Origin of the sequence: Enterobacter sp. 50588862 (assembly GCF_001462935.1) — a bacterium.
GTDB classification, from domain to species: domain Bacteria; phylum Pseudomonadota; class Gammaproteobacteria; order Enterobacterales; family Enterobacteriaceae; genus Enterobacter; species Enterobacter bugandensis.
This window is the reverse complement of record NZ_LNHM01000036.1, coordinates 230,687-288,357: the sequence shown is the minus strand read 5'-3', so window position 1 is coordinate 288,357 and position 57,671 is coordinate 230,687. Positions and strand designations below refer to the sequence as shown.

The following is a 57,671-nucleotide window of genomic DNA, read 5'->3' as shown; positions in this document are numbered from 1 at the left end:
TTCACCATGCCCACCAGCAGCGCCTGCTGGTCAAGGCTGAGCTCTTCCACCGGACGGCCAAAGTAGTACAGGCTCGCCAGCGGGAAGCCGCGGATCTCGTTATCGCCGCTCTGGCCGAGGTACACCTCGTTCATGTACAGCTCAAGGATACGATCCTTGCTGTAGCGCGCATCCATCAGCACGGCCATGTACGCTTCGTTGGCTTTACGCCAGTAAGAACGCTCGCTGGAGAGGAACAGGTTCTTCACCAGCTGCTGGGTAAGCGTACTCGCCCCCTGCACGGTACGACCCGCAGTCAGGTTCGCCAGCACCGCACGGCCGATGGAGTAGAGACTGATACCGTCGTGCTCGTAGAAATGGCGGTCTTCGGTTGCCAGCAGGGTATCCACCAGCAGATCCGGGAAGCCGTTACGCGCCACGAACAGGCGCTGTTCGCCATTGGCGGACGAGAGCATGGTGATCAGACGCGGATCAAGACGGAAGAAACCGAACTGGCGGTTATTGTCCATGTTCTCAATGGTTTCCAGCCGATCGCCGTCAAAAGTCAGACGCGCGCGCACCTGCCCCTCTTTGCTGTCCGGGAAGTCGAACGGGCGGCGGATCATCTCAATGCTCTTCGCCTGGACGGTAAATTCGCCCGGGCGGGTCATTTTCGTGACCTGACGATACTGCGTAGCTTGCAGCAGTTTCACCATCTCGTTCTTGCTGATGGACATGTCCGGCTCAAGGTTCACCATGCGACCATACACTGCCGCCGGCAATTGCCAGACTTTCCCGTCGATACGGCTGCGGATCTTCTGATCCAGATAAACACCGTAAATCGCGATCAGCACAACAAAAACAATGAACAGCTTCAGCAGCAGCCAGAACCAGCCGCGCTTCCCACGAGGCTTACGCCCTTTGCCTTTTCCTTTACGCGGCATGGGTTCTTCATCCTCATAATCGTCTTCATAGTCATCGTCATACTCCTCATCTCTGAGGCGACGACGGCTTACCTTTTCTTTCGCCGGACGTGCGGGTTTTCCCTTACGTCCTATTGGCTCGCGGTCATTCCCCGCCATGCTTTTTCTCCGCAACTTTCAGGCGCAAAGGCCAGATTTTCTTTTCTTCCACAGGCCTGTGAAAGAAGAAATCTCTCAAAATTGGTTTTCTCCCTCTCTCCGTGGGAGAGGGCCGGGGTGAGGGCATCAGGCCGCACTTTCCCCACTACGAATATTTCTTCGTCCGCCGCGTCGGCGCCGTATTCGCCGGATCGTCCGGCCATACGTGTTTGGGGTAGCGCCCTTTCATCTCTTTCTGCACTTCACGGTAGCTTCCCGCCCAGAACGCTCCCAGATCGCGGGTGATCTGCAACGGACGATGCGCAGGCGAGAGCAGCTCAAGCACCAACGGCACCCGCCCTTCCGCAATAGACGGCGTGGTTGCCTCACCAAACATCTCCTGCATCCGAACCGCCAGCGCCGGAGGATTATCCTCATGATAACGAATGGCAATCCGGCTCCCGGTGGGCACAGTGTAATGCCCAGGAAGCTCACTATCCAGACGTTGACGTAATGACCAGTCCAGTAAATTCTGTAACGCGGTCTTAACATCAAGCGCCTTAAGGGCGCGCAGAGAGTGCACGCCGCTCATTTGCGGCAGCAGCCACTGCTCAAGCGTCGCGAGCAGCGTCTCATCATCCACCGCGGGCCAGCCGTATTCCGGTAGCCACTTCGCGGCGCAGTGCAGACGAATGCGATACTGTTCAGCTTCCGGCGTCCAGTTCAGAACGTTAAGGCCCTTTTCCCGAATGCCGTTCAGCATTGCCTGGTGTAACTCTTCTTCCGACGGCTTCGCCAGCGGTTTCGTCCCGAGGATCAGTTTGCCAATCTGACTACGCCGAAACGCCTTTAGCGTCCCCTGAGCGTCATCCCATTCCACGATGTCCGATTGCTGGAGCAGCTGCGGGCAGGTACGCGTCAGGGCGTCAATATCGACGGCAACCGCCTGCAGGATGCGCGCGTCCGGGGAGTGGCTGCCCTGGAGCAAGAGCGGCGCGATCAGCCATTCATGACGCGTTAGGGCGTCATCGCTGTCGAGCATCGCGCCCATCCCATTTGCCAGCTGGTAGCGACCGTCCAGCCCGCGTCGACGCGCAATCCGGTCCGGAAACGCCTGCGCTAACAACCGGGAGATACTCTCACTGTCTGGCACGCCGCCGCGGCTGTTAAGCCGCTTACAGAGCTGCTGCGCCCGCTGCTGCCAGTTCCCCTGATTGCGCGAAAACGCCTGCCCCAGATCGCTACTGCCTCCGCGCGGCGGCTCCTCAAGAATAGCCGCCAGTTTCGCCGCTGTGGCAATTTCATCTTCGCCCTGCGCGGCCACCAGCATCGCCGCCAGACGCGGATCGTTGCCCAGCGCCGCCATTTTCTGACCGCGCGCCGTCAGACGTTCACCTTCCAGCGCGCCAAGCTGGGTGAGCAGGCTGCGCGCGGCGGCGAGATTCACGGCAGGCGGTGGATTAAGCCAGGTGAGCTGTTCAGGATCCGGGCAGCCCCACAGCAGGAGATCCATCACCAGCCCGGAGAGATCGCTTTGTAAAATCTCCGGCGTGCTTTGCTGTGCCGCGCGTTCAGCCTGCTCCGCGCTGGTCAAATGCAGGCAAATACCCGGCTCAAGACGCCCCGCACGGCCCGCGCGCTGCACCATTGACGCCTGACTGATGCGTTGTGTCAGCAGTTTAGTCAGCCCGGTGCGCGGATCAAAGCTCGCCACCCTCTCCTGCGCGCTATCCACCACCAGGCGAATGCCTTCGATGGTCAAACTGGTTTCGGCAATGTTGGTTGCCAGCACGACTTTACGCTGCCCCGCCGGGGCGGGAAGGATGGCTTTACGCTGCTCGGTCAACGACAGGGCGCCATAGAGCGGGCAAAGCAGTACGTCACTGCCCACCCTGGAGGCCAGCCGCTCCTGCACGCGCTGAATCTCCCCCACGCCGGGCAAAAACAGCAGCAGCGAGCCGGGCGCCTGGCGAAGCAGGTCAGCAGTGGCAATAGCTACCGCTTCGTCAAAGCGCTGATGGGCAGGAAGCGGCTGATAGCGACGCTCAACAGGAAATGCCCGTCCTTCTGAGCTGATGACCGGCGCATCGGGTAATGCCTGTCGTAGCCGCTCGTTGTCCAGCGTCGCCGACATAATCAGCAGCCGCAGATCGTCGCGCAGCCCCTGCTGAACGTCGAGCAACAGCGCGAGGGCCAGATCGGCCTGCAGGCTGCGCTCGTGGAATTCATCCAGGATCACCAGCCCGACGCCGTTCAACTCCGGGTCGTTTTGCAGCATGCGGGTAAGAATGCCCTCGGTGACCACCTCAAGCCGCGTGGACGGGCCGACGCAGGTTTCGGCGCGCATCCGGTAGCCTACCGTTTCGCCCGGTTTTTCATTCAGCAGTTCCGCCAGGCGCTGCGCCACGTTGCGCGCGGCCAACCTGCGCGGCTCCAGCAGGATAATTTTCCCGGCAATCTCCCCCTCTTTAAGGATCTGCAGCGGCAGCCAGGTAGATTTACCCGCCCCCGTAGGCGCGTTAAGCAAAACCTGCGGGGCATGTTGTAAGGCAGCGAGAAGCTCAGGAAGAACGACGGCGACCGGCAATGAGGACACTAACAGCTCCAGAGGGTTAACATTAGTCGGCGTACATTGTAGCATCGGCGCATATCATTACCGAGTCCCCCGTATGTCTGAGTCGAAACGGCTGTTTTTTGCCATTGAATTGCCCACCACCCTACAGCGGCAAATCGTTCGCTGGCGCGCGGAACATTTTCCACCGGAAGCGGGCCGGCCCGTTGCGGCGGCAAACCTGCACCTGACGCTGGCCTTTTTGGGTGACGTGAGCGCCGAAAAACAGCGGGCATTAGCCGCCATGGCCGGGCGTATTGTCCAGCCGGCGTTTACGCTGCACCTTGACGATGCGGGTCAGTGGCTGCGTTCGCGCGTGGTCTGGCTGGGTACGCGCCAGCCGCCGCGCGGGTTGTTACAGCTCGCCAATATGTTGCGCGCGCAGGCAGCGCGCAGCGGCTGTTACCAGAGCCCGCAGCCGTTTCATCCGCACGTCACGCTGCTGCGCGATGCCGGTCAGGCTGTTGCCATTCCGCCGCCGGGTTTTCACTGGGCTTTTCCGGTTAATGAATTCGCGCTTTATGAATCCGTCTTTGCACGGGGACGCACCCGCTACAGGCCGCTACAGCGCTGGACGTTGGGCGACACCACAAGGAATTCCGATGAAGTTTAGTCCTGCACTCCAGTCCGCCACGCTGATCCAACGCTACAAACGCTTCCTCGCCGACGTGGTGACGCCGGAAGGCGAAGAGCTCACCCTGCACTGCCCCAACACCGGCGCCATGACCGGTTGCGCCGCACCGGGTGACACGGTCTGGTATTCCACTTCAGAAAATACTAAACGCAAATATCCCCATACCTGGGAAATAACCGAAACGCAAAACGGGGCGTTTATTTGTGTTAATACTCTGCGTGCAAATCAGCTGGTTAAGGAAGCGCTGACGAATGGCGCCATTCCCGAACTGGTGGGTTACGGTACGCATAAAACAGAAGTGAAATACGGCGATGAAGGCAGCAGAATTGACTTCATGTTACAGGCGGAAGGCCGTCCTGAGTGCTATATTGAAGTAAAATCAGTGACGTTAGCGGAACAGGAAAACGGCTTCTTTCCGGATGCAGTAACGCTACGCGGGCAGAAGCATCTGCGAGAGCTAATGAGTGTTGCGGCGGCGGGCAAACGCGCCGTATTGCTGTTTGCGGTGTTGCATACAGCGATTGAACGGTTTTCCCCTGCCCGCCATATCGATCCTAAATACGCACAACTGTTGAATGAGGCACAAAAGCAGGGGGTAGAGGTTTTAGCTTATAAAGCGGAACTTTCTGCCGATAATATGACTCTGAGATCGTCTCTTCCCATTGTCTTATAAGGGATTAGACGATTGATGAATAAGTGTTCTGGCCGCGTGCGCAAATACGCTTTTCCTCACAGGCTTGTCAAGTGTTACGTTTAGATAATTGCCATACGGAAAAGCATCTGCTATTTATAGCGACCTGATTTTTCCCCCAACACGGGGATCGATAGTGCGTGTTAAGGAGAAGCAACATGCAAGAAGGGCAAAACCGTAAAACATCGTCCCTGAGTATTCTCGCCATCGCTGGGGTGGAGCCGTATCAAGAGAAGCCGGGCGAAGAGTATATGAACGAAGCCCAGCTGTCGCACTTCAAGCGTATTCTTGAAGCATGGCGTAATCAACTCAGGGATGAAGTGGATCGCACCGTTTCGCATATGCAGGATGAAGCTGCTAACTTCCCGGATCCGGTAGACCGTGCCGCTCAGGAAGAAGAGTTCAGCCTCGAACTGCGTAACCGTGACCGCGAACGCAAGCTGATCAAAAAGATCGAGAAAACGCTGAAAAAAGTCGAAGACGAAGATTTTGGCTACTGCGAATCCTGCGGTGTTGAAATCGGTATTCGTCGCCTGGAAGCGCGTCCAACCGCCGATCTGTGCATCGACTGTAAAACGCTGGCCGAAATCCGCGAAAAACAGATGGCCGGCTAACGCCAGCGCTGTTTATACACTTCAAAGGCGGGAGTCTCTCCCGCCTTGTTACTGTTGATATGTCTGAATCACACTATATTGGGCGCTTTGCGCCATCTCCTTCCGGTGAATTACACTTCGGCTCATTAATTGCCGCGCTTGGCAGCTACCTGCAGGCTCGCGCCAGTCAGGGTAAATGGCTCGTCCGCATCGAAGATATTGACCCTCCGCGTGAAGTTCCCGGTGCTGCAGACACCATTCTGCGTCAGCTGGAACATTACGGTCTTCACTGGGACGGCGACGTTCTGTGGCAGTCACAACGACATGAGGCTTATCGGGAACGTCTGGCCTGGCTCAGCGCTCAGGGGCTCTCCTATAACTGCACCTGCACCCGCGCGCGTATCCAGAGCGTGGGAGGTGTGTATGACGGCCACTGCCGCACGCTGAATCTTCCCCCGGAAAATGCCGCCGTACGCTTGCTACAGCGCGCGCCCATCACTCGCTTCCACGATCGGCTCTCCGGTGAGATTAGGGCGGATGAACGTCTGGCATGTGAAGATTTTATTATTCACCGTCGTGATGGTCTGTTTGCGTATAACCTGGCGGTGGTCGTCGACGATCATTTCCAGGGCGTGACGGAAATTGTGCGCGGGGCGGACCTGGTCGAACCGACCGTACGGCAAATCTCGCTTTATCATCAGTTTGGCTGGACGGCGCCGGATTACATTCATCTGCCGCTGGCGGTCAATGCGCAGGGCGTTAAGCTCTCCAAGCAGAACCACGCCCCGGCCCTGCCAGACGGCGATCCGCGTCCTGTTTTGATCGACGCGCTGCGATTTCTCAACCAGAATGTAACCAACGAATGGCAGGATCTGCGCATTGACGAATTGCTGAAAATAGCCATTGCCAACTGGACGCTCGCGGCAGTGCCAAAAATCCAGCATTCTCAAATGCGTTGCGCTGAGCTATGATTAGCCGCTTTTTTCATAACAAAACACACTACGAGGTGTACCATTTTTACCCGAGTCGCTAATTTTTGCCGTAAAGTGCTAAGCCGCGAAGAGAGCATGGCGAACGACGCTATTGCACAGCCACACATGTCGGTTATTCCGCGTGAGCAGCACAATATTTCCCGCAAAGATATCAGTGAAAATGCCCTCAAAGTACTCTATCGTCTGAATAAAGCGGGCTACGAGGCCTATCTCGTTGGCGGTGGGGTGCGTGATTTACTGCTGGGCAAAAAACCGAAAGATTTCGACGTGACGACCAGCGCCACGCCCGAGCAGGTGCGTAAATTATTCCGCAACTGCCGTCTCGTTGGCCGCCGTTTCCGTCTGGCTCACGTGATGTTTGGGCCGGAAATCATCGAAGTGGCGACCTTCCGCGGCCACCACGAAGCGGGTGCATCCGACCGCACCACGTCACAGCGCGGCCAGAACGGTATGCTGCTGCGCGACAATATCTTCGGCTCTATCGAAGAAGATGCCCAGCGTCGCGACTTCACCATCAACAGCCTTTATTACAGCGTGGCGGATTTCACCGTGCGTGATTACGTCGGCGGCATGCAGGACCTGAAAGAGGGTCTGATCCGCCTGATCGGCACGCCGGAAACGCGCTATCGCGAAGATCCGGTGCGCATGCTGCGCGCCGTGCGTTTTGCCGCCAAGCTGAACATGCGCATCAGCCCGGAAACCGCAGAGCCGATCCCGCGTCTGGCGACGCTGATTAACGACGTGCCGCCTGCCCGCCTGTTTGAAGAGGCGCTGAAGCTGCTGCAGGCCGGCTACGGGTTCGAAACCTACAATCTGCTGCGCGAATACAACCTGTTCCAGCCGCTGTTCCCGACCATTACCCGTTACTTCACCGAAAACGGTGACAGCCCAATGGAGCGGATGATTGCGCAGGTGCTGAAAAATACCGACACCCGCATCCATAACGATATGCGCGTGAACCCGGCATTCCTGTTTGCGGCAATGTTCTGGTACCCGCTGCTGGAAACGGCTCAAAGAATCACCCAGGAGAGCGGCCTCGCCTATTACGATGCCTTCGCGCTGGCCGCGAACGATGTATTGGACGAAGGGTGCCGCACGCTGGCTATCCCAAAACGTATTACCACGCTGGTGCGCGACATCTGGCAGCTTCAGCTGCGCATGTCCCGCCGTCAGGGCAAACGTGCCTGGAAGCTGATGGAGCATCCAAAGTTCCGCGCCGCCTTCGACCTGCTGTCGCTGCGTGCGGAAACTGAACGCAATCAGGAGCTGCAGCGCCTGGCGCAGTGGTGGGCCGAATTCCAGGTTTCCGCCCCGCCGGAGCAGAAAGATATGCTGACCGGGCTGGATGAAGAACCTGCCCCGCGTCGCCGTCATCGTCGCCCGCGCAAACGCGCACCGCGTCGTGAAGGGACAGCATGACCCTCGCGTATATCGCCATCGGCAGCAATTTAGCCTCTCCGCTGGAGCAGGTTAATGCTGCCGTACAGGCGCTGGGCGAGATCCCACAGACCCGGATCGTAGCGGTCTCCTCGTTCTACCGCACCCCGCCGCTAGGTCCGCAGGATCAGCCTGATTATCTGAACGCTGCGGTGGTTCTGGAAACTACCCTTGATGCCGAAACGCTGCTGGATAACACCCAGCGCATCGAACTGCAGCAGGGGCGCGTACGCAAAGCCGAGCGCTGGGGACCGCGCACGCTGGACCTCGACATTATGCTGTTTGGAGATGAGGTCATAAACACCGAACGCCTCACCGTTCCGCATTACGACATGAAAAATCGCGGGTTTATGCTCTGGCCGCTCTTTGAAGTTGCCCCCGATCTCATCTTTCCGGATGACATCCCACTCAAGTCCATTCTGGACAGCCTCAAAGCGGAAAAACCTGCCCGCTGGTAACACTCTTCCCTTATCGATTAACCATTAATATTTTGTGGCTAATCGGTTACCTAAAATCATTGTTCCCTCGAATGTTACTGTTAGAATGCGCAAAGATTCGCTTTTGGGCTATCAGGAAACAGTATGAAACCAACCACCATCTCCTTACTGCAGAAATGCAAACAGGAAAAAAAACGCTTCGCCACCATCACCGCGTATGACTACAGCTTCGCCAAACTGTTTGCCGAAGAGGGTATCAACGTCATGCTGGTCGGAGATTCGTTAGGGATGACGGTACAAGGACATGATTCCACCCTGCCGGTCACGGTTGAAGATATTGCATATCACACCCGTGCGGTACGCCGCGGTGCGCCAAGCTGCCTTCTGCTTTCCGACCTGCCGTTTATGGCTTATGCCACGCCAGAGCAGGCATTTGAAAACGCGGCGGCAGTGATGCGCGCTGGCGCTAACATGGTCAAAATTGAAGGCGGCGCCTGGCTGGTGGAGACGGTGAAAATGCTCACCGAACGCGCCGTGCCGGTGTGTGGTCATTTGGGCCTGACCCCGCAGTCCGTCAACATCTTTGGCGGGTATAAGGTGCAGGGCCGCGGCGACGCAGCGCAGACGCTGTTTGAGGATGCCCTGGCGCTGGAAGCCGCAGGCGCCCAGCTGCTGGTGCTGGAGTGCGTGCCGGTTGAGCTGGCGAAACGCATCACCGACGCACTCTCCATTCCGGTGATTGGTATTGGTGCAGGCAACGTGACCGACGGTCAGATTCTGGTGATGCACGACGCCTTTGGTATTACTGGCGGGCATATCCCGAAATTTGCCAAAAATTTCCTCACTGAAGCGGGCGACATGCGCGCTGCGGTCAGGCAGTATATTGCCGACGTTGAATCCGGTGTTTACCCGGGTGAAGAACACAGTTTCCATTAAGGAGTCTCGTTGTGCTAATCATTGAAACCCTGCCGCTGCTGCGCCAGCATATCCGCCGCGCGCGTCAGGAAGGTAAACGTATCGCACTGGTCCCGACCATGGGCAACCTGCATGACGGCCACATGAAGCTCGTCGACGAAGCCCGTGCGCGAGCAGATATCGTGGTGGTCAGTATCTTCGTGAACCCCATGCAGTTTGACCGCGCCGACGATCTGGCACGCTATCCGCGCACTCTTCAGGAAGATTGCGAAAAGCTTAAAAAACGTCATGCGGATATCGTGTTCTCTCCGGCACCTGCCGATGTGTACCCGCAGGGTACGGAAGAGGCGACCTATGTGGATGTCCCGGGGATTTCGACCATGCTGGAAGGTGCAAGCCGTCCGGGCCATTTCCGCGGCGTTTCCACCATCGTCAGCAAGCTGTTCAACCTGGTGCAGCCGGATATCGCCTGTTTCGGTGAAAAAGATTTCCAGCAGCTGGCGCTGATCCGCAAGATGGTTGCCGATATGGGTTACGATATCGAAATCGTCGGCGTGCCGATCGTACGAGCCAAAGATGGCCTGGCGCTCAGCTCACGCAACGGTTACCTGACCGCCGATCAGCGTAAAATCGCGCCGGGCTTAAGCAAGGTGATGAACACCATGGCAGAACAGCTGCTGGCGAAAGAGTTGGCCGCAGAAGAGATCGTCGCCCTTGCAGAGCAGGCGCTGAACGACAAAGGCTTCCGCGCTGATGATATTCAAATCCGCGATGCTGATACCCTGCTTGAGCTGACGGAAACCAGCAAACGCGCGGTGATTCTGGTGGCGGCATGGCTCGGCCAGGCACGCCTTATCGATAATAAAGTGGTTGAGCTGGCGTAGTTCTTTCACCCTTGATAATTAAAGGTATACGTAATGATTCGCAAAATGCTGCAAGGTAAGCTTCACCGAGTGAAAGTCACCCAGGCCGACCTGCACTATGAAGGTTCCTGCGCCATTGACCAGGATTTTCTCGACGCGGCGGGTATTCTCGAAAATGAAGCCATTGATATCTGGAATGTGAATAACGGCAAGCGTTTTTCCACCTACGCGATTGCCGCCGAGCGCGGGTCTAAAATTATCTCCGTCAACGGCGCGGCGGCACACTGCGCGGACGTCGGCGATATCGTTATTATCGCCAGCTTCGTCATGATGTCTGACGAAGAAGCGCGCCGCTGGCAGCCCAAAGTTGCTTATTTCGAAGGCGACAACGAGATGAAACGCACCGCGAAGGCGATTCCAGTTCAGGTTGCCTGATTTTTAAAGGGCTGTGGTATTATCACAGCCCTGAATAATAAACACCGCCCCAAAAATATTTATTTTAATAGTGAGCCAGACCTCACACATTAAAATCCATATTGCATTCAAAATACACCCCCTGCCAATATAGAAAGCACTAACAATTAAACACAACCCTTTGATTCCCTCGTCGAAATAAACACCTTTAAATTTACTTCATTCATTTTATAGTAAAACTTATTTAAAACCACCAAGAAATAATAATATATTTAGCCAGTTTTATGCGTAAACCATAAACATCATGAATGATACTTTTTAATAAATGGATATTTAAAATATGTTCAAGAAAACAATTCTGGCTACGAGTGTCGCTGTATTAGCACTGGGTTCTGTTTCTGCAATGGCTTCTGACGTTGGCCTGATTACATTCGATGGTGCAGTAACCGACACAACTTGCGTTATTACATCTAATAACGGTGTTGATGCCAACAACGTAACGCTGACTCTGCCAGTGGTCAAAAAAGCCGATGTAGAAGGAACCACTGTTGATGCAGGCGTAGGTTCAAAAGAGTTCGAACTGCACCTGAGCAAATGCCCGGAATCCCTGACCAAAGCGTCTGCCACCTTTACCTCTCAGCAGTTCGCTGAACTGTCTAACGGTACGCTGAAAGCTGACCCAACCGTAGCGGGCCATGCCAATAACGTCGCTCTTGCGCTGTACAACAACAGCTCAACCAGCACCGACCGCATCAAAGTGGGTCAGCCGAGCAATAACACCCAGAAAGCCACTCTTACCGCAGGCACGGGTACTCTGGCTTACCGCGTTGCTTATGTCCCTGCAGCAAACTGGGTCGCCACCACCAATCCAGTCAGCGCCGGTAAAGTCAGCAGCAACGTGACCTTTACCATGACCTACGAATAACAATTGATTGTTATTTCATGCGCTCACGGATGAGGTGGGCGCATTTCTTATTTAATGGATGAATATTATGCGCCCTTTTAATACCTGTATTACTGCACTCATGGTTTGTGCCGCTGTGACCGTTTCCCACGCAGCTTATGCCGACATTGTCATTTCAGGCACACGAGTCATTTACCCGGCATCCGCTAAAGACGTCACCGTGAAAATGGAAAACCGCGGCAATAAGCCATTATTGGTACAAACCTGGCTCGATGATGGCCGCGACACAACGAACCCTCAAGAACTCAAACTGCCGTTTATCGTCACGCCACCGGTCTCACGTGTCGATCCTGCCAAAGGACAGACGGTACGTATTACCTGGCTTGGCCAGCCGTTGCCAACAGACAGAGAGAGGTTGTACTGGTTCAACGTGCTGGAAGTACCGCCTAAAGCAAAAGCTTCTGAAGAAAATCAAAACATGCTGCAACTAGCGTTTCGCACACGTATTAAAATGTTCTTCCGTCCGGACGGCCTAAAGGGCGACCCGGCAATAGCCGCAGCACAATTGAAATGGTCCCAGCAGGCAAATGAGCTGGTGGCTAAAAATGATTCGCCATTCTACGTCTCCGTCGCCAAAATCGAAACGACCGTCGGCGGGAAGAACATCGAAATAGAGCCGCACGTGGTTGCGCCCTTTACCAGCCAGTCCTTCAGCCTTAAACCAGGCGATTCCGCACGCATTACGAAATTAACCTATACCTCGATTAATGATTTCGGCGGCGCAGAGAAACACGACGCCCCGGTTAATTAAAAATATTAAAAGTTTGCCCATAAATATTAGCAGCTAATGGATTAGTGATAGCAATGTTATTTCGCCCCTCAATTCTTTGTATTGCCATATGCACAGCATTTCAGTCTGCATCCTTCGCGGCTGAAGAAGTTGCTACGCCATCGTCGGGTAATGAAGAGGTCGAATTCAACGATCAGTTCCTCTTTAATACAGGAAACAGTATTGACGTGAGTCGTTTTTCACACGGAAACCCTATCGTACCCGGCACGTTTAAAACTCAGCTAATTTTGAATGGGCAAAAAAAAGCGCTGACAGACTTTACCTTTAAAGATAATGCTACGGTGCGTGCTGCCCCCTGCTTCACGCCAAAAGTATTGATGCAAATGGGCATTAAAGCGGATGCCCTGCAAAATGCGGTAGCCAACAAAAAGCCTGGAGAGAGTGATGAAACGGTCTGTATTGATATCAACAAGGCCTTCCCGGGTGCGTCCTGGGATTATAACTCCGGCTCACAGGAATTAAGCCTTAGCATGCCGCAAATTTATATCGAGCGGCACCCTGGTGGCTATGTTGATCCTTCTCTTTGGGAAGACGGTATTACTGCAGGCATGCTCTCCTACGACCTCAACGCATGGCATTCGGACAGCACAGACGGTGGGCGCGACACCGCTTATGCAGGGTTAAAGTACGGTATCAACATGGGCCCCTGGCGTTTACGCTCACGCGGCACGCTGAACTGGGATGACGCAGAGGGTACCGACTACGCCAGCCAGGATATCTACCTGCAACGCGACATTACGCCATTGCGCGCTCAACTCTTGCTGGGTGATTCCTATACCCGCGGCGACACCTTCAACTCCATCAACCTGCGTGGCGTGCGCATGTATAACGACGATCGCATGTTGCCCGGGGGGATTTCAACCTATGCGCCCGTTATTCGTGGCGTCGCTAAAAGTAATGCGAAGGTCACAATTTCTCAAAGCGGAAACAAGATCTATGAATCGACGGTCCCGCCAGGTGCGTTTGAAATTAACGACCTCAGTACGACGGGCTACGGTAGCGATTTGGTTGTCACCATTGAGGAGTCTGACGGCAGCGTGCGCACCTTTTCCGTCCCCTACTCTTCGGTCAGCCAGATGCTTCGCCCCGGATACAGCCGCTGGGACATTGGCGTGGGTGAGCTGAATGACAACGGGCTGCGCGATCAGCCGCGTCTTGGCTATGCCACGGGTTATTACGGCCTCAGCAACATTTTCACCGGCTATGCTGGCTTCCAGTATATGGATACGGGCTATTACTCCGGGCTGCTCGGTATTGCCGTGAGCACAGGCGTAGGTGCCTTTGCGCTGGACGTAACGCATTCAGATGCAGACATCGACGGCATCGGCAATCTGACGGGGCAAAGTTACCGTCTCTCCTGGAGCAAACTGCTGGAAGAAACCAACACCTCCTTCAACGTGGCAGCGTATCGCTTCTCAACGGAAGACTACCTGACCCTCAATGATGCGGCATCGCTGACGGAAAGCATTAAATATCGTGACAGAGGCCGTAATCCGGATCATTCGGACAGCGATGTGTATAACCATTTCCAGCGAATGAAAAATCAGGTGCAGATCAACGTAAGCCAGCCGTTGTCGTCAGGAAAAACGGATTATGGTTCGCTGTATATGACCGGAAGCTGGCAGGACTACTGGTCAGAATCGGACTCAACGTCCCAATACTCAATCGGCTACAACAACGCATTCTGGTTGGGCAGCTACAGCGTATCGCTCCAGCGCAGCTACAACGAGTATGGCGATAAAGATGACAGCGTCTATCTGAACATCAGCATTCCTCTGGAAAACCTGCTGGGCCGCGGTAAGAAGCCGGGCGGTTTCTCCAGCGTGAACATGAGCGTCAACTCGGATTTCAAAAACAACTCGACCCTCAATGCCAGCGCGAACGGGAACACAGACGATTACCGCTTTAGCTATAGCGTTAACACCAGTTCCAGCCAGGGTGACAGTAGCGATCTTAACCAGATTGGCGGCTACGGCAGCTACAGCAGCGCGTATGGGCCGCTCAGTATATCGGCCTCCGCCACCGACGACAGTAGCCAGCAGTACTCCCTGAGCTACAGCGGCGGCATGGTGCTGCATTCCGGTGGCATCACGCTCTCCTCGGGCAGCATCGGTGATACCGATACTCTGGCGCTGGTCAGCGCGCCGGGCGCGAAAGGCGCGCAGCTTTCCATTGGCGATGGAGTCATCGGCAGCTCAGGCTACGCGATCATGCCGTATCTGTCGGCTTACCGTGAAAACACCATCGGCATTGATATTTCTAAGCTGGAATCTGATGTGGAGGTGAAGAGCACCAGCTCAATCGCTGTACCGCGCAGCGGTGCGATTGTGCGCGTGGATTTCGAAACCGACCAAAGCCGCTCGCTGCTGCTTGATTTGCACCGCTCTGATAACGGCTTTATTCCGCTGGGCGCTGACGTTCTGAATGAACAGGGGCAATCCGTCGGCTCTGTAGGCCAGGCCGGGCAGGCTTATGTACGCGGTGCGGAAAATAGCGGTCATCTGCGTATTGTCTGGGGCAGTGATGTAGAAAGCGCGTGCACCGTGACCTATACCCTCACCCCTTCAGCCAGGAAGGTGGGTCTGACAACCATGCTGGATAACCAGACCTGTCAGATGTAATCGTTTTTTAACAAGGAGTTAATTTTAATGAAGAAAACAAGCCTAAGCGCGTTGCTTTTCGCGGCACTCAGTTCGCAGGCAATGGCAACGTCCACCAATCTGGATGTGACTTTTACCGCAACTCTGCGTGAAACCACCTGTGATATGGCCATCGAGGGCGGTACCGGCGACGGAAAAAATAATACGATTCCGATCGGTGCGGCAGGTAAAACGGCCCTGTCGGACATTATCAATAAAACAGACGGCGCCAGCACCGCGTTTAAGTTAAAAATTACTGACTGTCCGTCGAGCCTTGCAGCACTGAAGACGACAATTTCAGGCTCGAAATCAGGATACCTTGATACGGCCATCTTAAATGGTGCTACAGCCGGACCAGCTGATTATATGGGGGTCTCCATCGCACGCGCGTCAGCACCTACAGCGCCATTTACCATTAACTCAACTGACGATGCGAAACGCTTAGTCTGGACCACGGCTGAAATTAACAGCAAAGAAGTTCCTCTGGTTGCCCGTCTTGTGGAAACCAAATCCGGCCTGGCGACAACCGGCAGCTTCAGTGCTATAGCCACATTCAACTTCGAATACCAATAAGCGGAAGGAAACGCGACGATGATTAAAAAATCTTTCCCCCTGATTGCACTGGCTGTCTCTGCGGGTCTGTTTAGTGCGGCATCACATGCCATTACCGGCACAAGCAGCGTGCAGGCGACATTTACCTCCACCATTGAAGCGGGCACCTGTACCGCACAAATCCAGAATGCCGGAGGCCAGCCAATCAGCACCCTGGCATTTGGTGACGTCTTCAAATCCGATCTGGTTGCCCAGACGCGCAGTGAACCTTTTAAAATCGCCTTTAGCGGCTGCGCTGGGGTGAAATCTGCAACCGTACAGGCCACCAAGGGAACGGGAGGCAGCTGTTCCGGCGCAGCGTTAACGGGTGACTCTTTTGCTGGTGGACACGAAACTGGCTTTGAAGTGTGGAAAGGTACAGCCGGAACAGGAACGCTGTTGAGCTGTAACACCACGCCCGTGCAGAACGTTACCATCAGTGGCGCAACGGCAAATGTTGATATGGCCGCGCGTATCGTTATCGCTAGCGGTAAAACGATCGCCGATGTCACCACGGGCGACGTCAGCGCGCCGGTGACGTTTGTTGTGACTTACCAGTAATACTGAGCAAGGGCAGAGCAGTCATGTCGCATCCCTATAGAAAACGAGTTTTCGGCAGATATACGCTTCTGGCCGGGCTTATAAGCTGGCACTGGTCTGCCCCCTGCCTGTCCGCAGAGGCAGGCATGGACGTTACGCTTAACGCCAATATTGTTGAAAACACCTGTCAGGTTTCCATTCCTGGCGATGGCAAGATCCACCTGCCTATTGTAGGCAAAAACTGGTTCTACAACGCGGACGGCAGTACGCGTCTGCAGCCGAGCGATGCGGCTTCCGGTACGGCGTTTACGGTTAAGGTCGACAGTTGCCCAGGTGAGGGAACCCAGGTTAACAGGCTGAAATTCAGTTTTCAGCCGCAAAGCAAAACGTGGCCAGCCGATAGTCGACAGATCTTTATTAATGAAACATCCGTTGATGAAGGCGGCGCGGCCAATACCGGCGTGGTTATTTTTTCAACCGACCTGAATACCAACGTGCTTAATACCGATGGCAGTTCAAGCGTTGTATTGAATGCAAAAACTGTATGGGCGACAGAATATGATTTCTACGCCCGCTTGCAGAATTTCGGCCCGGTCAGCGCCGGAAAAGTGACCAGTCGCGTGCTGGTCAACGCCACATACGAATAAATCAGAACAGGAAACAGGATGAGAATGTTCAGAAACATGACAGGACGTTGGTCTTTTCTTTTGCTGACCAAAATTGTGCTAACGGGTTGGCTGGTGCTTTATGGACAGGCATGGGCGGCTCAAGAATGTCGATTTGGTAATGGCTATGGCGGAACGACATACCTTGTAAACGGGAGCTATCCTCAGGGAATTCGCTGGGCTGCCAATGGCGGGGGGCAAATACTGACCATGCGAGAGCTGGCTACCTTCGAGCTTAATCTCAGCCCAACGCTTACTTCGGAATGCAGCATGGGTAATGATGGAAAACAACTTAGGCAAAAAACAACGGATAACGCTTACACACGCGGACGTGGACCTCAGATCGACGGAGAGACGGGTAACTATTATAAGACGAATATAGAAGGCGTAGTTTTTTCTGTAAAAATCTACTCCAGCGCGGGTGGAGGCTATTTCGGCGGGGGCGGGGATCTTGACCGTAACGGCTGGTCGACACTGGTTAATCCCAGCGACACAATATGGGATGGTAAAACCTGGAAAGCGCGTATCACCATTTGGCAGGATTCGTATGATTTCGTGAATAGTAATGGCAATCATAATAACTATACCACCATCACGCCCGCGACGACCTTTTCGCTGGGAGAGATGTCGCTAGGCGACTCCAGCGACAGTAATAACAAGCCCTGGACATTTATGGTCACACCCACAACCTTCCAGGTTCCCATCGTGACGTCGACCTGCCAGACCGCGCAGCTGGATAAAGGCAATAACATCGATCTGGGCGAATACATGATGTCGGATTTTAACGTATCGCCCCGCACCACCAATTTCCGGGTGCAAATTTTGGGATGCGATAACGTCTGGGCGGTGGATGTAAAACTCCAGGCAAACAAAACCACGGGTTCACAGAATGAACTGCTGGGGAACACGCTGACGGGAGGCGCCGAAGGCGTGGGGGTGCAGCTTTACGCTTACAACTCAACGCCGTTACCGCCTAACGGGCTTGCCTTTACGCGTTTATCCACGGCAACATCACCGGGGTCGGAATTCGGCATGATGGACTTCTCCGCCCAGCTCGTAAAAGACGGTAAACCGATGAAAGCAGGCGAATTTAAAGCCGTCGCGACCATCAACCTCTCCTACTATTAAGCTACCCCTGCGGCTGATTGCTGATCAGCCGCGACATCGTCTCCAGCGAATCCGTTCTTAATATATACAGGCGTTTCAGTAAGAACGGATTATCCCCCGGCTTCACCTTCCCTTTCACCGTGGTCACCGCCAGATGGAAACCGGCGTCGTTTGCCGCTTTTATCGCTTTATTGTCATAGCCACCAAAAGGATACGACAGATAAAGCACCCGCGGGTTGAACTGCGCCAGCGCGCGGCGGGAGCGCTCAAAATCAAACAGGATCACATGATAGCTGCGGCTCAATAATATGGGGTGTTTATACCCATCCACGCGATGCAGAAAGTGGGTGTGAGACTGAATGTCAAAGACATCCTGGATACTCTTGATCTCCTGGACGCTCATAAACTGCAGTGATTTAGGATCCCACTTCTGCGCATGGCCTTTGATACGTGACGAAATGATAAACGCCGTGGCGTTGAAGCCATATTCTTTCAGAACAGGGTACGCATAGCGGCTGACCGATTTCAGGCCATCATCAAAGGTGATCACCACCGCCTTAGCGGGCAGGTTCATTTTATTACGCACATACCCTTCCAGCTGATACATCGTCAGCGTGGTGTAGCCCTGGTCGCGCAGCCAGGCCATCTGGTTATTGAACGCCCTTACGCTGGTGGTCGTTGAGGTATGTCGAAAGCGCGTGTTTTCTTCATCACGCAAAATATGATGGTAGGTGAGGACCGGAAGCCCGTTATCTTCCTGCGCATCCAGGCTGCTGATCCATGCCAGGCGGTTACCAATACGGATCTGATACCAGGTCTGGTTCAGGCGATCTTTCAGTTTAGTCAGGATCGGATAGCGGAGGTTGGCGCTTAGCGTGCCAAAAGGCGCGCTGCCGCTGCTGGGGGCGTTAAAGACCGGCGTATCTTTCCAGGTAATCAGGTTCTGGTTACTGAGCGGCTTGTTCAGATCGCCCAGGCTGTCTTCAACGCGCTGTTTTCCCTGCACCTCATCCAGATGTCCTTTATCAATAAATCCGGTTCCGAAGCCGAAGCGAAATTCGTAATAATCGGCGGCAGTGGGAACAACGGCTAAGATCTGCCCGGCGCGGATATTGCCGACGTTCACCACGTCGTTACCTACCTGAGCCCAAATGGCAGCATCTTCAGTGGTTTGCATATATCGGGCGGGAAGCCCTTGCTGACTGATCAGACTGGCAGATGCGCCGCCGGATATCAGCAGTAACAGCAGGAAAACAACGCGCATGAGCATGGGATATAAATCGATACGGGAAATCAGTAGCCATTGTAACAAATGCGACATCAATACCAACGTTTAATGCTTATACAGATCGTGAAGCAGGACGAAAGGCGGGTTTTTCTGCTGCTGATGCCACAGGCTACTTAAGCCCGGAACCTGCATATTAACGAGGGTATTGCGAAATTCGGCGCTGCTCAGCGGCTCACGCAGCGGGTACATCGCTTCCAGCAGCGCATAGCTGATGCCGGAGATAACTTCGCAGTTTTCGTGCTTGTGGCTTAACAGCGCGGCGGAACGATAAGGCGCCGCGCCGGACTTATCGGTCAGAAAGATCACGCCATCGCCCGTGTCGGTTTCATGCAGCGCATCGCACATCATGCGGCTCAGCATGTTGGTGCTTAAACCGCGCCAGTAATTCACCGCACGGCATTGCGCCAGCGGACCAAATTTAGCTTCAAGCTTATCCAGCATATCCTGCGCGTGTTCATCGTGGCAGGTGATAACCCATCCCAGCATATCGTCTCTCCTTAGCAGGCGAGTAGTTTATCCAGGTGAAGGTTAGTTTACGGTGATAACTGTCAAAGAAAGTGCCCGGCAACCAGAACGTCACCGGGCAGAAGGTTAGCTACGCAGCCCACGTCCGCGCTGGATCAGATACCAGCACAGCAGGTAGAAGACGATGATGAACACTACCAGCACCGCCACCGTGGTAAACAGCGGCACATCGGTGATGCCGAGGAAGCCAAAGCGGAAACCGCTGATCATGTAGACGATCGGGTTCAGGTGCGACAGCGCCTGCCAGAACGGCGGCAGCAGCGTCAGGGAGTAGAACACCCCGCCGAGATAGGTCAGCGGCGTCAGCACGAAGGTCGGGATCAGGCTGATGTCGTCAAAGGTTTTGGCGAACACCGCGTTCAGTAACCCGGCCAGCGAGAACAGGATCGCAGTGAGCAGCAGCGTCAGCGCCACGAACAGCCACGAGTGCACCTGGAACGGCACGAAGAACAGCGAAATCGCCGTCACCAGAATGCCTACGCACAAACCGCGCGCCACGCCGCCGCCCACATAGCCCGCAATAATCACATGCGTTGGCACCGGCGCCACCAGCAGTTCTTCAATGTTGCGCTGGAACTTAGCGCTAAAGAATGAGGATGCCACGTTGGCATAAGCGTTGGTGATCACCGCCATCATAATCAGGCCCGGCACGATAAACTGCATATAGGTAAAACCGTGCATCTCACCAATGCGGGAACCAATCAGGTTGCCGAAGATGATGAAATAGAGCGTCATGGTGATGACCGGCGGTACCAGGGTTTGCACCCAGATACGCATAAAGCGGTTAATCTCTTTCGCCCAGATACTTTTCAGCGCGACCCAGTAAAGATGCGTCATGCCTTGTCTCCTTGTTTATCCTGCACCAGAGAGACAAACAGCTCTTCCAGTCGGTTCGCTTTGTTACGCATACTTAAAACCTGAATACCCTGCGCGCTCAGCTGGGAGAACACGCTGTTAATGCCCTGCTCGCGCAGCACCTCTACTTCCAGCGTCGAGGTATCGACCAGGCGATACTGATACCCTTCCAGCTTCGGCAGGGCGCTTTTCGTCGCCAGATCCAGAATAAAGGTTTCGGATTTCAGCTTGGAGAGCAGATTCTTCATCGAGGTGTTTTCCACCAGCTCGCCGTGCTGAATGATGCCGATGTTGCGGCACAGCATCTCTGCTTCTTCAAGGTAGTGGGTGGTCAAAATGATGGTGGTGCCTTTGTCATTAAGATCCTTTAGGAAACCCCACATAGAACGACGCAGTTCGATATCCACGCCTGCGGTGGGTTCATCAAGGATCAGCAGCTTCGGCTCGTGCATCAGCGCGCGGGCAATCATCAGGCGGCGCTTCATCCCCCCGGACAACATCCGCGCACGTTCGTTACGCTTTTCCCACAGATCGAGCTGTTTCAGGTACTTTTCGCTACGCTCAAGCGCCTCTTTACGCTCAACGCCGTAATAACCCGCCTGGTTAACGACAATCTGCTGCACCGTCTCAAACGGGTTGAAGTTGAACTCCTGCGGTACCAGCCCCAGCTGGCGCTTGGCGTTTACCACATCTTTTTGCAGGTCGTAACCAAAGACGCTCACCCGTCCGGACGTTTTATTCACCAGCGAGCTGATGATCCCGATGGTGGTGGATTTCCCCGCCCCGTTCGGCCCCAGAAGCGCGTAAAAATCCCCGGCCTCTACTTTTAGATCTATTCCGCGCAGCGCCTGAACGCCGCCCGGATAGGTTTTTTTAAGCTGCTCAAGCTCCAGTGCAATTGCCATGAAATTAACTTACCTTCAGTTCTGACACACGTTGTGTGGTTTCATTAAAAGTCGGGTTACCCTATAGTAGCGCAACGCAATTACTCGGTTACAGGTCGCTAACCTCCATGAACAACATAGATACACTCATCAGCAATAATGCACTATGGTCAAAAATGCTGGTGGAGGAAGACCCCGGATTTTTTGGAAAACTCGCGCAGGCGCAAAACCCACGCTTTCTCTGGATTGGATGCTCCGACAGCCGCGTACCGGCGGAGCGCCTGACCGGCCTCGAGCCCGGCGAACTGTTTGTTCACCGCAACGTTGCCAACCTGGTGATTCATACCGATCTCAACTGCCTTTCCGTGGTTCAGTATGCCGTTGACGTTCTGCAAGTCGAGCACATCATCATCTGCGGCCACTACGGCTGCGGCGGCGTGCAGGCGGCGGTTGAAAACACGGAGCTGGGGCTCATTGATAACTGGCTGCTCCACATTCGCGATATCTGGTTCAAACATAGCTCACTGCTGGGCGAAATGCCGCAGGAGCGCCGCATGGATACCCTGTGCGAACTCAACGTGATGGAGCAGGTGTATAACCTTGGCCACTCAACGATCATGCAATCGGCGTGGAAGCGCGGACAGAAGGTCTCGATCCACGGCTGGGCGTACGGTATTCATGATGGTCTGCTGCGCAACCTGGAAGTGACCGCCACCAACCGCGAAACGCTGGAGCAGCGTTACCGTTCAGGCATTGCCAACCTTCAGCTTAAGCACGTAAACCATAAATAAACAAAGCCGGGGGTTTACTCCCTCTCCCTGTGGGAGAGGGCCGGGGTGAGGGCATCAGGCCGCAATTACTCGTCCAGCAATACCACTTTCCCAACGTATGGCAGATGACGATAACGCTGCGCGTAGTCAATACCGTAACCGACGACGAACTCGTCCGGGATAGAGAAACCAACAAACTCCACCGGCACCTGCACTTCACGGCGGTCAGGCTTATCCAGCAGGGTGCAAATCGCCAGCGATTTTGGCTCACGCAGGCTCAGGATCTCGCGCACTTTTGACAGGGTGTTGCCGGAGTCAATGATGTCTTCAACGATCAACACATCTTTGCCACGAATATCTTCATCCAGATCTTTCAGGATTTTCACATCACGGGTTGTGGACATGCCGCTGCCGTAGCTGGAAGCGGTCATAAAATCGACCTCGTGCGGTACCTGCACTTCACGGCACAGGTCTGCCATGAACATGAAAGAACCGCGCAGCAGACCAACCAGCACCATTTCGCTGCCGCTGTCCTTGTAATGCTCGGTGATTTGACGACCCAGTTCGGCGATACGCGCTTTGATCTCGGCTTCCGGGATCATCACTTCAACAGTATGTTTCATATTACTAACCAAATGATTTTGATGAAAATCTTTCAATGCGGATGAATCTTGCTCCGGCATCGATACGCAAGCCGGCCATTATATCAGTAAATGGATAAGCCTGGCGTATGAGTTATAAAAAGCAAATATTGTGATTCCGATCACACTTGTTAATACCTATAATTAGTTGCTAGCAAATTATTAACAAAAACTGACGAGTACACTTTCTATGGCTGAAACAAACTCTAAACAGCCGCGTCTACTGGTGACACTAACAGCGTTATTCGCCGCCTTCTGCGGCCTGTACCTGTTAATCGGTGGCGTCTGGCTGGTCGCGATCGGCGGCTCCTGGTACTACCCGATTGCGGGCCTGGTTATGCTTGGCGTAACCGTCCTGCTCTGGCGTAGAAAACAATCTGCACTGTGGCTGTATGCCGCACTCCTTCTTGCCACCATGATCTGGGGCGTCTGGGAAGTCGGCTTCGACTTCTGGGCGCTGACGCCGCGCAGTGACATCCTGGTCTTCTTCGGCATCTGGCTGATCCTGCCGTTTGTCTGGCGTCGTCTGATCGTCCCTTCCAGCGGTGCCGTGGCCGGTCTGGTTGTTGCCCTGCTGATTAGTGGCGGCATCCTGACCTGGGCCGGTTTTAACGACCCGCAGGAGATCAACGGTACGCTGAACGCGGAATCGACGCCGGCTGCGGCTATTTCGCAGGTGGCGGACGGCGACTGGCCTGCCTATGGCCGTAACCAGGAAGGTCAACGCTACTCCCCGCTGAAGCAGATCAACGCGGACAATGTGAAAAACCTGAAGGAAGCCTGGGTATTCCGTACCGGCGACCTGAAGATGCCGAACGATCCGGGCGAGCTGACCAACGAAGTGACCCCGATTAAAGTGGGCAACATGCTCTACCTGTGCACGGCGCACCAGCGTCTGTTCGCGCTCGACGCGGCCACCGGTAATGAGAAATGGCACTTCGATCCACAGCTGAACTCCAACCCATCCTTCCAGCACGTGACCTGCCGTGGCGTCTCTTATCACGAAGCGCGCCCGGATAATGCGAGCCCGGAAGTTATTGCCGACTGTCCTCGCCGCATCATGCTGCCGGTGAACGATGGTCGTCTGTTCGCCATCAATGCCGAAACGGGCAAGCTGTGTGAAACCTTCGCCAACAAAGGTATCCTGAATCTTCAGACCAACATGCCGGACACCACGCCGGGTCTGTATGAGCCAACCTCACCGCCAATCATCACCGATAAAACCATCGTGATTGCCGGTTCGGTAACGGATAACTTCTCCACCCGCGAAACCTCCGGCGTTATCCGTGGTTTCGACGTGAACACCGGTAAACTGCTGTGGGCCTTCGACCCGGGTGCGAAAGATCCGAACGCGATCCCGTCGGATGAACACACCTTTACCTTTAACTCGCCAAACTCCTGGGCGCCAGCGGCGTATGACGCGAAGCTGGACCTGGTCTACCTGCCAATGGGCGTGACTACGCCGGATATCTGGGGCGGTAACCGCACGCCGGAGCAGGAGCGTTATGCGAGCGCTATCGTGGCGCTGAACGCGACTACCGGTAAGCTGGCCTGGAGCTACCAGACCGTTCACCACGATCTGTGGGATATGGATATGCCGTCCCAGCCGACGCTGGCGGACATTACCGTTAACGGCAAAACCGTGCCGGTCATTTACGCTCCGGCTAAAACCGGCAACATCTTCGTGCTGGATCGCAGCAACGGTAAGCTGGTTGTGCCTGCCCCGGAAAAACCGGTTCCGCAGGGTGCGGCCAAAGGCGACTACGTCAGCAAAACCCAGCCGTTCTCTGACCTGAGCTTCCGTCCGAAGAAAGACCTCAGCGGTGCAGACATGTGGGGTGCCACCATGTTTGACCAGCTGGTGTGTCGCGTGATGTTCCATCAGCTGCGCTATGAAGGCATCTTCACGCCGCCGTCTGAGCAGGGTACGCTGGTCTTCCCGGGCAACCTGGGAATGTTTGAGTGGGGCGGTATTTCCGTCGACCCTAACCGTCAGGTGGCGATTGCCAACCCAATGGCGCTGCCGTTCGTTTCCCGTCTGATCCCACGCGGTCCGGGTAACCCGATGGAGCAGCCGAAAGACGCGAAAGGCAGCGGGACCGAAGCCGGTATCCAGCCGCAGTATGGCGTACCGTTTGGCGTTACCCTGAACCCGTTCCTGTCTCCGTTTGGTCTGCCGTGTAAACAGCCTGCCTGGGGTTACATCTCCGGTCTGGATCTGAAAACCAACCAGATCGTCTGGAAAAAACGTATTGGTACCCCGCAGGACAGCATGCCGTTCCCGATGCCGGTTCCGGTGCCGTTCAATATGGGTATGCCAATGCTGGGTGGTCCAATCTCCACAGCCGGTAACGTGCTGTTCATCGCGGCAACCGCAGATAACTACCTGCGCGCGTACAACATGACCAACGGTGAAAAACTGTGGCAAGGCCGTCTGCCGGCCGGTGGACAGGCAACGCCGATGACCTATGAAGTGAATGGCAAGCAGTACGTTGTCATTTCTGCGGGTGGTCACGGTTCGTTTGGTACGAAGATGGGCGACTATATTGTCGCGTATGCACTGCCGGACGAAGGAAAATAAAAGCAAAACGGCAACGAAAGTTGCCGTATTTAGCAATCCAGGCCGGGTAAGGCGAAGCCGCCACCCGGCTTTTTTTATACGGTAAAACCGAGCATCATCCCCGTATCTTCATGCTCCAGCAGATGACAGTGCGCCATATAGGCAAACTCTTCAGGCGCTTCGTGGTCGAACTTCACCAGCACCTCGCTGACGCCGCCCTCCACTCTCACCGTATCTTTCCAGCCTGCTCGATGCGCTTCCGGCGCTTTACCGTTCTCAGACAGAATACGGAACTGCGTGCCGTGGATATGGAACGGGTGCAGCATCATGTCCCCTTCCCCTGATACCACCCAGCGCTCAAACTGCCCCTTCGTGGCGGCAAACATCGGCGTGTTCATATCGAACGCTTTGCCGTTGATCATGTTGGCGTTGTGGAAATCGAACCCGTGACCGCCGTGATCCATACCACCCATTTTGCCGTGGTCCATATTCATGTGGCCCATCATCTGGCCGTGGTGCATTCCCGCCATGGCCTGATTGCCATACTTTTTCATCAGCGCCTGCATGCCCATCATGTCGAGCATCGGGTCCATGGAGAGCTGAAGCTTACGCTGCGTGAGCCCATCCAGCGACGGGAGAGCTGGCAGCGTGGCTAAGGTGTCCGGCAGCGTACCGGAGGCCGTGACCTGTAGCGGCTGAATGCGCAGCACCGGATGCGGTTTATCAAACGGCGCCACTGCCATCCCCATCTGGCTGACAGGCAGCGTTACCAGGTCAAACGGCTTGCCGTCGCTGATGTCCACCAGCACTTCGAAGCGTTCGCCCATCAGCATCGGCAGCTCGCTTACTTTTACCGGTTCTGGCAGCAGGCCGCCATCGCTTGCCACCACGTAAAGCGGGCGCTTATCGCTGGTGGCGAAGTTCAACGAGCGGGCGTTACAGCCGTTAAGCAAGCGCAGGCGCAGCCAGCCTTTCGGGGCGGCGTGCTGCGGATAGATCGCACCGTTGGCCAGCAGCGTATCGCCAAACCAGCCGACCGCCGCGCTCATCACGTCCAGCTGGTAGTCAATCTGCCCGTCCGCGCTGAATTTTTTGTCCTGCACAATCACCGGCACATCGTCGATACCCCACTGTTTTGGCAGGCGCAGGAGACGGCTTTCGTCATCCTCAATCAACACCAGTCCGGCCAGCCCCATTGCCACCTGATGGCCCGTTTTGCCATGCTGATGCGGGTGGAACCAGCAGGTTGCCGCCCGCTGGTCAGGGGTAAAGGTTACGCTGCGTTTACCCCCAGGTTTGATAACGCCCTGGGGACCACCATCCACTTCGCCCGGAACTTCCAGCCCGTGCCAGTGCAGCGTGGTCTCCTCGGCAAGCGTATTGTGGATATCCACCGTCACCGCTTTCCCTTTGCGTAACTGAAGTGCCGGGCCGAGCAGATTGCCGTTGTAGCCCCAGGTAGTAGCGCTGTGCCCGGCGAAGGAGGTTTTACCGGCCTGAACAACGAGTTGAATACGGCTACGGGCGTCTGCGGTCAGTAAGTCAGGAATGGGTAAGGCAGGCCTTTCAGCCGCAAAAACCGCGCGGCTCCAGAGTGGTAATGCGCTGGCAACCCCCAGCACAGCGGAATATTTTAAAAAATCACGACGTTGCATGTTCATTTCCTTATTTCCAGCAGGCGATCTTTTGAGCATAAACCCTCCCCTTACCGGAAGGTCAAGTAAAGCGGCAATAATAAAGATCGTCGCACTGGCATCAAGTGTGCTAACGTTAATTTTCCGTGAAGAAGTGGTAGAAGCAATGAAGACGTTTTTCAGGACAATTTTGTTCGGTAGCCTGATGGCAATGTGTGCGAACAGCTATGCGCTCAGTGAAAATGAAGCGGAAGATATGGCCGATTTAACGGCGGTTTTTGTATTCCTGAAAAATGATTGTGGCTACCAGAATTTACCCAACGGGCAAATTCGCCGCGCGCTGGTCTTTTTCGCCCAGCAGAACCAGTGGGATCTCAGCAATTACGACAGCTTTGACATGAAGGCGCTCGGTGAAGACAGCTACCGTGACTTGAGCGGTATTGGCATTCCCACGGCTAAAAAATGCAAAGCGCTGGCCCGCGATTCGCTCAGCCTGCTCGCCTACGTGAAATAACCTTCCCGACGCCCCCTGTTCAACCTATACCCGTGCAACCACGGTTATAGTTAGCTATCATGTTTCGCTCATTTTTTGTGAGCGTTACGGATGTTAACAAAGGAGGAGTCCGCGTATGGCCGACCACACGTTGTGGCATGAAACACTGCATGACCAGTTTGGTCAGTACTTTGCCGTTGATAACGTGCTCTATCATGAGAAAACGGATCACCAGGATCTGATCATCTTCGAAAACGCCGCCTTTGGCCGCGTGATGGCCCTGGATGGCGTTGTGCAAACGACCGAGCGCGACGAGTTTATCTATCATGAGATGATGACCCACGTTCCGCTGCTGGCCCACGGACACGCGAAGCATGTTCTGATTATCGGCGGCGGCGACGGCGCAATGCTGCGCGAGGTTTCACGTCATCGTTCCATTGAAACCATCACCATGGTTGAGATCGATGCGGGCGTGGTCTCTTTCTGCCGCCAGTACCTGCCCAACCATAATGCCGGCAGCTATGACGATCCGCGCTTTAATCTGGTTATCGACGACGGCGTTAACTTTGTTAACCAGACCACGCAGACCTTCGACGTGATTATCTCTGACTGTACCGACCCCATCGGCCCTGGCGCGTCGCTGTTTACCTCCTCGTTCTACGAAGGCTGCAAGCGCTGCCTGAACCCGGGCGGTATCTTCGTCGCACAAAATGGCGTCTGCTTCCTGCAGCAGGATGAAGCCCTCGACAGCCATCGCAAGCTCAGCACCTATTTCGGTGACGTCAGCTTCTATCAGGCGGCGATTCCAACCTATTACGGCGGGATCATGACCTTTGCATGGGCAACGGACAACGACGTGCTGCGTCATCTCTCTACCGAAATTATCCAGGCCCGCTTCCATCAGGCCGGGCTCACGTGCCGCTACTACAATCCGGCTATTCATACCGCAGCGTTTGCTCTGCCGCAGTACCTGCAAGACGCATTATCCACTAAGGGGGTGAGCTAATTGAAAAAGCTTAAACTACATGGCTTTAACAACCTGACCAAAAGCCTGAGTTTTTGTATTTACGATATCTGCTATGCCAAAACAGCGGAAGAACGCGATGGTTACATCGCCTATATCGATGAACTCTACAACGCCAACCGTCTGACCGAGATCCTGTCAGAAACCTGCTCGATCATCGGTGCCAATATTCTGAACATCGCCCGACAGGATTATGAGCCCCAGGGTGCCAGCGTCACCATTCTGGTCAGCGAAGAGCCGGTCGACCCGAAGCTTATCGACAAAACTGAACACCCGGGTCCGCTGCCGGAAGTGGTCGTCGCCCACCTCGACAAAAGCCATATCTGCGTTCACACCTACCCGGAAAGCCACCCGGAAGGTGGGCTGTGCACGTTCCGCGCGGATATTGAAGTGTCGACCTGCGGCGTGATTTCCCCGCTGAACGCGCTGAACTATTTAATCCACCAGCTGGAATCGGACATCGTCACGATTGATTATCGCGTGCGCGGTTTTACCCGTGATATCAACGGCATGAAGCACTTCATCGACCACGAGATCAACTCCATTCAGAACTTTATGTCTGAGGATATGAAATCGCTGTATGACATGATGGACGTGAACGTGTACCAGGAAAACATCTTCCATACCAAGATGATGCTTAAGGAGTTCGACCTTAAGCACTACATGTTCCACACGAAACCGGAAGATTTAAGTGAAGAAGAGCGCAAGGTCATCACCGACCTGCTCTGGAAAGAAATGCGCGAAATCTACTACGGCCGCAATATTCCGGCCGTGTAAGTGTTGCCCGGAGCAGGGACGCTTCGGGGAGTTACTTCTGTTTCATGAACTCACGATAGGCATTCACTACCTGCAGGAAGTCTTCCACGCCGCACAGCGACAGGCTCTCTTCGTCGTAGTAGCTCATCCCCTCTTCCATCTCATCCCCTGAAAACTCAAGCTGGTTGGCGCGCACCATCACCTCTTCGCCGTCCATCCACAGGGTGTACTCATGCCCGGCACGTTGCCAGGAGCGCTCACTGCCTTTCACCGTATTTGCCGCCTGTTCGACTTCATCAAGAAGGGCGAGATTTTCTTTCACCTCTTCGTTAAACCAGTGTCCAACGGCTTCGTGCCCCATCGACATGCGCACTTTCACCACGCCAGTGATGTCGCGCAAAAATTCGTAATCCATAGCGTTTTCCTCTGCAAAGCCATTAGGGTAATTATCGCAGCAGAGGGAAAGAAAAAAAGCGGGAGAGGTGGGAGGAATGAAAATAAAAAGGTGAGAGCAAGGCCCTGCGGCCTGATGCCCTCACCCCGTCCCTCTCCCACGGGAGAGGGTGCAAACACTAAAAACCGTCTCGTAGAGACGGTTTTGCTGTTTATACTGCCGTCTGGAAGATAACCCCGTCAGCCTTCTCGGTGTACTGAGAAAGCTGGTCAAAGTTCAGATAGCGATAGGTATCCACCGCCGTCTTATCCACCTGCGCCACAAAGGTCTGGTACTCTTCCGGCGTTGGCAGTTTGCCAATCAGCGCCGCAACCGCCGCCAGCTCCGCAGAGGCCAGGTAGACGTTCGCACCAGTACCTAAACGGTTCGGGAAGTTACGGGTAGAGGTGGAAACCACCGTCGCACCGTCGGCCACGCGCGCCTGGTTACCCATACACAGGGAGCAGCCAGGGATTTCGATACGCGCCCCGCTCTTACCGAACACGCTGTAGTAACCCTCTTCGGTCAACTGAGCCGCGTCCATACGGGTTGGCGGTGCCACCCACAGGCGGGTCGGCAGCTGGCCTTTGTGGGTATCCAGCAGCTTACCGGCGGCGCGGAAGTGGCCGATGTTGGTCATGCAGGAGCCGATGAACACTTCGTCGATCTTATCGCCCTGCACGTCAGAGAGCAGACGCGCATCGTCCGGATCGTTCGGCGCACAGAGGATTGGCTCTTTAATATCCGCCAGATCGATGTCGATCACCGCCGCGTACTCTGCGTCAGCATCGGCTTCAAGCAGCTGCGGATCCGCCAGCCATTTTTCCATGCCCTGAATACGACGCTCCAGCGTACGACGGTCGCCATAGCCTTCCGCGATCATCCATTTCAGCAGCACGATGTTGGAGGTCAGATACTCAATGATCGGCTCTTTGTTCAGCTTGATGGTACAGCCAGCCGCAGAACGCTCGGCGGATGCATCGGTCAGCTCAAATGCCTGCTCAACTTTCAGATCCGGCAGACCTTCAATTTCCAGGATGCGGCCAGAGAAGATGTTTTTCTTGCCTTTCTTCTCAACGGTCAGCAGGCCCTGTTTGATGGCATACAGCGGGATCGCGTGAACCAGGTCGCGCAGAGTGATGCCCGGCTGCATTTTGCCCTTGAAGCGCACCAGCACGGATTCAGGCATGTCCAGCGGCATTACGCCGGTCGCTGCAGCAAACGCCACCAGGCCGGAGCCCGCCGGGAAGGAGATACCGATTGGGAAACGGGTATGGGAGTCACCGCCGGTACCCACGGTATCCGGCAGCAGCATACGGTTCAGCCAGGAGTGGATGACGCCGTCACCCGGACGCAGTGACACGCCGCCGCGGTTCATGATGAAGTCTGGCAGCGTGTGGTGCGTGGTCACGTCAACCGGCTTCGGATAGGCCGCCGTGTGGCAGAAGGACTGCATCACCAGGTCAGAAGAGAAGCCCAGGCACGCCAGGTCTTTCAGTTCGTCACGGGTCATTGGGCCAGTGGTGTCCTGAGAGCCCACGGAGGTCATCTTCGGCTCGCAGTATGCGCCAGGACGAATACCGGCGACGCCGCAGGCACGACCCACCATTTTCTGTGCCAGCGAGAAGCCGCGGTTGCTTTCTGCCACGTCTTTCGCGTGACGGAAAACGTCGGAGTGCGGCAGACCCAGCGCTTCACGCGCTTTGGTGGTCAGGCCGCGCCCGATGATCAGCGGAATACGGCCACCGGCACGCACTTCGTCAATCAGCACGTCGGTTTTCAGTTCGAAGCTTGCCAGCAGCTCGTTGGTTTCGTGGTTGCGCACTTCGCCTTTATACGGGTAGACGTCAATCACGTCGCCCATGTTCAGGTTGCTCACATCTACTTCAATTGGCAGCGCGCCCGCATCTTCCATGGTGTTGAAGAAGATTGGCGCAATTTTACCACCGAGGCACAGGCCGCCGCCGCGCTTGTTCGGCACGTGCGGAATGTCGTCGCCCATGAACCACAGTACGGAGTTGGTGGCGGACTTACGGGAAGAGCCGGTACCCACAACGTCACCGACGTAGGCCAGCGGGAAACCTTTCTTCTGCAGCGCTTCGATCTGTTTGATCGGGCCAACCACGCCCGGCTGATCCGGCTCAATGCCTTCACGGGCGTTTTTCAGCATCGCCAGGGCGTGCAGCGGGATATCTGGACGAGACCACGCGTCCGGAGCCGGAGACAGGTCATCGGTGTTGGTTTCACCGGTCACCTTAAAGACGGTCACGGTAATTTTTTCCGCCAGCGCAGGGCGGTTCAGGAACCATTCGGCATCGGCCCAGGACTGCATCACCTGCTTCGCATAGACGTTGCCCGCTTTGGCTTTTTCTTCTACATCGTAGAAGTTATCGAACATCAGCAGCGTGGAAGAGAGCGCTTTAGCGGCAATCGGTGCCAGCTTGTCGTTATCCAGCGCGTCAATCAGCGGATGAATGTTGTAACCACCCTGCATGGTGCCGAGCAGTTCAATGGCTTTTTCAGGAGTAACCAGTGGGGAGGTGGCTTCGCCTTTGGCGATAGCAGCAAGGAATCCGGCTTTTACGTAGGCAGCTTCATCTACGCCAGGCGGTACGCGGTTGATCAACAGATCTAACAGGAATTCTTCTTCGCCCTTAGGCGGGTTCTTCAGCAGCTCGACGAGCGCGGCCATTTGGGTTGCATCTAAAGGTTTGGGTACAATTCCCTCGGCGGCACGTTCTGCTACGTGCTTACGGTATTCTTCTAGCACGACGGTTCTCCTCGCTCTCATTGTCATATGCGGCGGGCGTTCTCTTCACGCTCCTGTGAGACAGCAGTTTGTAGGGTAAATGCCCGATACCGCGTCGGGCAGCATAGCAGGATTTCTGCACAGTGTTAATCCGTTTACAAAAAAGCAACATTAAAAAGTTTGCTGAATCGTTAAGCATGGTGTAGCGGGGAGACGAGGTGAATTTTGGGGACAAAAAAACCGCCTGATAGCGGTTATTTTGTTGCCTTGCGGTGGTAGCACACCGGGTTGGCAGGTTTGCGGCAACCCCAACGCAATGAATTTTGCATCACACCCTGCAGGCTTGCAAGCCATTATGTCAATTTTGCGTAGCACCTTCCTGTTTCGAATGAAAAACCGGTTAACTTCATTTATCAACTTCAGAATTCCCACTGAGTCGATTACGCTTCATCTCGGCCTGCTTCGCTGGTGTAGCAACCAGTCACCGGGCCCGGGAGCAGTTCCGTAACCTACGCGGCAACACCAACTTGCCTGGTTCAGTCTTTCCCGGTGAAGAATGAACCCGCGTAGCCTGTACAGGAACGCACGCAATGGAGATGCGAGTCTATGCGCTGATCGTTGTGACCGGTTTACTGCTTACCGCACTGCACGGTGGCTGGAACATATCCGACATCACGGTGCTGTTTGTGGTTAACCTCGGCAACTAGCTGCTGGCCGCTCGCAAGAGCGGCCTTCTGAATTCCCGGCGCCTTTTCCCGCATCGCATATAATTGTGTAATAAATACTCACACTCTTTATCCGGACGTACCGGACGCTTCCCAATAAAAGTCAAAACAGTAAAAGACGGGTGAATAATACTCACGCCAACCGTAACGCCTCACGGCACAGCGCCTGTCTCGTTGGAGTCATTTTATGAAGTTGCCCTTTAAGCCACATCTGCTTGTCCTTCTGTGCAGTGCCGGGCTGTTTGCCGCCTCAGGCGTCATGTTTGTCAAAAGTCGTGCAACGGAACCCGTTGCGCCAGCCCCCGTCGCGCAACAGCCAGTTGCTTCGGCTACGCCGGCAGTAGCACAACCCGCCCCTGTGGTCGCGCCAACCTACACTGCCGCGCAAATCGATCAGTGGGTTGCCCCCATCGCGCTCTACCCGGATGCTCTGCTGTCACAGATCCTGATGGCCTCGACCTACCCGGCCAACGTGATTCAAGCGGCGCAGTGGTCCAAAGACAACCCCAAAATGGAAGGGGACGCCGCGATTCAGGCCATTGCCAGCCAGCCCTGGGATCCCAGCGTAAAATCCCTGGTCGCGTTTCCTCAGCTTATGTCGCTGATGGGAGAGAATCCGCCGTGGGTACAAAATCTGGGCGATGCGTTTCTCGCCCAGCCGAAAGATGTAATGGATTCTGTTCAACGCCTGCGCGCGCTGGCGCAGAAGACCGGCGCCTTGCAATCTACGCCTCAGCAGACGGTCACCACGGTAACGAAACCCGCACCGGCAAAAACCAGCACCACCGAGTCAACGTCAACCACCACGTCCGCACCGGCCCCGACGGTGATCAAAATTGAATCTGCCGACCCGCAGGTGGTTTACGTCCCCACCTATAATCCCAATACGGTTTACGGGACCTGGCCCAACACCGCCTATCCTCCCACCTATCTCCCGCCCACGCCCGGAGAGCAGTTTGGCAACAGCTTCGTCAACGGCTTAGGTTTCAGCCTGGGTGTCGCCACAACTTATGCCATCTTCAGCAACATCGACTGGGATGATGACGATGACTGGGACCATCATCATGACGGTGACTGGGATAATCACGGCGGCTACAACCGCAACGGTGATAACAACATCAATATTAACGTTGAGAACTTCAATAAAATCAGCGGACAACGCCTGACGGACGCCAACCGTATCTGGCAGCACAACCCGGCCTATCGGGAAGGTGTCCCCTACCCGACAAACCAGCTCAACACGCGTTTCCACTCCACCAACACGGCCACGGGGCTTAGTGCAACGCAACAACCGGTTAATCGCGATAGCCAGCGTCAGGCGGCGCTGAGCCAGATGGAGAAATCGACAGGTAAAACCTTCCCACAGACTGCTCGCCCGGGCACGAAAGCGGCGCAGCGACAGGCCTCAAGTGAACAGCTGAAACAGATTTCTCAGCGCAATAACTACCGTGGCTATGACACCAAACCGCAGACGGCGAAGCGGGCCACCACGCAGCAGCGAGAAAACCGCCAGACCACCGCGCAGAGACAAGAGAAACGGGTTCAGCCCTCTCAGCAACGTCCCTTCCAGCAGCGAAACAGTCAGCTCCGGGCCAATGCACTGAGCGGCAACGACAGCCGTTCCGCCAACTGGCAGGCGCAGCAGCAGCGTGGGGCGCAAAGCAGACACCTCGCCGCTCGTCAGCAGCAGCTACGCCCGGCAGCGGCTGGACGTGCTGAGCACCGTGAATTCCGTCATCGCTAAGGGAGCCGACATGAAACGTAAATTACTCAGTGGAATGGTGTTGTTCATGGTCTCGGCGACCGTCATGGCGCAGCAATCCTTCAGCTCACCAGAACAGGCTACCAATGCGCTGGAAAGCGCCATCCGCGAGCAAAACGAAAGCGCGATGAACAACCTGCTCGGCGAAAACTGGCGCGATTTTCTGCCATCTGAAGGCGTTGATCCTGACGCAGTCGATCGCTTTCTGCGCGACTGGAAAGTCCGTCATAACACCATTGTCGAAGGCGATAAAGCGCATCTGGTTGTCGGAGACAGCGGCTGGCAACTTCCCATTCCGGTGATCAAAACCGCCTCCGGCTGGCAATTCGATATCAAAGAAGGGGCTGAAGAGATCCTGACCCGTGAAATCGGGCGTAACGAACTTGCCGCCATTGAAGCCCTGCATGCCTATGTTGATGCGCAGCAAAGCTACTTTGCGATGAACCAGAAATACGCACAGAAGATTGTCAGCTCGGAAGGGAAGAAAGACGGTTTGTACTGGCCCGTCTCACCCGGCGAAACGCCCAGTCCGCTCGGACCGGCATTTAGCCCGAAAGAGCCGGGTACCGGCTATCACGGCTATCGCTTCCGGATCCTGCCGGATAATAACGGTTTCGCGATGGTGGCGTGGCCTGTCAGCTATGGTCAGACAGGCGTCATGAGCTTTGTGATAAACCAGGACGACAAGGTGTACCAGTCCGATCTTGGCAGCGATTCGGAGCAGAAGGCCCGGGCGCTGGCCTCATACGCACCTGATAACACCTGGCAGCCTGTAGCCCCCTGAACGCCGCGCATAAAAAAAGCGGCCTCAGGCCGCTTTTTTTATCTGAAGAAAATTATTTCTTCTTCGCTTTCGCGTTTGGCAGGTCAGTAATGCTACCTTCAAACACTTCAGCCGCCAGGCCCACGGACTCGTGCAGAGTCGGGTGCGCGTGGATGGTCAGCGCGATGTCTTCCGCGTCACAGCCCATTTCGATAGCCAGACCGATTTCACCCAGCAGCTCACCGCCGTTGGTACCGACAATCGCACCACCGATAACGCGGTGAGTCTCTTTGTCGAAGATCAGTTTGGTCATACCGTCTGCGCAGTCGGACGCGATAGCACGGCCAGAAGCCGCCCACGGGAAGGTGGCGGTTTCGTAGCTGATGCCTTTCTCTTTCGCTTCTTTCTCGGTCAGACCCACCCATGCCACTTCTGGCTCGGTATACGCGATAGATGGGATCACTTTCGGATCGAAGTAGTGCTTCATGCCGGCGATAACTTCAGCGGCAACGTGGCCTTCGTGAACACCTTTGTGCGCCAGCATTGGCTGACCGACGATATCGCCGATAGCAAAGATGTGCGGCACGTTGGTACGCAGCTGTTTGTCAACGCGGATGAAGCCACGGTCGTCCACTTCCACGCCAGCTTTGCCCGCGTCGAGGTTTTTACCGTTAGGCACACGGCCGATAGCCACCAGCACGGCGTCGTAACGCTGTGGTTCGGATGGGGCTTTTTTGCCTTCCATGGAAACGTAAATACCGTCTTCTTTCGCTTCAACGGCAGTCACTTTGGTTTCCAGCATCAGGTTGAATTTCTTGCTGATGCGCTTGGTGAAGACTTTAACGATGTCTTTGTCAGCAGCCGGGATAACCTGGTCGAACATTTCAACCACGTCGATCTCTGAACCCAGCGCATGGTACACGGTACCCATTTCCAGACCGATGATACCGCCGCCCATCACCAGCAGACGCTTAGGCACGGTTTTCAGCTCCAGCGCATCGGTGGAATCCCACACGCGCGGATCTTCATGTGGAATGAATGGCAGTTCGATTGGGCGAGAGCCTGCCGCGATGATCGCGTTGTCGAAGTTGATCACGGTTTTGCCGTTTTCGCCTTCCACTTCCAGGGTGTTCGCACCGGTGAATTTACCCAGACCGTTTACCACTTTCACTTTACGGCCTTTGGCCATACCCGCCAGACCGCCGGTCAGCTGAGTGATAACTTTCTCTTTCCAGGTACGAATTTTGTCGATGTCGGTTTTCGGCTCGCCGAAGACGATACCGTGTTCAGCCAGCGCTTTGGCTTCTTCGATCACTTTCGCTACGTGCAGCAGCGCTTTAGAAGGGATACAGCCGACGTTCAGACAAACACCGCCGAGGGTGCTGTAACGTTCTACGATGACGGTTTCCAGACCTAAATCCGCTGCGCGAAATGCTGCGGAGTAACCTGCCGGGCCTGCCCCAAGTACTACGACCTGAGTTTTGATTTCTGTGCTCATCATGACCTCTTAGTTTATACCCGTCGTCCACCGGGTCGTTCTATCCGCCCGCAGTTTACAAAATTGTTAACAATTTTGAAACAACAAACGGCTCACGAATTGTCGCTTTCGCCAATAACCTCACAAACACCATGAGATTATCAGAAAAAAGCCGGCCGACTGGCCGGCTTTTCGATTACATCACCAGGCGGCGAATGTCGCTCAGCATGTTGTTGATGATGGTAATGAAACGCGCACCATCAGCACCGTCGATCACGCGGTGGTCGAAGGACAGAGAGATTGGCATCATCAGACGCGGCACGAACTCTTTGCCATTCCACACCGGCTCCATCGCGGACTTGGACACACCGAGGATAGCCACTTCCGGCGCGTTAACAATCGGTGCGAAGTGGGTGGTACCCAGGCCGCCGATGCTGGAGATAGTGAAGCAGCCGCCCTGCATTTCGCCGGCAGTCAGCTTACCATCACGCGCTTTCTTGGAGATGGTGGTCAGTTCACGGGACAGCTCAGTGATGCTCTTCTTGTTCACGTCTTTGAAGACCGGAACAACCAGACCATTAGGCGTATCTACCGCAACACCGATATTGATGTATTTCTTCAGCGTCAGCTTCTGGCCGTCTTCGGACAGGGAGCTGTTGAAGCGTGGCATCTGCTCCAGAGCAGCGGCAACGGCTTTCATGATGAAGACCACTGGGGTGAATTTCACGTCCAGTTTACGCTTCTCAGCTTCGGCGTTCTGCTGTTTACGGAACGCTTCCAGATCGGTGATATCGGTTTTGTCGAAGTGGGTAACGTGCGGGATCATCACCCAGTTACGGCTCAGGTTCGCACCAGAGATTTTCTGGATACGGCCCAGCTCCACTTCTTCGATTTCGCCGAACTTGCTGAAGTCCACTTTCGGCCATGGCAGCATGCCCGGGATACCGCCGCCAGCGGCTGCAGCTGGTGCAGCTTCGGCGCGTTTCACCGCGTCTTTCACGTAGGCCTGAACGTCTTCGCGCAGGATACGCCCCTTACGGCCGGTCCCTTTCACTTTCGCCAGGTTCACGCCGAATTCGCGCGCCAGGCGACGAATCAGCGGAGTCGCGTGGACGTAAGCGTCGTTTTCAGCGAACTCTGATTTTTCTGCTTTTGCAGCAGGGGCAGCGGCTGGTTTAGCAGCCTGAGCCGGTGCAGCAGCCGGTGCTGGAGCAGCCGCGGCAGCCGGAGCTGCGGCAGGCGCAGCGCCTTCCACTTCGAAGACCATGATCAGAGAGCCGGTAGACACTTTGTCGCCGGTGCTGATTTTGATCTCTTTAACGGTACCGGCGAACGGCGCAGGGACTTCCATAGAAGCCTTGTCGCCTTCAACGGTGATCAGTGACTGTTCAGCGGCAACTTTGTCGCCCACTTTCACCATCACTTCGGTGACTTCAACTTCGTCACCGCCGATGTCCGGTACGTTAACGTCTTTCACGCCGCCAGCAGCCGCTGGTGCAGCAGCCGGAGCTGGAGCAGCTTCCGCTTTCGCTGGAGCCGCAGCGCCTTCAGCGCCCGCCACTTCGAAGATCATGATAAGCGACCCGGTAGACACTTTGTCGCCGGTGTTGATCTTGATCTCTTTTACGGTACCGGCGAATGGCGCAGGTACTTCCATAGAGGCTTTGTCGCCTTCTACGGTGATCAGTGACTGCTCGGCCGCAACGGTATCGCCCACTTTCACCAGGATTTCGGTAACTTCAACTTCGTCACCGCCGATGTCAGGCACGTTAACGTCTTTCGCTGCCGCGGCAGGTGCTGGAGCAGCGGCGGCCGGAGCGGCTTCTTTCTTCTCTTCCTGCGCAGGTGCAGCAGCTGCTGCACCGTCGGCGGAATCGAAAATCATGATCAGTTTACCGGTCTCGGTTTTATCGCCAACAGAGACTTTGATCTCTTTAACGATGCCAGCCTGAGGAGACGGGACTTCCATAGAGGCTTTGTCGCCTTCTACGGTGATCAGCGACTGTTCAGCTTCAACTTTGTCGCCCACTTTGACCAGGATCTCGGTGATTTCAACTTCATCAGCCCCGATGTCCGGTACATTGATTTCGATAGCCATTATTCTTTTACCTCTTACGCCAGACGCGGGTTAACTTTTTCTGCATCGATGTTGAATTTGGTAATTGCGTCCGCAACCACTTTCTTATCGATTTCGCCACGTTTAGCCAGTTCGCCCAGTGCTGCTACAACCACGTAAGAAGCATCAACTTCGAAGTGGTGACGCAGGTTTTCGCGGCTGTCAGAACGACCGAAGCCGTCAGTACCCAGAACGCGATAATCATCAGCTGGAACGTAAGTACGAACCTGCTCAGCGAACAGTTTCATATAGTCAGTAGACGCCACCGCTGGCGCGTCGTTCATCACCTGAGCGATGTACGGTACGCGTGGGGTTTCCATTGGGTGCAGCATGTTCCAGCGCTCACAATCCTGGCCATCACGCGCCAGTTCGGTGAAGGAAGTCACAGAGTAAACATCGGAACCCACACCGTAGTCTTTCGCCAGGATCTGCGCTGCTTCACGCACGTGACGCAGGATAGAACCGGAGCCCAGCAGCTGAACTTTACCTTTGCTACCTTCAATGGTTTCGAGTTTGTAGATACCTTTACGGATACCTTCCTCGGCACCTGCTGGCATTGCCGGCATGTGGTAGTTTTCGTTCAGAGTGGTGATGTAGTAGTAAATGTTCTCTTGCGCTTCACCGTACATGCGCTGCAGGCCGTCATGCATAATGACAGCAACTTCGTACGCGTAGGACGGGTCGTAAGAGATACAGTTAGGGATAGTCAGAGACTGAATGTGGCTGTGGCCATCTTCGTGCTGCAGACCTTCACCGTTCAGAGTCGTACGACCAGAAGTACCACCGATCAGGAAGCCGCGAGCCTGCTGGTCGCCTGCCTGCCAGCACAGGTCACCGATACGCTGGAACCCGAACATGGAGTAGTAAATGTAGAACGGAATCATCGGCAGGTTGTTGGTGCTGTATGAAGTCGCAGCAGCCAGCCAGGATGCGCCTGCGCCCAGCTCGTTGATACCTTCCTGCAGAATCTGACCTTTCTCGTCTTCTTTGTAGTATGCAACCTGCTCACGGTCCTGCGGGGTGTACTGCTGGCCGTTCGGGCTGTAGATACCGATCTGACGGAACAGACCTTCCATACCGAAAGTACGCGCTTCGTCGGCGATGATTGGCACCAGGCGATCTTTGATCGACTTGTTCTTCAGCATCACGTTCAGGGCACGAACGAAAGCGATAGTGGTAGAGATCTCTTTGTTCTGCTCTTCCAGCAGCTGAGAGAAGTCTTCCAGCGCTGGCAGTTCCAGCTTCTCGGTGAAGTTAGGCTGACGAGCTGGCAGGTAGCCTTTCAGCGCCTGACGACGTTCGTGCAGGTACTTGTGCTCTTCAGAGCCTTCCGGGAAGGTGATGTAAGACAGGTTTTCTACCTGCTCATCGGTCACTGGAACGTTGAAACGGTCGCGGATATAGCGCACGCCGTCCATGTTCATTTTCTTAACCTGGTGAGCGATGTTTTTACCTTCTGCGGTATCACCCATGCCGTAACCTTTGATGGTGTGGGCCAGGATTACAGTCGCTTTACCTTTGGTTTCACGCGCTTTTTTCAGTGCAGCGTAGATTTTCTTCGGATCGTGACCACCGCGGTTCAGGGCCCAGATCTGCTCATCAGTCCAGTCTGCAACCAGCGCTGCGGTTTCTGGATATTTGCCGAAGAAGTGCTCACGCACGTAGGCACCGTCTTTGGATTTGAAGGTCTGATAATCGCCGTCAACGGTTTCGTTCATCAGCTGGATCAGTTTACCGCTGGTGTCTTTACGCAGCAGTTCGTCCCAGCGGGAACCCCACATGACTTTGATCACGTTCCAGCCAGCACCTGCGAAGATGCCTTCCAGTTCGTTGATGATCTTGCCGTTACCGGTTACCGGACCATCCAGACGCTGCAGGTTACAGTTGATGATGAAGCACAGGTTGTCCAGCTTTTCACGGGTCGCGATAGTGATCGCGCCTTTAGATTCTGGCTCATCCATTTCGCCGTCGCCCAGGAAGGCGTAAACGGTCTGCTCGGAGGTGTCTTTCAGACCACGGTGTTCCAGATACTTCAGGAATTTCGCCTGGTAGATCGCACCGATTGGGCCCAGACCCATAGATACGGTCGGGAACTGCCAGAATTCAGGCATCAGTTTAGGGTGCGGGTAAGAAGACAGACCTTTACCGTGAACTTCCTGACGGAAGTTGTTCATCTGTTCTTCAGTCAGACGACCTTCCAGGAATGCACGTGCATAGATGCCCGGAGAGATGTGGCCCTGGAAGTACACCAGATCGCCGCCGTCTTTCTCGTTCGCTGCACGGAAGAAGTGGTTGAAGCACACTTCGTAAATGGTCGCAGAAGACTGGAAGGACGCCATGTGGCCACCCAGTTCCAGGTCTTTCTTGGACGCGCGCAGAACGGTCATGATGGCGTTCCAGCGGATTGCAGAACGGATACGACGTTCCAGATCCAGATTGCCCGGGTATTCCGGTTCGTCTTCAACGGCAATCGTGTTTACGTAGTTGCTAGCCCCTGCACCTGAAGCAACCTTCACGCCGCCTTTGCGAGCTTCAGAAAGCAGCTGATCAATCAGATACTGAGCGCGCTCAACACCTTCTTCACGGATGACCGATTCGATCGCCTGTAGCCAGTCGCGAGTTTCGATCGGATCCACGTCATTTTGGAGACGTTCTGACATGGGGGTATTCCTTATCTATCTAATACGTTGATTTGTCTGGAACCTGTCCCATTGTGCTCTTGGGCAAGAACACAATAAGACAGGTTCTGCGTTTAGTTGCCGCGCTCTAAAAGTACCTGGCGCTTAATCCTTTCGTTGCTGTATGCGGCGTAATGAACGTTCGCGACGCGATTGTTCACGGCTGCGGTCCAGCAAGATTTCCTCAATGAAAGCCAGGTGACGGTGCGACGCTTCGCGCGCCTGCTCCGGCTCCCCGGCCATTATCGCCTCGAATACTCGGGTGCGATGGTTGCTTACCAGCGGGAGCATCTCCCGACGGGCATACAACAATTCAAAATTCTGACGAACGTTCTGGGCCAGCATCGGCTCCATGCAGCGTAGCAGATGGAGGAGCACCACGTTGTGTGCCGCTTCGGTGACGGCGATTTGATACTGGACAACGGCGCTGGACTCGGCGTCTAAATCGCCGGACTGCTGTGCCCGTTCAATGGCCTGATGCAGTTCGCGGATACGCACGCGATCTTCATCAGTGCTGCGAAGGGCGGCGTAATAGGCCGCAATACCTTCAAGCGCGTGACGGGTCTCAAGCAGGTCAAACTGGGATTCTGGGTGGTCAGAGAGAAGTTCTACCAGCGGATCGCTGAAGCTCTGCCACAGGCTGTTTTGCACAAAGGTTCCGCCGCCCTGGCGACGAAGCAGCAAGCCCTTTGCTTCGAGGCGTTGAATCGCCTCACGCAGAGAGGGACGTGAAACGTCGAACTGTTTTGCCAGCTCGCGTTCTGGCGGAAGTTTCTCACCCGGGCGCAGAGTCCCTTCGAGGATTAAAAACTCCAGCTGCTGCTCAATCACATCAGATAGTTTTGGTTGGCGAATTTTGCTGTAGGCCATATTCCCTGTCTTACGCCTTTTTGCCCGGAGTCAATTGGTCTTACCAATTTCTAGTTCGTATCGCTAAAGTAACAAAGTATTCACCTTCTGTCCATATTGGTTTTGATTGAAATCAGTAAACCCTGCACATTTTAACAACCTTACAGAAATAACGTTTCAGAAATGTAACTTTGCACAAATGAGTTGATTACTCCCAAAGAGGGAGTTTTAACCATAATGAAACGAGGGGTTTTGCAATCTGAAGCGATTCAACATGGCAAATAATGAAAATTCGCCCACTTAAGAAGCATTTCTATTCTATAGGTTGGGTTAGGAAGAATAAGCGGGCCGATTTACAAATGCTTTCTTTTTATTCAAGTCGTCAGCATCCCTTCATAAAGCAGGTGCATTCGCAGGCGCTTACCACTATTCTGGCGCGTACGGAAGTCATCTCCGCTTTTTTCGGTTTGTTTAACCGTAAAGAAAAAAATACAGAATATGGACTTTCATAATTACACACGCACAGCGTGAACATAACAACCACACACGAGGTTTCAAATGGAAGCTCAACAGCACGGCGATCAGCTAAAGCGCGGACTTAAAAACCGCCATATACAGCTCATCGCACTGGGCGGTGCGATTGGTACCGGCCTGTTTCTGGGCAGCGCATCCGTTATCCAGTCAGCCGGTCCGGGTATTATTTTGGGTTACGCGATTGCGGGTTTCATTGCTTTTCTGATCATGCGCCAGCTTGGCGAAATGGTCGTTGAAGAGCCGGTCGCAGGCTCGTTCAGCCACTTTGCCTATAAATACTGGGGCAGCTTTGCGGGCTTCGCCTCCGGCTGGAACTACTGGGTGCTGTACGTTCTGGTTGCTATGGCCGAGCTGACCGCCGTCGGGAAGTACATTCAGTTCTGGTACCCGGAGATCCCCACCTGGGCGTCTGCTGCAGCCTTCTTCGTGATTATCAACGCCATTAACCTGACCAACGTAAAAGTATTCGGCGAGATGGAGTTCTGGTTTGCCATTATCAAAGTCATTGCCGTTGTGGCGATGATCATCTTCGGTGGCTGGCTGCTGTTCAGCGGCAACGGCGGCCCGCAGGCTACCGTGCGTAACCTCTGGGAACAGGGCGGCTTCCTGCCTCACGGCATGACCGGTCTGGTGATGATGATGGCGATCATCATGTTCTCCTTCGGCGGCCTGGAACTGGTGGGTATTACCGCCGCCGAAGCCGATAACCCGGAGCAAAGCATTCCGAAAGCCACAAATCAGGTTATCTACCGTATTCTGATCTTCTATGTGGGCTCACTGGCCGTGCTGCTCTCCCTGCTGCCGTGGACGCGCGTGACCGCTGACACCAGCCCGTTTGTTCTCATCTTCCACGAGCTGGGCGATACCTTTGTCGCCAACGCCCTGAACATCGTGGTGCTGACCGCAGCGCTCTCCGTTTACAACAGCTGCGTATACTGCAACAGCCGTATGCTGTTCGGCCTGGCCCAGCAGGGCAACGCGCCGAAGATGCTGCTCAACGTGGATAAACGCGGCGTGCCGGTGAATACCATCATTGTTTCAGCCATCGTGACCGCGCTGTGCGTGCTGATTAACTACATGGCACCGGAATCGGCGTTTGGCCTGCTGATGGCGCTGGTAGTCTCCGCTCTGGTTATCAACTGGGCGATGATCAGCCTGGCGCACATGAAGTTCCGCCGCGCGAAACAGCAGCAGGGCGTCACCACGCGCTTCCCTGCCCTGCTCTATCCGCTGGGTAACTGGATTTGCCTGCTGTTTATGGCGGCCGTGCTGGTGATCATGCTGATCACGCCGGGCATGGCGATTTCCGTCTACCTGATCCCGGTCTGGATTGCGATCCTTGGCGTTGGCTATCTCTTCAGCCAGAAAAGCCGTAATGCCATGAAGGCGCACTAAACCTCTCGCCGCGGCACCTGTTTTTGAGGGTGCCGCGCGTTGTTACCTCCTTCACACTTTCACGCCAACAGCACATTTATCCATATCACCGCCCTGATACTGCAACGCATATATTCCTTTGCCAGCGAATAATTCTCCCCATACCGTAAACCGGAGAGCTGTCGATGGATAACAACAAACTGTCAGTAAAAGAAAAGATCGGCTATGGGATGGGCGACGCGGGATGCAACATCATCTTCGGCGCCGTCATGCTGTTTGTTAACTATTTCTATACGGATATTTTTGGCCTGGCGCCTGCGCTGGTCGGCGTGCTGCTGCTGTCTGTCCGCGTGATTGACGCCGTAACGGACCCGATCATGGGGGCGATTGCCGACCGTACCCGCAGTAAATATGGCCGGTTTCGTCCATGGCTGCTGTGGATTGCGTTCCCCTACGCGCTGTTCAGCATTCTGATGTTCACCACCCCGGAGTGGAGCTATAACAGCAAAGTTATCTATGCGTTTGTCACCTACTTCCTGCTCTCGTTAACCTATACGGCCATCAACATCCCTTACTGCTCGTTAGGTGGAGTGATCACCAACGATCCAAAAGAGCGCGTGGCCTGCCAGTCGTATCGCTTCGTGCTGGTCGGCATCGCCACGCTGCTGCTCTCCTTAACGCTGCTGCCGATGGCCGACTGGTTTGGCGGGGATAACAAAGCCAAAGGCTACCAGATGGCGATGACCGTCCTGGCGCTGATTGGTACCTGTATGTTCCTGTTCTGCTTCGCCACCGTGCGCGAGCGCGTGCGTCCGGCAGTGCAAACCAACGACGAACTGAAAAACGACCTGAAAGACGTGTGGAAAAACGATCAGTGGGTGCGCATTCTGCTGCTGACGCTGTGCAACGTCTGCCCGGGCTTTATCCGCATGGCGGCGACCATGTATTACGTCACCTGGGTGATGGGCCAGAGCACACACTTCGCCACGCTGTTTATCAGCCTGGGCGTTGTCGGCATGATGCTTGGCAGCGTGCTGGCGAAAGTGCTGACCGACCGCTGGTGTAAGCTGAAGGTCTTCTTCTGGACCAATATCGTGCTGGCGGCATTCTCCTGCGCCTTCTATTTCTTCGACCCGAAAGCCACCGTTACCATCGTGGTGCTCTATTTCCTGCTTAATATCCTGCACCAGATCCCGTCTCCGCTGCACTGGTCGCTGATGGCCGACGTGGACGACTACGGCGAATGGAAAACCGGGAAGCGCATCACCGGGATCAGCTTCTCGGGTAACATCTTCTTCCTGAAACTGGGCCTGGCGATTGCGGGGGCGATGGTCGGCTTCCTGCTCTCCTGGTACGGTTATGACGCGGGCGCAAAAGCGCAAAGCGCGGACGCCATCAACGGGATCGTGCTGCTCTTTACCGTCATTCCGGGCATTGGATACTTAATTACCGCTGGGGTGGTACGTCTGCTGAAGGTGGACCGCGAAACCATGAAGCAGATCCAGGCCGATCTGGAAAAGCGTCGCACCAACTACCGCGAACTGAACGACTATCAGGAACTCAAAGCCGCTGAGACTAAATAAGGAAAGCCGCATGCATAACTGGCCAAACCCGTTTATCGAACAACGTGCCGACCCGTACATTTTACGCCATGAGGGACAGTACTATTTTATTGCCTCCGTGCCTCAGTACGACAGGCTGGCGATCCGCCGCGCGGACTCGCTGGAAGGCTTACGTCATGCCGAAGAAGTGGTGGTCTGGCGTAAACCCGACGTTGGAGCAATGAGTCAGCTGATTTGGGCACCGGAACTGCACCACATTGATGGAAAGTGGTACATCTATTTTGCCGCGGCGCACACCCAGGCGCTCGACGCACTCGGGATGTTCCAGCACCGCATGTTTGCGATTGAGTGTGCGGACCGCGATCCGCTCAGCGGTACCTGGATCGAGAAAGGGCAAATCAACACCCCGTTCGACACCTTCGCCCTGGACGCCACCACCTTTGTTCATCAGGGCAAACGCTGGTACCTGTGGGCGCAAAAAGCCCCGGATATTTCCGGCAACTCTAACCTCTATCTGTGTGAAATGGAGAACCCGTGGACGCTGAAAGGCGAGCCGGTGATGCTCAGCAAGCCAGAATACGACTGGGAATGCCGTGGTTTCTGGGTCAACGAAGGTCCGGCGGTGCTGGTTCACAGCGATAAGCTGTTTATCAGCTACTCCGCCAGCGCCACCGATGAGAACTACTGCATGGGGTTACTGTGGATAGACCTGAACGCCGATCCGCAAAACCCGGCAAACTGGCACAAATCCCCTCGCCCGGTTTTCGTCACCAGCTACGAGAACCGCCAGTACGGGCCTGGCCACAACAGCTTTACGCAAACGCCGGAAGGGGAAGATGTATTGGTGTACCACGCAAGAAATTACACCGAAATTGAAGGCGATCCGCTTTACGATCCGAACCGTCATACTCGCCTGAAGCTTGTCCGCTGGGACGAAAACGGGATGCCTGATTTCGGCATCCCGCCTGCGGATACGTTATAGCGTCTGCGGCGCGCTGGGTTACACCAGCGTGCCGTAAATCGTCAGCAGCGCCACAATCACCACCACCACAAACGAGGTTTTCTTCGCCATGGAGACGGCGGCTTTTGGCGTTTCGATCTTGTCGGTATGCGGTTCGCGCGCCAGCGAGAACTGCGCCAGGCGCGTCAACACCTGGTACTGGGACGTATGGCGGTCCCCAAGAGAAGCGAACCATGCGGGCAGCGCTTTTTCACCGTGGCCAATTAAGGCGTACACCACGCCCACCAGACGCACCGGGAGCCAGTCGAGCACGTGCAGGATGGCATCAATGCCGGACAGCAAACGCTCATGCGGCGTCAGATAACGGGCAAGCCAGGTCTGCCAGGCGCGCAGGAACGAATAGCCCATCAGCAGTACCGGCCCCCACGGGCCGCCCACCACAAACCAGAACAGCGGAGCAAGGTAGTAGCGGAAGTTAATCCACAGCAGCGCGTTTTGCAGCTCGCGCAGGAACTCGCGCTCGTCGCAGTCCGGCGGCACGCCGTGGATCATCGTCAGCTCGCTCGCCATCGCGCCGCGCGCGTGGGCATCGTCACGGGAGGCGGCTTTCAGGTAGGCGTGATAGTGCAAACGCACCTTGCCCGCACCAATGCACAGCACGCCGAGCAGGATCCACACCACCAGCAGCGGCACGTTGAAAAAGAGTCCGTACAGCGAGCGCAGCAGCAGGAAGGTAATCAGCATGACGCCCGCCATCATCAGCAGCGTGCGCAGCATGGAAAAGTGCTTGATGCGGCGGAATAACACCTCCAGCCGGTGATCCAGTTGCCAGTGCTCGCCGAGCTTGAACAGGCGTTCAGCGATGATAACCAGCAGCATGGTAAACAACGTCATGGTATCTCCTTATTCTGACGATGCGGCAAGCATGGCGCGAAACCGCGACCAGTCAAATGCCGGGCCGGGATCGGTTTTTCTCGCCGGAGCGATATCGCTGTGCCCGGTAATATTGTCGGCGATTGCCGGGTAGAGTCCGATAAGCGTGTGGGTAATAGCAACCAGCTGCTGATACTGGGCATCGGTGTAGGGGGTACTGTCCGTGCCTTCCAGCTCGATCCCAATCGAGAAATCGTTGCACCGTTCGCGCCCGTGATACATCGATACCCCGGCATGCCAGGCGCGCTTATCAAAAGGAACATACTGAACCACCTCACCATCACGGCGAATCAGGCAGTGAGCCGACACGCGCAGATGCGCAATCTCAGCGAAGAAGGGATGAGCATTGGGATCTATCGTTCCCGTGAATAACGCATCGATCCACGGGCCGCCAAACTCACCCGGCGGGAGGCTAATATTATGAACCACCAGCAGTGTGGGCTTTTCATCCTCCGGGCGGCAGTCGTGGTGCGGCGAGGGCACATGCCGCGCATCCACCAGCCATCCGTTTTCTAACAACATGCTGGAACTCCTTCTGTATGGTGCAATGACTCGGTTCAGAGTAGCATGTTTCAATATTATGATTCGTTACCAATTTGGAGTTTTATCATGCCGCCTCGCCGCTACAACCCCGACCACCGACGTGAAGCGCTTCTGGAACGTATTAATATGGATATTCCGGCAAGCGTCGCCCATGCGTTGAAAGAAGACCTGGGGGGTGACGTTAACGCCGATAAAGATATTACCGCACAATTGTTGCCAAAAGAGACACGCTCGCACGCGGTCATTATCACCCGTGAGGAGGGCGTTTTCTGCGGCAAGCGTTGGGTTGAAGAGGTCTTTACTCAGCTGGCGGGTGACGATGTACAGGTGACATGGCACGTTGATGATGGTGATGCAGTGACCGCCAATCAGCCGCTGTTCGAGCTGGACGGTCCTTCCCGCGTATTACTGACCGGCGAGCGTACCGCGCTCAATTTTGTCCAAACGCTCTCTGGCGTCGCCAGTGAAGTGCGCCGCTACGTTGACCTGCTGGCCGGCACCCGTACCCAGCTGCTTGATACCCGCAAAACGCTGCCGGGCCTGCGCACGGCGCTGAAGTACGCGGTGCTCTGCGGCGGCGGCGCAAACCATCGTCTGGGCTTATCCGATGCTTTCCTGATTAAAGAGAACCACATTATTGCTTCTGGCTCCGTGCGTCAGGCGGTGGAAAAGGCCTTCTGGCTGCATCCGGATGTGCCGGTTGAGGTGGAAGTTGAAAGCCTGGAAGAGCTGGAGCAGGCGATCAAGGCCGGGGCCGATATCATCATGCTCGATAACTTCGAGACGGAGCAGATGCGCGAGGCGGTGAAACTGACCAACGGCCGGGCCCAGCTTGAAGTGTCCGGAAACGTCAATTTCGAGACGATCCGTGAGTTCGCCGAAACCGGCGTGGATTACATCTCCGTTGGCGCGCTGACCAAGCACGTTCGCGCCCTCGATCTCTCAATGCGCTTCAAATAACGCACGCTCCCCTCTCTGCCCGGAGAGGGGGATTTCAGCCTCGCTCGCAAATCCATTGTCCTTCTCTGCAACACGGAATGAATTCTCTGAAGCTCCTTTCTCGTTCTCTTTTTTGCCCCTCGTTTCTGCCCTGTCCCGCTGACAAACTAGCGCCACTTTGCATAAGGAGCAGATATGGACAGACAACAAGGATTCACACTCATTGAGCTGATGGTGGTCATTGGCATCATTGCGATTCTGAGCGCCATCGGCGTTCCCGCCTATCAGAACTACCTGCGTAAAGCAGCTCTCACCGATATGCTGCAAACTTTCGTTCCCTATCGCACTGCCATTGAGCTTTGCGCGCTCGATCGCGGCGGCGTGGAAAGCTGCGATGCCGGCAGTAACGGTATTCCCTCTCCTGCCACGACGCGTTACGTTTCAGGAATGAGCGTGGCGAAAGGGATCGTGACCTTAACAGGCCAGGAGAGCCTGAACGGGCTGACGGTAACCATGACGCCGCAGTGGAGCAACGGCAACGGTATGACGGGCTGGACGCGTGACTGCAATATCAGTGCTGACAGCGCGCTTAAGCAGGCCTGCGAAGACGTCTTCCGCTTCGACACTAACTAAGGAGCGGATAATGAACACCGATCAACTCGTGGCGCTTTGTCTTCGCCACCATGCCCTGCTGCTCACCAGCGACAGCGACATGATTAGCATCGCCGTCGTGGGAACCCCCGCGCCTGAACTGATGGAGGCCCTGCGCTTCGCGACCCAGAAGCGGATTGATATCGAATGCTGGAGCGCTGAACGCATGGAAAAGCACCGGCAGTTAACCGCGCAATCGCATCTGCCCGTCGTTTCGCAACCCCACTCCGCGGTGGACATCCTCAACCATACGCTGCAGCAGGCAGTAAACCAGCGCGCGTCTGACATCCATATCGAACCAATGGAGCACGCGTGCCAGATCCGCTTACGTATCGACGGGGTACTTTATCCGCAGCCTCCCCTTTCCGCCGCGCTGGCGACGATGCTCAGCGCCCGGTTAAAAGTGCTGGGTAATCTGGATATTGCGGAACGGCGCTTACCTCAGGACGGTCAGTTTACGATTGAGCTGACAAACGAGCCGGTCTCGTTTCGTATCGCCACGCTTCCCTGCAACGGCGGTGAGAAAATTGTGCTGCGTTTGCTACATCAGGTTCAGCAGGCGCTGGAACCGAACGCGCTTGGCATGAGTGCTAAACAGCTGGCCTGTTTTAATGAGGTACTCCACCAGCCTCAGGGGCTAATTCTGGTCACCGGCCCGACGGGCAGCGGCAAAACCGTAACGCTCTACAGCGCGCTGCAGGCGCGTAACACCCCTGACGTCAACATCTGCAGCGTGGAGGATCCCATCGAGATCCCGCTTGCGGGGTTAAATCAGACGCAGGTTAATCCCCGCGCGGGCTTAACATTCCAGAACGTACTGAGAGCGCTGCTCCGTCAGGATCCAGACATCATTATGGTCGGGGAAATTCGCGATGGTGAAACGGCAGAAATTGCCATTAAAGCCGCGCAGACCGGGCATCTTGTATTGTCGACGCTGCACACCAACTCGACGACGGAAACCCTCATTCGTCTGGAGCAGATGGGCGTGGCGCGCTGGATGATCTCTTCCGCGCTCTCGATGGTAATTGCCCAGCGGCTGGTTCGGCGCCTTTGCCCGCACTGCCGACAGAAAACAGGGGAGCATACGGACCTGCCGCGCTCGATTTGGCCGCGGCAACTTCCTCGCTGGCAGCCTGCAGGCTGCGATCGTTGTTATCATGGTTTTTACGGGCGAGTGGCTATTTTTGAAGTACTTGCGATCGATAATCCCCTGCGCCAGGCTATTGCCAGCGGGGCAGGCACCGAGGTGATTGAAGCCAGCGCCCGACAGGCTGGACTCATCTCGCTGTTTGAACACGGCTGCATGGCCGTTGAACAAGGGATGACCACGCTTGAAGAGTTAGTGCGTGTTCTGGGTATGCCCGATGGCTGCTAATCAACTCTGGCGCTGGCGAGCAATCTCCGCTGAAGGAGAACCCCGAAACGGGGTTCTCTGGGCCACCGACCGCAACGCAGCCTTCACCAGGCTGATGCGTAACGACCTCCATCCTCTGGCCCTGACCCGATGCGCTCAAAGGCACCGCTGGCGTCCACATCACTGCTACGAGATGTTTCGTCAGCTCGCAACGCTCCTGCAGGCCGGGCTGACGCTCGCGCATAGTCTGCAAATGCTGGCAGACCAACATCCAGTAGAACCGTGGCGGGGGCTACTGCAAAACGTTGCCGATGAACTCAGTGAAGGCTGTCCTTTTTCTGAGGCGCTCAAACGGTGGCCAGCAGTCTTTAGCCCACTGCATATCTCAATGGTGAAAACCGGAGAGCTAACGGGGAAGCTTGAAGCGTGCTGCCGAGAGCTTGCAGAGCAGCAAAAAGCGCAGCAGCAGCTCAGCGCGAAGGTGAAAAAAGCGCTGCGCTACCCGGCGATCGTCCTGACGCTGGCCGTGCTCGTCGTGCTGGCAATGGTCACCCTGGTTTTGCCCGAATTTGCCGCGATCTACAAAACCTTTAATACCCCGCTTCCGGCGCTGACGCGAATTGTTATGGGGATAGCCGCGTTTATGCAGTCATATGCCCTTGCGCTGTTCGCGATGCTGCTTGTTCCCGTAACCGCAGCCTGGCCTCTGCGACACCATCCTCGCTGGCAGCGTATTCTGCTGAGTTTTCCCGTAATGGGCGCGCTGGCGAAAGGGCAAAAACTGGGGCAGATCTTCACCGTACTGTCGCTCACGCAGCAGGCGGGCATTGCATTCTTACAGGGGCTTGAAAGTGCAGAAGAGACTGTTGAAAGCCGGTACTGGCAGGGAATACTCCGCAGCATACGCGAGAACATTGAAAAAGGTCTCCCCGTCTGGTCATCTTTTCAGAAGGCGGCAATGTTTACCCCGCTCTGTATTCAGCTTTTACGAACCGGTGAGATGTCAGGTTCGCTGGACGTCATGCTGGCAAACCTTGCTCGCCATCACACGGAACAGACCTTTCAACGGGCAGACAACCTGGCGGCGCTTCTGGAGCCACTGCTCCTGGTTGTTACGGGGGTTATCATCGGCACGCTGGTGGTGGCAATGTATCTGCCGATTTTCCATCTGGGTGATGCGATGAGCGCGGGGTAGTGCAGCAGCGCTGGCGCACAAGCATGCGCCAGCGAAAGCCATTACAGGCTATTGAAAACGCGGTTTTCCTGCTCCTGAACGCGAATAAACGTTGTGCGTTTCGTCAGCTCTTTCAGGCGGGATGCACCCACGTAGGTACAGGCTGAGCGCAGGCCGCCCAGGATGTCGCGCGCGGTGTTTTCAACCGGGCCGCGCAGAGGCAGCTTCACGGTTTTGCCTTCTGCCGCACGGTATTTAGCCACGCCACCGACGTGGCGGGTCATCGCGGATTCAGAACTCATACCGTAAAACAGCATGAATTTCTCGCCGTTCTCTTCCACCACGGTGCCGCCGCTCTCTTCGTGGCCTGCCAGCATACCGCCGAGCATCACGAAGTCCGCGCCGCCGCCAAAGGCCTTTGCGACATCGCCCGGCATGGTGCAACCGCCGTCGCTGATGATCTGGCCGCCCAGACCGTGCGCCGCGTCGGCACATTCAATGACCGCGGAAAGCTGCGGATAACCAACTCCGGTCTTCACGCGCGTGGTGCATACGGAGCCCGGGCCAATGCCCACTTTCACAATGTCGGCACCGGAAAGGATCAGCTCTTCACACATTTCACCGGTCACCACGTTACCCGCGATGATGGTTTTGGTCGGCCAGGCTTCGCGCGCCTTGCTGACGAACTGCACGAAGTGCTCGGAGTAACCGTTCGCCACATCAATACAAACGAAGCTAAGCGCCGGGTTGGCATTCAGGATCTGTTTGGTTTTCTCGAAATCGGCATCGGAAGTACCGGTGGAAACCATCACGTGCTTCACCACGTCAGCAGAGGCGGACGCAACAAACGCATTCCACTCTTCAGGAGTGTAGTGCTTGTGGACTGCAGTAAGAATATCGAACTGAGCCAGCGCCGTTGCCATCTCAAAGGTACCGACTGTATCCATGTTGGCAGCAATGATTGGCACGCCAGACCACGTCTGACCGGAGTGTTTAAAGGTGAATTGACGTTCGAGTTCAACGTCTGAGCGACTTTTCAGTGTAGAGCGTTTAGGGCGGATAAGAACGTCTTTGAAACCTAACTTCAGATCTTCTTCGATACGCATGTGCGGATTCCTGGGGTTAGAGGCAAATATGTTAAAAGCACAACTCCAGTGACGCTATCATACGCACTAATACCTGCTCCGCAAGACTGCGAAATTCTCTTTTTTTACGCTACAATCCTATAAATTTACCTGGTAAAAAGCCGGTAAAGAGAATCAAACAATTACTGTCGCACGTTTGTTTTTTAAGCAACTGATTTCCATAATGAATAATTCCCAGGATTTGATTTAATGGGGTATATCGTCGCAGTAACCGGCGGCATCGGTAGTGGCAAAAGTACCGTTGCGGACGCGTTTTCTCGTCTCGGCATCGCGATTATTGATGCTGATATTATTGCCCGTCAGGTGGTAGAGCCCAATACACCCGCGCTAAAGGCCATCGCCGACCATTTCGGCCAGGCAATCATCAATGCCGATGGCACACTGAACCGCCGTCAGCTTCGCGAATATATTTTTTCCGATTCTGCGGAAAAAGCCTGGCTTAATGCCCTGCTCCACCCCATTATCCACCAGGAAACTCAGCGTCAGATAGCCGCAGCCCGCTCGCCCTATGTCCTGTGGGTGGTTCCGCTCCTGGTAGAAAATCAGCTGCATAAAAAAGCCAATCGGGTATTGGTGATTGATGTCACACCCGAGACGCAAATCCAGCGAACCATGACGCGCGACCACGTCTCGCGTGAACATGCTGAACAAATTCTTGCCGCTCAGGCCACTCGCGCTCAGCGCCTTGCCGTTGCGGATGATGTTATTGATAATAACGGCGCACCAGATGCCATTGCATCGGATGTTGCCCGCCTGCACGAGCAGTATCTAACCTTCGCCGCGCAGGCCGTTGCACAGGAAAAACCATAATGTCGACTCACATCCTTTTTGAGCACCCGCTTAATGAAAAAATGCGTACCTGGCTGCGCATTGAATTTCTCATCCAACAGCTTTCACAACATCTGCCTGTTAACGATCATGCCACGGCGTTGCACTTCTTTCGCAACGTAGGCGATCTGCTGGATGTGATTGAACGTGGCGATGTCCGCACGGAGCTGTTGAAAGAGCTGGAGCGCCAGCAGCGTAAATTACAGGCCTGGGCCGAAGTACCGGGCGTGGATCAAAGTCGAATTGACGCCTTACGCCAGCAGTTGAAAAATAGCAGCACGACGCTGATGGCCGCGCCGCGCGTTGGGCAATATTTACGAGAAGACCGTTTGATAGCGCTGGTGCGCCAGCGCCTGAGCATACCGGGCGGTTGCTGTAGCTTTGATCTGCCAACGCTGCATATGTGGCTGCATATGCCGCAGGAACAGCGCGATCGCCAGGTAAACAGCTGGCTGGGTAGCCTGGAGCCGATGAATCAGACGCTATCGCTGATCCTCGATCTTGTGCGTAACTCTGCCCCGTTCCGCAAGCAAACCAGTCTCAACGGTTTTTATCAGGACAACGGCGACGACGCCGATCTTCTGCGTCTAAATTTGTCTCTTGGCGAGCAGCTTTATCCGCAAATTTCCGGGCATAAAAGCCGTTTCGCGATCCGCTTTATGCCGCTGGACAGTGAAAATGGCACCGTGCCGGAACGCCTCGATTTTGAACTGGCCTGTTGTTAAGGAGTGCCAATGTCTGACGTCACCACCGTAAACTGCCCAACCTGTGGGAAAACTGTCGTCTGGGGAGAAGTGAGTCCGTTTCGCCCGTTCTGCTGCAAGCGCTGTCAGCTCATTGATCTGGGCGAATGGGCGGCGGAAGAGAAACGAATTCCGAGCGAAGGCGACCTCTCGGATAGCGATGACTGGAGCGAAAGCCAGCAGTAACGTTCAAAGCCTGCTGGCGATTCGTTCGGCAGGCCTACATGTTTGTCGCTAAGCGGCGGATCACAGGCTCATTGGCTGGCGGGAATTTGTCGGCATCACTGACCTGGAGTTCAACCCAGTTACCCGGCTGTCCCTCTTTTCCCCAGGGCTCACCTTCCCAGCTTTCCACCAGCCAGAACCACAGCGTGATGTGCCTGTCGGGAAACTGATACTCCAGCTTATCGAACAGCGTGGCGCCAAGCGGGATAATCCCCACCTCTTCCTGCAGCTCACGCACCAGCGCCTCTTCCGGGGTTTCTCCTGATTCGATTTTCCCGCCAGGAAACTCCCACTTGTTCGCCATATGGGCGTCAGCAGCGCGCTGGGTGATGAAGATTTGGTTTTGCGGGTTGCGAATAATCCCGACGGCAATTTGCAGTATTTTCATAGCGTCACTTCCATAAAAAAGGCGCAGATATCTGCGCCTTTTCAGTTAGTTATGTTCTTAGCTCAGGCGGCCGTGGCACGCCTTGTATTTTTTACCGGAACCACACGGACACGGATCGTTACGACCGACTTTACGATCGCCGGTCTGCGCGGCGATCGCTGCTGCGGCTTCGCTTTCGTCAGTCTGGTGGCTCAGCTGCTGCATCTGCGCCAGACGCTCAGCTTCTTCACGGCGCTGCTGCTCCATCGCTTCCACTTCTTCCGGCATGCGCACCTGAACCTTGCTCAGGGTGCTGATCACTTCGTACTTCAGTGACTCCAGCATAGAGGCAAACATGGAGAAGGATTCACGCTTGTACTCCTGCTTCGGATCTTTCTGCGCATAGCCGCGCAGGTGGATACCCTGACGCAGGTAGTCCATCGCCGCCAGGTGCTCTTTCCACAGGGAGTCCAGCGTTTGCAGCATCACCCCTTTCTCGAAGTGACGCATCATCTCAGCGCCAACCACTTCTTCCTTACGCTTATAAACCTCCAGCGCGGTTTCAAAGATACGTTCGCGCAGGGTCTCTTCATGCAGCTCAGGCTCTTTGTCCAGCCACTCTTTGATTGGCAGATCGAGATCGAAGTCGTTTTTCAGACGTTCCTGCAGGCCTTCAACGTCCCACATCTCTTCCAGAGACTGCGGTGGAATATGCGCGTCGATGGTGGATTTGAACACATCTTCGCGGATGCTGTTGATGGTTTCGCTCACGTCGGACACGTCCAGCAGTTCGTTACGCTGGGTGTAGATCGCGCGACGCTGATCGTTGGCCACGTCATCATATTCCAGCAGCTGCTTACGAATATCGAAGTTGCGGCTTTCAACTTTACGCTGGGCGTTAGCGATCGCTTTAGTCACCCATGGGTGCTCAATGGCTTCACCAGGCTTCATGCCCAGCTTACGCATCATGCCGGACACGCGGTCGGAGGCGAAAATACGCATCAGCGCATCTTCCATAGACAGGTAGAAGCGGGAAGAACCGGCATCACCCTGACGGCCCGCACGGCCGCGCAGCTGGTTGTCGATACGACGAGATTCGTGACGCTCGGTACCGATGATGTGCAGACCACCGGATGCCAGCACCGCGTCGTGACGCACCTGCCAGTCGGCTTTGATCTGCTCGATCTGCTCTGGCGTTGGGTTTTCCAGCTCAGCGACTTCAGCCTGCCAGCTACCGCCGAGCATAATATCGGTACCACGACCTGCCATGTTGGTGGCGATGGTCACGGCTGCCGGATAGCCCGCCTGAGCAACAATGTCCGCTTCTTTAGCGTGGAACTTGGCGTTCAGAACGTTGTGCTTGATGCCTGCTTTGGTCAGCTCATTGGAAACCACCTCGGATTTCTCGATGGAGATGGTCCCCACCAGAACCG

The 57,671-nt window shown here is 55.3% G+C and carries 53 protein-coding genes (2 of these 53 running past the window's edge); 34 read left to right on the top strand and 19 right to left on the bottom strand.

What is annotated here, in order from left to right; genetic code table 11:
• Nucleotides 1-1,061, bottom strand: partial view of a bifunctional glycosyl transferase/transpeptidase gene (gene mrcB / locus APT89_RS19545; RefSeq protein WP_045631651.1) — the 5' portion only. The gene continues 1,465 nt to the left of window position 1, outside the view; the window shows 1,061 of its 2,526 coding nt (coding positions 1-1,061); the start codon lies at nucleotides 1,059-1,061; its stop codon lies beyond the left edge, outside the window.
• A gap of 145 nt (nucleotides 1,062-1,206) precedes the next feature.
• Nucleotides 1,207-3,636 carry an ATP-dependent helicase HrpB gene (gene hrpB, locus APT89_RS19540; RefSeq protein WP_060573341.1) on the bottom strand — a complete coding sequence of 810 codons (2,430 nt, stop codon included), beginning with the start codon at nucleotides 3,634-3,636 and terminating at the stop codon, nucleotides 1,207-1,209.
• A gap of 73 nt (nucleotides 3,637-3,709) precedes the next feature.
• Between hrpB and thpR the strand changes: the two genes are divergently transcribed.
• The 16 genes from thpR (at nucleotide 3,710) to APT89_RS19460 (ending at nucleotide 17,944) form a co-directional block, all read left to right on the top strand.
• Nucleotides 3,710-4,264: an RNA 2',3'-cyclic phosphodiesterase gene (thpR, locus tag APT89_RS19535; protein ID WP_045259483.1), complete on the top strand. Its 555-nt coding sequence runs from the start codon at nucleotides 3,710-3,712 to the stop codon at nucleotides 4,262-4,264.
• A complete protein-coding gene (sfsA, locus tag APT89_RS19530) occupies nucleotides 4,254-4,958 on the top strand; it encodes a DNA/RNA nuclease SfsA (protein WP_041911210.1) in 705 nt (234 codons plus the stop codon). The genes thpR and sfsA overlap by 11 nt, the downstream gene beginning before the upstream one ends.
• Nucleotides 4,959-5,134: 176 nt before the next feature.
• Complete coding sequence (gene dksA, locus APT89_RS19525) at nucleotides 5,135-5,590, top strand: RNA polymerase-binding protein DksA (RefSeq protein WP_013095632.1); 456 nt, start codon at nucleotides 5,135-5,137, stop codon at nucleotides 5,588-5,590.
• Nucleotides 5,591-5,649: 59 nt separating this feature from the next.
• Nucleotides 5,650-6,540: a tRNA glutamyl-Q(34) synthetase GluQRS gene (gluQRS, locus tag APT89_RS19520; RefSeq protein ID WP_041911211.1), complete on the top strand. Its 891-nt coding sequence runs from the start codon at nucleotides 5,650-5,652 to the stop codon at nucleotides 6,538-6,540.
• 42 nt (nucleotides 6,541-6,582) lie between these two features.
• Nucleotides 6,583-7,980 carry a polynucleotide adenylyltransferase PcnB gene (gene pcnB, locus APT89_RS19515; RefSeq protein ID WP_028015552.1) on the top strand — a complete coding sequence of 466 codons (1,398 nt, stop codon included), beginning with the start codon at nucleotides 6,583-6,585 and terminating at the stop codon, nucleotides 7,978-7,980.
• Entirely contained in the window at nucleotides 7,977-8,456 is a 480-nt protein-coding gene (gene folK, locus APT89_RS19510; protein ID WP_045631648.1) for a 2-amino-4-hydroxy-6-hydroxymethyldihydropteridine diphosphokinase, read from the top strand. The genes pcnB and folK overlap by 4 nt, the downstream gene beginning before the upstream one ends.
• A 123-nt stretch (nucleotides 8,457-8,579) precedes the next feature.
• Entirely contained in the window at nucleotides 8,580-9,371 is a 792-nt protein-coding gene (gene panB / locus APT89_RS19505; protein WP_041911213.1) for a 3-methyl-2-oxobutanoate hydroxymethyltransferase, read from the top strand.
• Nucleotides 9,372-9,382: 11 nt separating this feature from the next.
• Entirely contained in the window at nucleotides 9,383-10,234 is an 852-nt protein-coding gene (panC, locus tag APT89_RS19500) for a pantoate--beta-alanine ligase (RefSeq protein WP_041911214.1), read from the top strand.
• A 33-nt stretch (nucleotides 10,235-10,267) separates the two neighbouring features.
• A complete protein-coding gene (panD, locus tag APT89_RS19495) occupies nucleotides 10,268-10,648 on the top strand; it encodes an aspartate 1-decarboxylase (RefSeq protein WP_003856284.1) in 381 nt (126 codons plus the stop codon).
• Between the two features lie 319 nt (nucleotides 10,649-10,967).
• Nucleotides 10,968-11,552: a fimbrial protein gene (locus APT89_RS19490; protein ID WP_041911215.1), complete on the top strand. Its 585-nt coding sequence runs from the start codon at nucleotides 10,968-10,970 to the stop codon at nucleotides 11,550-11,552.
• Nucleotides 11,553-11,652: 100 nt separating this feature from the next.
• Nucleotides 11,653-12,342 carry a fimbrial chaperone gene (locus APT89_RS19485; RefSeq protein WP_227008579.1) on the top strand — a complete coding sequence of 230 codons (690 nt, stop codon included), beginning with the start codon at nucleotides 11,653-11,655 and terminating at the stop codon, nucleotides 12,340-12,342.
• A gap of 53 nt (nucleotides 12,343-12,395) precedes the next feature.
• Nucleotides 12,396-15,002: an outer membrane usher protein gene (locus APT89_RS19480; RefSeq protein ID WP_060573337.1), complete on the top strand. Its 2,607-nt coding sequence runs from the start codon at nucleotides 12,396-12,398 to the stop codon at nucleotides 15,000-15,002.
• Nucleotides 15,003-15,029: 27 nt separating this feature from the next.
• Nucleotides 15,030-15,593 carry a fimbrial protein gene (locus tag APT89_RS19475; RefSeq protein WP_041911218.1) on the top strand — a complete coding sequence of 188 codons (564 nt, stop codon included), beginning with the start codon at nucleotides 15,030-15,032 and terminating at the stop codon, nucleotides 15,591-15,593.
• An 18-nt stretch (nucleotides 15,594-15,611) separates the two neighbouring features.
• Nucleotides 15,612-16,172 carry a fimbrial protein gene (locus APT89_RS19470; protein ID WP_045631169.1) on the top strand — a complete coding sequence of 187 codons (561 nt, stop codon included), beginning with the start codon at nucleotides 15,612-15,614 and terminating at the stop codon, nucleotides 16,170-16,172.
• 23 nt (nucleotides 16,173-16,195) lie between these two features.
• Complete coding sequence (locus APT89_RS19465) at nucleotides 16,196-16,798, top strand: fimbrial-like protein (protein WP_072201797.1); 603 nt, start codon at nucleotides 16,196-16,198, stop codon at nucleotides 16,796-16,798.
• A gap of 24 nt (nucleotides 16,799-16,822) precedes the next feature.
• On the top strand, nucleotides 16,823-17,944 hold the full coding sequence (locus APT89_RS19460) for a fimbrial protein (protein ID WP_157846188.1): 1,122 nt from the start codon (nucleotides 16,823-16,825) through the stop codon (nucleotides 17,942-17,944).
• A gap of 1 nt (nucleotide 17,945) precedes the next feature.
• On the opposite strand, the gene APT89_RS19455 is transcribed toward APT89_RS19460, so the two are convergent.
• From APT89_RS19455 to APT89_RS19440, 4 genes are all read right to left on the bottom strand, one after another.
• Entirely contained in the window at nucleotides 17,946-19,193 is a 1,248-nt protein-coding gene (locus tag APT89_RS19455) for a polysaccharide deacetylase family protein (RefSeq protein WP_047363486.1), read from the bottom strand.
• Between the two features lie 63 nt (nucleotides 19,194-19,256).
• The gene (locus APT89_RS19450) at nucleotides 19,257-19,697 is read right to left on the bottom strand and encodes a PTS sugar transporter subunit IIA (RefSeq protein WP_060573333.1); all 441 of its coding nucleotides are present in this window, start codon (nucleotides 19,695-19,697) and stop codon (nucleotides 19,257-19,259) included.
• 105 nt (nucleotides 19,698-19,802) lie between these two features.
• Nucleotides 19,803-20,573: an ABC transporter permease gene (locus APT89_RS19445; RefSeq protein ID WP_008501945.1), complete on the bottom strand. Its 771-nt coding sequence runs from the start codon at nucleotides 20,571-20,573 to the stop codon at nucleotides 19,803-19,805.
• A complete protein-coding gene (locus APT89_RS19440) occupies nucleotides 20,570-21,496 on the bottom strand; it encodes an ABC transporter ATP-binding protein (RefSeq protein ID WP_060573331.1) in 927 nt (308 codons plus the stop codon). Before APT89_RS19440 ends, APT89_RS19445 begins: the two co-directional genes overlap by 4 nt.
• A 107-nt stretch (nucleotides 21,497-21,603) precedes the next feature.
• On the opposite strand from APT89_RS19440, the gene can reads away from it, so the two are divergent.
• Complete coding sequence (can, locus tag APT89_RS19435) at nucleotides 21,604-22,266, top strand: carbonate dehydratase (RefSeq protein ID WP_008501947.1); 663 nt, start codon at nucleotides 21,604-21,606, stop codon at nucleotides 22,264-22,266.
• A 65-nt stretch (nucleotides 22,267-22,331) separates the two neighbouring features.
• Here the strand turns inward: can and hpt are convergent, their stop codons facing one another.
• Nucleotides 22,332-22,868, bottom strand: coding sequence for a hypoxanthine phosphoribosyltransferase (hpt, locus tag APT89_RS19430; protein ID WP_014882585.1), 537 nt, complete (start codon nucleotides 22,866-22,868; stop codon nucleotides 22,332-22,334).
• 208 nt (nucleotides 22,869-23,076) lie between these two features.
• Between hpt and APT89_RS19425 the strand changes: the two genes are divergently transcribed.
• Nucleotides 23,077-25,467: a glucose/quinate/shikimate family membrane-bound PQQ-dependent dehydrogenase gene (locus APT89_RS19425; protein ID WP_060573329.1), complete on the top strand. Its 2,391-nt coding sequence runs from the start codon at nucleotides 23,077-23,079 to the stop codon at nucleotides 25,465-25,467.
• Between the two features lie 74 nt (nucleotides 25,468-25,541).
• Here APT89_RS19425 and cueO read toward each other — a convergent pair whose 3' ends face one another.
• Nucleotides 25,542-27,101 carry a multicopper oxidase CueO gene (gene cueO / locus APT89_RS19420; RefSeq protein ID WP_060573327.1) on the bottom strand — a complete coding sequence of 520 codons (1,560 nt, stop codon included), beginning with the start codon at nucleotides 27,099-27,101 and terminating at the stop codon, nucleotides 25,542-25,544.
• A 145-nt stretch (nucleotides 27,102-27,246) separates the two neighbouring features.
• Here cueO and APT89_RS19415 point away from each other — a divergent pair, with 145 nt between their 5' ends.
• The 3 genes from APT89_RS19415 (at nucleotide 27,247) to speD (ending at nucleotide 29,374) form a co-directional block, all read left to right on the top strand.
• Nucleotides 27,247-27,594 carry a YacC family pilotin-like protein gene (locus tag APT89_RS19415; protein ID WP_014882582.1) on the top strand — a complete coding sequence of 116 codons (348 nt, stop codon included), beginning with the start codon at nucleotides 27,247-27,249 and terminating at the stop codon, nucleotides 27,592-27,594.
• Nucleotides 27,595-27,709: 115 nt separating this feature from the next.
• The gene (speE, locus tag APT89_RS19410) at nucleotides 27,710-28,579 is read left to right on the top strand and encodes a polyamine aminopropyltransferase (protein WP_028015536.1); all 870 of its coding nucleotides are present in this window, start codon (nucleotides 27,710-27,712) and stop codon (nucleotides 28,577-28,579) included.
• Nucleotides 28,580-29,374: an adenosylmethionine decarboxylase gene (speD, locus tag APT89_RS19405; RefSeq protein ID WP_041911227.1), complete on the top strand. Its 795-nt coding sequence runs from the start codon at nucleotides 28,580-28,582 to the stop codon at nucleotides 29,372-29,374.
• A 31-nt stretch (nucleotides 29,375-29,405) separates the two neighbouring features.
• Here the strand turns inward: speD and yacL are convergent, their stop codons facing one another.
• Nucleotides 29,406-29,768 carry a protein YacL gene (yacL, locus tag APT89_RS19400; RefSeq protein ID WP_041911228.1) on the bottom strand — a complete coding sequence of 121 codons (363 nt, stop codon included), beginning with the start codon at nucleotides 29,766-29,768 and terminating at the stop codon, nucleotides 29,406-29,408.
• 190 nt (nucleotides 29,769-29,958) lie between these two features.
• Nucleotides 29,959-32,556: a bifunctional aconitate hydratase 2/2-methylisocitrate dehydratase gene (gene acnB, locus APT89_RS19395; RefSeq protein ID WP_045631164.1), complete on the bottom strand. Its 2,598-nt coding sequence runs from the start codon at nucleotides 32,554-32,556 to the stop codon at nucleotides 29,959-29,961.
• Between the two features lie 891 nt (nucleotides 32,557-33,447).
• Between acnB and APT89_RS19390 the strand changes: the two genes are divergently transcribed.
• Together APT89_RS19390 and APT89_RS19385 are read left to right on the top strand one after the other, a co-directional pair.
• Nucleotides 33,448-35,004 (top strand): DUF3300 domain-containing protein, encoded by a 1,557-nt coding sequence (locus APT89_RS19390; protein ID WP_060573325.1) that lies wholly within the window; start codon nucleotides 33,448-33,450, stop codon nucleotides 35,002-35,004.
• Nucleotides 35,005-35,014: 10 nt separating this feature from the next.
• Entirely contained in the window at nucleotides 35,015-35,806 is a 792-nt protein-coding gene (locus APT89_RS19385) for a DUF2950 family protein (protein ID WP_047363475.1), read from the top strand.
• 52 nt (nucleotides 35,807-35,858) lie between these two features.
• On the opposite strand, the gene lpdA is transcribed toward APT89_RS19385, so the two are convergent.
• From lpdA to pdhR, 4 genes are all read right to left on the bottom strand, one after another.
• Nucleotides 35,859-37,283: a dihydrolipoyl dehydrogenase gene (lpdA, locus tag APT89_RS19380; protein ID WP_003856313.1), complete on the bottom strand. Its 1,425-nt coding sequence runs from the start codon at nucleotides 37,281-37,283 to the stop codon at nucleotides 35,859-35,861.
• A gap of 175 nt (nucleotides 37,284-37,458) precedes the next feature.
• The gene (gene aceF / locus APT89_RS19375; RefSeq protein WP_060573322.1) at nucleotides 37,459-39,360 is read right to left on the bottom strand and encodes a pyruvate dehydrogenase complex dihydrolipoyllysine-residue acetyltransferase; all 1,902 of its coding nucleotides are present in this window, start codon (nucleotides 39,358-39,360) and stop codon (nucleotides 37,459-37,461) included.
• 14 nt (nucleotides 39,361-39,374) lie between these two features.
• Nucleotides 39,375-42,038 carry a pyruvate dehydrogenase (acetyl-transferring), homodimeric type gene (aceE, locus tag APT89_RS19370; protein ID WP_041911233.1) on the bottom strand — a complete coding sequence of 888 codons (2,664 nt, stop codon included), beginning with the start codon at nucleotides 42,036-42,038 and terminating at the stop codon, nucleotides 39,375-39,377.
• Between the two features lie 123 nt (nucleotides 42,039-42,161).
• On the bottom strand, nucleotides 42,162-42,926 hold the full coding sequence (gene pdhR, locus APT89_RS19365; protein WP_006173806.1) for a pyruvate dehydrogenase complex transcriptional repressor PdhR: 765 nt from the start codon (nucleotides 42,924-42,926) through the stop codon (nucleotides 42,162-42,164).
• A 263-nt stretch (nucleotides 42,927-43,189) separates the two neighbouring features.
• Between pdhR and APT89_RS19360 the strand changes: the two genes are divergently transcribed.
• The 4 genes from APT89_RS19360 to APT89_RS19345 all read left to right on the top strand — a co-directional run bounded on the left by APT89_RS19360 (nucleotide 43,190) and on the right by APT89_RS19345 (nucleotide 47,357).
• A complete protein-coding gene (locus APT89_RS19360; RefSeq protein WP_082632956.1) occupies nucleotides 43,190-43,417 on the top strand; it encodes a hypothetical protein in 228 nt (75 codons plus the stop codon).
• Between the two features lie 46 nt (nucleotides 43,418-43,463).
• Nucleotides 43,464-44,834 carry an aromatic amino acid transporter AroP gene (aroP, locus tag APT89_RS19355; protein ID WP_028015528.1) on the top strand — a complete coding sequence of 457 codons (1,371 nt, stop codon included), beginning with the start codon at nucleotides 43,464-43,466 and terminating at the stop codon, nucleotides 44,832-44,834.
• Nucleotides 44,835-44,998: 164 nt separating this feature from the next.
• A complete protein-coding gene (locus APT89_RS19350) occupies nucleotides 44,999-46,396 on the top strand; it encodes a glycoside-pentoside-hexuronide (GPH):cation symporter (protein ID WP_060573319.1) in 1,398 nt (465 codons plus the stop codon).
• 10 nt (nucleotides 46,397-46,406) lie between these two features.
• A complete protein-coding gene (locus APT89_RS19345) occupies nucleotides 46,407-47,357 on the top strand; it encodes a glycoside hydrolase family 43 protein (RefSeq protein ID WP_060573317.1) in 951 nt (316 codons plus the stop codon).
• Between the two features lie 18 nt (nucleotides 47,358-47,375).
• Here APT89_RS19345 and ampE read toward each other — a convergent pair whose 3' ends face one another.
• Nucleotides 47,376-48,230 (bottom strand): beta-lactamase regulator AmpE, encoded by an 855-nt coding sequence (gene ampE, locus APT89_RS19340; protein ID WP_041911235.1) that lies wholly within the window; start codon nucleotides 48,228-48,230, stop codon nucleotides 47,376-47,378.
• A 9-nt stretch (nucleotides 48,231-48,239) separates the two neighbouring features.
• Nucleotides 48,240-48,791, bottom strand: coding sequence for a 1,6-anhydro-N-acetylmuramyl-L-alanine amidase AmpD (ampD, locus tag APT89_RS19335; protein WP_041911236.1), 552 nt, complete (start codon nucleotides 48,789-48,791; stop codon nucleotides 48,240-48,242).
• A gap of 87 nt (nucleotides 48,792-48,878) precedes the next feature.
• Between ampD and nadC the strand changes: the two genes are divergently transcribed.
• The 4 genes from nadC to hofC all read left to right on the top strand — a co-directional run bounded on the left by nadC (nucleotide 48,879) and on the right by hofC (nucleotide 52,951).
• Nucleotides 48,879-49,772 carry a carboxylating nicotinate-nucleotide diphosphorylase gene (nadC, locus tag APT89_RS19330; protein ID WP_041911237.1) on the top strand — a complete coding sequence of 298 codons (894 nt, stop codon included), beginning with the start codon at nucleotides 48,879-48,881 and terminating at the stop codon, nucleotides 49,770-49,772.
• Nucleotides 49,773-49,946: 174 nt separating this feature from the next.
• Entirely contained in the window at nucleotides 49,947-50,384 is a 438-nt protein-coding gene (gene ppdD, locus APT89_RS19325; protein ID WP_045259464.1) for a prepilin peptidase-dependent pilin, read from the top strand.
• A gap of 10 nt (nucleotides 50,385-50,394) precedes the next feature.
• Nucleotides 50,395-51,777, top strand: coding sequence for a type II secretion system protein GspE (gspE, locus tag APT89_RS19320; protein ID WP_041911239.1), 1,383 nt, complete (start codon nucleotides 50,395-50,397; stop codon nucleotides 51,775-51,777).
• A complete protein-coding gene (hofC, locus tag APT89_RS19315; RefSeq protein WP_041911240.1) occupies nucleotides 51,767-52,951 on the top strand; it encodes a protein transport protein HofC in 1,185 nt (394 codons plus the stop codon). Before gspE ends, hofC begins: the two co-directional genes overlap by 11 nt.
• Before the next feature lie 41 nt (nucleotides 52,952-52,992).
• Here hofC and APT89_RS19310 read toward each other — a convergent pair whose 3' ends face one another.
• On the bottom strand, nucleotides 52,993-54,036 hold the full coding sequence (locus APT89_RS19310; RefSeq protein ID WP_028015519.1) for a GMP reductase: 1,044 nt from the start codon (nucleotides 54,034-54,036) through the stop codon (nucleotides 52,993-52,995).
• A gap of 228 nt (nucleotides 54,037-54,264) precedes the next feature.
• Between APT89_RS19310 and coaE the strand changes: the two genes are divergently transcribed.
• Genes coaE through yacG form a run of 3 tightly spaced genes read left to right on the top strand, consistent with a single transcriptional unit; the run spans nucleotide 54,265 to nucleotide 55,832 of the window.
• Nucleotides 54,265-54,885 carry a dephospho-CoA kinase gene (gene coaE / locus APT89_RS19305; protein WP_028015518.1) on the top strand — a complete coding sequence of 207 codons (621 nt, stop codon included), beginning with the start codon at nucleotides 54,265-54,267 and terminating at the stop codon, nucleotides 54,883-54,885.
• Nucleotides 54,885-55,628, top strand: a complete 744-nt coding sequence (gene zapD, locus APT89_RS19300; RefSeq protein WP_028015517.1) for a cell division protein ZapD — start codon at nucleotides 54,885-54,887, stop codon at nucleotides 55,626-55,628. The genes coaE and zapD overlap by 1 nt, the downstream gene beginning before the upstream one ends.
• 9 nt (nucleotides 55,629-55,637) lie before the next feature.
• Nucleotides 55,638-55,832: a DNA gyrase inhibitor YacG gene (gene yacG, locus APT89_RS19295; RefSeq protein WP_028015516.1), complete on the top strand. Its 195-nt coding sequence runs from the start codon at nucleotides 55,638-55,640 to the stop codon at nucleotides 55,830-55,832.
• 34 nt (nucleotides 55,833-55,866) lie between these two features.
• Here the strand turns inward: yacG and mutT are convergent, their stop codons facing one another.
• Together mutT and secA are read right to left on the bottom strand one after the other, a co-directional pair.
• Complete coding sequence (gene mutT / locus APT89_RS19290; protein WP_047363465.1) at nucleotides 55,867-56,259, bottom strand: 8-oxo-dGTP diphosphatase MutT; 393 nt, start codon at nucleotides 56,257-56,259, stop codon at nucleotides 55,867-55,869.
• 57 nt (nucleotides 56,260-56,316) lie between these two features.
• Nucleotides 56,317-57,671, bottom strand: partial view of a preprotein translocase subunit SecA gene (gene secA / locus APT89_RS19285; protein WP_047363463.1) — the 3' portion only. The gene runs 1,351 nt beyond the window's last position; the window shows 1,355 of its 2,706 coding nt (coding positions 1,352-2,706); its start codon lies off the right edge, out of view — the gene reads right to left on this strand; its stop codon occupies nucleotides 56,317-56,319.

Bases quoted from the DNA above. Each gene is read 5' to 3' on its own strand.
- APT89_RS19470 (WP_045631169.1), top strand. From the start codon at position 15,612: ATGATTAAAAAATCTTTCCCCCTGATTGCACTGGCTGTCTCTGCGGGT.
- APT89_RS19440 (WP_060573331.1), bottom strand. From the start codon at position 21,496: ATGGCAATTGCACTGGAGCTTGAGCAGCTTAAAAAAACCTATCCGGGC.
- ampE (WP_041911235.1), bottom strand. From the start codon at position 48,230: ATGACGTTGTTTACCATGCTGCTGGTTATCATCGCTGAACGCCTGTTC.
- yacL (WP_041911228.1), bottom strand. From the start codon at position 29,768: ATGGATTACGAATTTTTGCGCGACATCACTGGCGTGGTGAAAGTGCGC.
- APT89_RS19490 (WP_041911215.1), top strand. From the start codon at position 10,968: ATGTTCAAGAAAACAATTCTGGCTACGAGTGTCGCTGTATTAGCACTG.
- APT89_RS19465 (WP_072201797.1), top strand. From the start codon at position 16,196: ATGTCGCATCCCTATAGAAAACGAGTTTTCGGCAGATATACGCTTCTG.
- mutT (WP_047363465.1), bottom strand. From the start codon at position 56,259: ATGAAAATACTGCAAATTGCCGTCGGGATTATTCGCAACCCGCAAAAC.
- panB (WP_041911213.1), top strand. From the start codon at position 8,580: ATGAAACCAACCACCATCTCCTTACTGCAGAAATGCAAACAGGAAAAA.
- zapD (WP_028015517.1), top strand. From the start codon at position 54,885: ATGTCGACTCACATCCTTTTTGAGCACCCGCTTAATGAAAAAATGCGT.
- APT89_RS19360 (WP_082632956.1), top strand. From the start codon at position 43,190: ATGAAAATTCGCCCACTTAAGAAGCATTTCTATTCTATAGGTTGGGTT.
- aceF (WP_060573322.1), bottom strand. From the start codon at position 39,360: ATGGCTATCGAAATCAATGTACCGGACATCGGGGCTGATGAAGTTGAA.
- lpdA (WP_003856313.1), bottom strand. From the start codon at position 37,283: ATGAGCACAGAAATCAAAACTCAGGTCGTAGTACTTGGGGCAGGCCCG.
- APT89_RS19385 (WP_047363475.1), top strand. From the start codon at position 35,015: ATGAAACGTAAATTACTCAGTGGAATGGTGTTGTTCATGGTCTCGGCG.
- gspE (WP_041911239.1), top strand. From the start codon at position 50,395: ATGAACACCGATCAACTCGTGGCGCTTTGTCTTCGCCACCATGCCCTG.
- APT89_RS19460 (WP_157846188.1), top strand. From the start codon at position 16,823: ATGTTCAGAAACATGACAGGACGTTGGTCTTTTCTTTTGCTGACCAAA.
- gluQRS (WP_041911211.1), top strand. From the start codon at position 5,650: ATGTCTGAATCACACTATATTGGGCGCTTTGCGCCATCTCCTTCCGGT.
- pdhR (WP_006173806.1), bottom strand. From the start codon at position 42,926: ATGGCCTACAGCAAAATTCGCCAACCAAAACTATCTGATGTGATTGAG.
- cueO (WP_060573327.1), bottom strand. From the start codon at position 27,101: ATGCAACGTCGTGATTTTTTAAAATATTCCGCTGTGCTGGGGGTTGCC.
- ppdD (WP_045259464.1), top strand. From the start codon at position 49,947: ATGGACAGACAACAAGGATTCACACTCATTGAGCTGATGGTGGTCATT.
- dksA (WP_013095632.1), top strand. From the start codon at position 5,135: ATGCAAGAAGGGCAAAACCGTAAAACATCGTCCCTGAGTATTCTCGCC.
- APT89_RS19425 (WP_060573329.1), top strand. From the start codon at position 23,077: ATGGCTGAAACAAACTCTAAACAGCCGCGTCTACTGGTGACACTAACA.
- APT89_RS19455 (WP_047363486.1), bottom strand. From the start codon at position 19,193: ATGCTCATGCGCGTTGTTTTCCTGCTGTTACTGCTGATATCCGGCGGC.
- APT89_RS19350 (WP_060573319.1), top strand. From the start codon at position 44,999: ATGGATAACAACAAACTGTCAGTAAAAGAAAAGATCGGCTATGGGATG.
- APT89_RS19480 (WP_060573337.1), top strand. From the start codon at position 12,396: ATGTTATTTCGCCCCTCAATTCTTTGTATTGCCATATGCACAGCATTT.
- thpR (WP_045259483.1), top strand. From the start codon at position 3,710: ATGTCTGAGTCGAAACGGCTGTTTTTTGCCATTGAATTGCCCACCACC.
- hofC (WP_041911240.1), top strand. From the start codon at position 51,767: ATGGCTGCTAATCAACTCTGGCGCTGGCGAGCAATCTCCGCTGAAGGA.
- APT89_RS19415 (WP_014882582.1), top strand. From the start codon at position 27,247: ATGAAGACGTTTTTCAGGACAATTTTGTTCGGTAGCCTGATGGCAATG.
- aceE (WP_041911233.1), bottom strand. From the start codon at position 42,038: ATGTCAGAACGTCTCCAAAATGACGTGGATCCGATCGAAACTCGCGAC.
- APT89_RS19475 (WP_041911218.1), top strand. From the start codon at position 15,030: ATGAAGAAAACAAGCCTAAGCGCGTTGCTTTTCGCGGCACTCAGTTCG.
- hpt (WP_014882585.1), bottom strand. From the start codon at position 22,868: ATGAAACATACTGTTGAAGTGATGATCCCGGAAGCCGAGATCAAAGCG.
- panD (WP_003856284.1), top strand. From the start codon at position 10,268: ATGATTCGCAAAATGCTGCAAGGTAAGCTTCACCGAGTGAAAGTCACC.
- APT89_RS19310 (WP_028015519.1), bottom strand. From the start codon at position 54,036: ATGCGTATCGAAGAAGATCTGAAGTTAGGTTTCAAAGACGTTCTTATC.
- sfsA (WP_041911210.1), top strand. From the start codon at position 4,254: ATGAAGTTTAGTCCTGCACTCCAGTCCGCCACGCTGATCCAACGCTAC.
- folK (WP_045631648.1), top strand. From the start codon at position 7,977: ATGACCCTCGCGTATATCGCCATCGGCAGCAATTTAGCCTCTCCGCTG.
- speE (WP_028015536.1), top strand. From the start codon at position 27,710: ATGGCCGACCACACGTTGTGGCATGAAACACTGCATGACCAGTTTGGT.
- can (WP_008501947.1), top strand. From the start codon at position 21,604: ATGAACAACATAGATACACTCATCAGCAATAATGCACTATGGTCAAAA.
- ampD (WP_041911236.1), bottom strand. From the start codon at position 48,791: ATGTTGTTAGAAAACGGATGGCTGGTGGATGCGCGGCATGTGCCCTCG.
- APT89_RS19450 (WP_060573333.1), bottom strand. From the start codon at position 19,697: ATGCTGGGATGGGTTATCACCTGCCACGATGAACACGCGCAGGATATG.
- coaE (WP_028015518.1), top strand. From the start codon at position 54,265: ATGGGGTATATCGTCGCAGTAACCGGCGGCATCGGTAGTGGCAAAAGT.
- nadC (WP_041911237.1), top strand. From the start codon at position 48,879: ATGCCGCCTCGCCGCTACAACCCCGACCACCGACGTGAAGCGCTTCTG.
- APT89_RS19485 (WP_227008579.1), top strand. From the start codon at position 11,653: ATGGTTTGTGCCGCTGTGACCGTTTCCCACGCAGCTTATGCCGACATT.
- APT89_RS19390 (WP_060573325.1), top strand. From the start codon at position 33,448: ATGAAGTTGCCCTTTAAGCCACATCTGCTTGTCCTTCTGTGCAGTGCC.
- APT89_RS19345 (WP_060573317.1), top strand. From the start codon at position 46,407: ATGCATAACTGGCCAAACCCGTTTATCGAACAACGTGCCGACCCGTAC.
- aroP (WP_028015528.1), top strand. From the start codon at position 43,464: ATGGAAGCTCAACAGCACGGCGATCAGCTAAAGCGCGGACTTAAAAAC.
- yacG (WP_028015516.1), top strand. From the start codon at position 55,638: ATGTCTGACGTCACCACCGTAAACTGCCCAACCTGTGGGAAAACTGTC.
- APT89_RS19445 (WP_008501945.1), bottom strand. From the start codon at position 20,573: ATGACGCATCTTTACTGGGTCGCGCTGAAAAGTATCTGGGCGAAAGAG.